The following is a 57,671-nucleotide window of genomic DNA, read 5'->3' as shown; positions in this document are numbered from 1 at the left end:
AACGCGCTTGATGTCGGGGTTATGAACAGACATTGTGTCGGTTTTCTGTTTACAGTTTTCGGTAAAAGTGCGTAAAAGTACAACCTTTTTACCTATGCACTCTTGTCGCAACTGGTGAGCTTAAACCGAAAACCTGAAACGAAAAACCGAAAATTCACCTGGGCGTAAGCCATGATTCGGGGTTGAGTTTGGTAAACTCCTTCCAGATTTGGAACTGGATTTCAGACACCCCATTTTTATCCGTTGCTACCGTTCCGATGGATTCGCGGGCTTTTACGCGCTGACCTGCCCGGACGGATACGCTTTTTAGCTTGGCATAAACGGTAAAGTAATCGCCATGCTGGATAGCCACCACGTTGTTCATGCCGGGCATACTCGTTACATCCTGCACAATGCCATCATACACGGATCGAACGCCTTCTCCGGCATTTGTCTGAATATCAACGCCTTGGTTTTCTACGAAAATGCCTTTTAGTACTGGGTGAGGCTTTCGGCCAAATCGATCCGAAATGAATCCTTTTGTAACAGGCCAGGGTAAATGCGCCCGTGAAGCTGTGAATGACGAAGCCAGGGCAGTTTCTTCATCATTGAGGTTATTGTTCCGTCGTTCGTCAGGTTTTTTGACGGTGGGCTCAGGTTCAGTAGGGCGCTCCACTTTGGCCACATCGGCCGGGGCTGGTTTTTCGCCCGCCTTTTCGGCGGCTGCTATGGCATCTTCAGCCCGTTTGCGTTCGGCTGCTTTTCGAGCGGCTTCCAGTCGGGCAAGGCGGTCACGTTCGGCACGCTCACGTGCTTCACGTTCAGCCCGTTCTTTGGCTTCCCGCGCAATGATGCGGGTAATCATAGATTCGAGTCGGTTGATGGCCCGTCGGCTTTCAGCCAGTTCTGCCTGGAGTTCAGCTTCTTTCTGGCTTAACTCTTTAACTACTACATTTTTCTCAACCTTCAGCGTTTCAAGCTTTTTAGTCTCATTTAATTTGGCACCAATCGTACTTTTCTGTTCCAGGCGTTTGTGTTGGGTAGCCTTTTGTTTTCCCTGTAGCATGACCTGTACGTTATTCATTTGCCGTACCTGACTCTGGCGGGCATCAGAATACTGACGTAGGTACCGGTACCGGGCAACGAGCTGGTTGAAGTTGTCGGATGCAAATAGAAAGCCCATTGGATTAACCTGCTGCCGTCGTTTATCGGCAGCATAAATCATAGAGCCGTATTCTGACTTAAGCTTGTTTAGGTCCTGGGTGAGGGTTGTGCTGGCCTGGCGAAGCTCCGCAATTTCAGCTTCAGTTAATCGAAGGTCTTTATTAAGCAGGCCAATCTGTTTCGATTGTGTCTGAATTTGCTGATCAAGGGCCTTCAACTGACCCAAGCTGGCTTGCTTCTCCGTTGCAGTTTGTTTCAGAATTGTGCGTATCTGGTTCATTTTTTCCAGATTCTGCTTCTTTTCCTTCTCTAAAACCTGCCGATTGCGCTGCGTTTGATTCGGCGGCTGAACTTGTGCCTGAGCCGGTTCGGTAAACCACACAATACTGAGCACCATCAGATTGATAGCTGACCAGAAAACGATTCGAAAGGTAGACAAACGAGTGGGGTGCATGGGTTCTAAAACCAACGAAAATTCTTAAGGCCGACGCTGGTAATTGGATGGAATCGTGAATGGGAATCCCGGGTTTTTATCGACCAGTTCGACTTTGTTATGTTTGATACGAAGCAAGGTTTGGTAAAACTGCCCGTCGGTCTTCGATTGGTAATCGAGGGTAACGAGGCTGGTGTACGGAAACAGGAAATTATTGAGGGACGTAAAATCCTCATAATCCAGCCGCAACGTGTTTTTGGTTGGCTGTTCCGTCAACATTAGTTTTTTTAATTTTCGGTCCTGTTCGCCGATATAATTTTCAACCAGTACTTTTCCTTCGCTCTGCCGCAGCAATAAATAGTCGCGCTCATTTTTGATTTTTTGCGCCGGACGTTTTGGTAAAGGTAAGTTGCCAACGATCAGTGCCTGTAACAACTGGAAGTTCATTTGAAAGTTGAACTGCTTGCTCAGCGTTGGGAAATCATAAACGGTATATTCCCGATGGATCTTGTCGATGATCGTGATAGAATCGTGGGTAATTAGTCCCCGAACGGCTTCGATCCCCAGTTTGGAGACCGACAACCAGATCAGGCTGTCTTTCCGAACCCGGATATTAACACTGGCATTATCAATGTCCTGCGATGGGCTTTTGAAGGAAATTTTTGATTTGGCTGCGAGGTAGCGAAAGTCTATTTCGGCAACATTGGCCCGGGCTTCTTCAATACCCGGACGGGCTGGACGAATAACAGTGACGGTATCGGTAGGTGCACTCGGTGCAGGGCGGGCAGCTAATGTGGAGTCAGGTATAGATGATGTAACAACAACCGGGTTGGTGGAGCGCGACATACGGTTACGTCGACAGCCTTCCGAACCCAGTACGGTAATCAACAGTACTGTAATGCACAGGTATTTATTCATTTGGAAGATTTTCGATTTTCAGTTTACGGTTTACGGTAGGCTGACGCAACAATGATGACGCGTCAGCCTACCGTAAGCCGTAAACTGAAAACCATAAACTATTTTTACAACTTTCCAGTAGCTATCTTTTTCTCTAGATCAGGGCTGGCATTGCCTTTCGTTTTTGCCTGTTTCCACTGCTCTATTGCTTTGTCTGGCTGACCAAGCTGGAAAAGAACATCACCGTAATGCTCAATAATGGTCCCACTTACATTAGCTGGGTCGGCCAGGGCTTTTTCCAGATATTGCTTTGCTTTGGTGTAGTCTTTCGACACGTACAACACCCAGGCATAGGTGTCCAGGTAAGTTGCATTGGTTGGGTTCCGTTCAACAAGTTTCTGCGCCAATTGGATAGCGCGGGGCAGATTCTCTTTACGTAAAGACAGAAAGTAACTGTAATTGTTCAGAACGTGGTCGTTGATGGGGTCTAGTTTAAGGACGGCTTCGTATGACTCATCTGATTTTGCGTGGTCCCCAATCCCATTATAAGCATCGCCTAATTGGGCATCAATCTGTTTTTTAAGGTCACTGTTCGATGTGGTAGCCAGTAACTTACGACTCTCTTCGAGTGCATCAACAGCTTGCTGGTATTTCCGTTTAAATAAATTGGCCGTTCCATTGGAGTACCAGAACAAGCCTTGTGTGGGGAACACCTCAAGGGCTTTTTCAGAATGGGCCAGTAAGCTATCCACCTGGTTCAGTTCACCATCTAATTGCAGTAAAGCGCCCCATACTTCATAAACAGACCCATCGAGCCGGGCTGCTTTTGCATAGGCATCACGGGCTTCTGTTTTTTTGCCTTGCTGCATGAGCAAATCAGCCAGCATGATCTGGGTTTTCGGATCATTCGGTGAGCTTTTGGCTAAGTTCTGCGCCATACCGAGGGCATCCTGACGAGCGGTTGTATTTTCGCCGGTCATTCCTACATAACTCGATAAAATACGCGCTTTCAAGCCTGCTTCCAGATTTGGATTAGCCAGGACCTGATTCAACTCTTTCGTCACGCGATCCATATCGCCTTTTTTGCGATAGATATCGGCCAGTAATACGTGGGCTTGGGGTAAATCAGAACTTAACTTGAGTGCCCGGTCAATCCAGCTAATGGCCTGATCTCCCCGATCGTTGGCAATGAGTAACTCGGCTCCTTCGAGAAGATAATCAGGATCAGAAGGCTCTGATGCCACTAGTTTTTCGGCTTCTTCAACCGCCTTGTCGATTTTATTCTGTTTTAAATAAATCCGCTGTTTCTGCCGGATAATTTCCTCATTCAACCCTAACTCGCGCTCTACTTTATTGTAGGCTTCGAGCGCTTTGTCTGGCTTTTCGTTGAACAGATAGATGGCTGCTAATTCGACTCCGTACTCAGCATTTTCGGGCCCTTTTTTAAGCAGTTTTTCGTAGAGTTCCTCCGCTTCGGCGTAGCGTTTTTGTTTGACGAACAGCTCAGCTAGCAGAAGGGTATAGAACTTATTCTGATTATCTAACGAATAGGCTTTCGTGGCGTAAGGAATTGCTTCCGCAATTTTTCCGGTCTTTAGCAACGCATTGGCTGTAGAATACTGAGCGGCAGCGTTGTTCGGGTCTTTCTGAAGAACTTTTCCGAACTGGGCAATGGCCTTCGTGGGTTCGTCGGTCATCAGGTAACGGATACCCTCTGTAAACTGTGTTTCGGCTTCAATACGCGTAGTGGTGGTCGACGCAGACTTGGCCAGGGTGGTGTCAGAACCAGCTTTTTCGCGCCGACGTTGGGCAGAAGCGGGTACCACTGTGAACCAAATAACCAGTCCAAGACTGCCCATCCATCCAATCAGGAGCCGGTTAGAGAAAAATTTGTATAACGTTTTCATACTGGTCTGCGAATAGACGAACTTACTTACCAAAACGCGCTCTGCCTCGTTCTATTGCGGCTTTGATTTAAGTAAGTTCCTTAGACAAAGGTAGTTAAAAATGACGGAATGATTAGCAAGGGGCGTGGAGCATGGAGCTCAGCATCCGAAAAGCCTTCTTTTACTCCGAGCTCACTGCTCTACGCTCCTTGTTTCCTGCAAATACGTTGCCCTGGTTGTATAAGACTTCCTAAATATAGTGGAAGAATGGATTCAGGGTTCTATAACTTTTCGACTGATCAGGGGTTTATCATCGGACAGCACACGGCTGAAAACTTTAAATCTGTATAAATGGAAACCTTGTATACTGCCACCGTCAGCAATGTCGGCGGGCGCGAAGGTGATGTAAAATCACTCGATGGTATTTTAGAAATGGATGTTAAACGGCCGGTTGAGATGCACGGCGAAGGAGGGAAACCGAATCCGGAGATGCTATTTGCTGCGGCCTACAGCTCATGCTACAATGGCGCCTTGATGGCGGTGGCGGAACGTCGGAAAGTTATCCTGCCTACACATGCCGTGGAGGTTAGTATTTCGCTTAATAAAGACGGAAACAATATGTTTCTGTCGGGGAAAATTACGGTGAAAGCCCCTGGAATGGACCATGATCAGCTACAACAGCTAGCCGAATCTGCCCATATCGTTTGCCCTTACTCAAAAGCGGTAAAGGGAAATATGGAGATGAAAATTGAGGTGTTGGTGTAAGATGTTCGTGAGGAGCAAGGGGCGCGGAGCAGGGAAGTATGAAGATACCCTGCTCCGCGCTCCTTGCTCTTACCCAACGGCATCATAGATTTTCACCCGTTCCCAGAGGTGAGCGCATTTCTCTACAAATGCCAGATGAACAGGGTGGTCCTGATAAATATCGTGGGCAGCTTTGTCGGCAAACACCAGCGTTAACGCAAAATCATACGTATGGTCAATTACCGGGCGACGCGTTTCGGCGGGAGTACCGATGTATACCGTTGAAATTTCGGATACAGCTTTTAAGGTTTCGAGACCAGCGCGAAGGGCATCATGGTCGGCTTGGCTTTCGGGATGATGGAGCCAGAAAAATACGGAGTGAACAAACATACTATCGGTTGACAGGGCTTTTAAGACTGAACCGTAAAAGTAATAGTAGGAGGCCTTTCGTCAATAACAGCACCCTGGTTATTTCGAGCTTATTCGAGAACCCATGTGTTGTTGTTGCCGAAAGGCCTCCTACTGTTTTCTAGTCAATATGAAAAGCGAGTTTTAACTCACATCACCCCTCCCCAATAACTTCTCTGCAAAATGCTCATCGGCTAAAAGTTTCCGAATAATATCAAGATCACTTTCACTTAGTAAATCACCAATACTTATCTGATATAAGTTGGCCAGGCCTTCCAGCTTATTAATAGGGGGTTGAGTCTGACCGCTCTCCCATTTACAATACGCAGGTTGGGTCATGCCTATATTAAACGCGATGTATTCCTGCGAATAACCAAACAACTGGCGTAATCGACGAAGCTTTTCCGATAGTACTGGCATAGTTCACGAGTTTTATGAATCAACTTATAGGTACACTAAAAAGTAGATCGTCGCGCATAAGAAGCTATTCTATTGTTAATCGGTAGGTGAAATACGGATATATATAAGGGTTTGGATTTATTTAATAGTGCTCTTTCTTTAAATAATCCTGTATAATACTGGTTATGAGAGTATAACTGATAGCTATTTTTTTATAAAAACCAGTTATCAGAACGAGCCGCCCCATCCCCCAACTTTGTAACAAGCAAACGGCAACACAGTTTGATGGTTTCGAACAACGAACTGATTTGCCTTTGTGGAGCGGTTGCCGAAAAGCTTATAGAGTAGGCATTATTAATATATATCGTTATGAAAATGTTCGATTTTGCTAACCTCGGCGTAGAGGAGCTGACAAACCAGGAAATGATCAACAATCAGGGTGGTGGCGATAGCACCAGCTTATTAAACATTGGATCAATTGCCATTGGCGATCTGGTCGATCTGAGCGGCAATAGCCTGTTCAATGGCAACTATGCCTTGTTTAGTGGAAACAATACGGATGTAAGCCCAAGTACTGGCACAAGCATCAGCTTTAGTACAAGTCGGTCATAACCGGATAAATTGATTGACGTAAGCCGAAAGAGTTGTTTGTCGAGTAGGTAATTGTTCACTTAAATTTTAAAATCGTTATGAAAACGTTCGATTTTGCTAACCTCGGTGTCGAGGAGCTAACTAATCAGGAAATGATCAATAATCATGGTGGTGGCGATAGCACCAGCATAGGCAATATAGGTTCAATACTGGTGGCCGATCTGGTCGATGTGAGCGGCAATAGCCTCTTTAACGGAGATAGCGCCTTGTTCAGTGGTAATAGTACCAGCGTGAACCCGGTAACGAGCACACTTTTTAACTTCAGTTCGCTGAGCTCGTAGATGAATCGGTAAAAGTAAAGTACTCAATTACGAACAGGGAGTTAGTCCGTAGAAACAGAAAACGTCTGTCTCAGGGGCTAAATCCCTGTTTTTTTGTTATGCGTATATAGAACTCAATAGACTCAACGCAACTATGAACGAATCTGAATTCTCGTATGGCTTAGTCACCTACTTGCCCAGGGTTAGTGTGCGGAGCCAGATTATTTATACAACGGTCCTGGGCGTCGTACTGCTTACAATAGTGGCGCTGCCGTTTATTTATGTCGATGTATCGGTGCAGGCAAATGGCCTGGTCAGACCTGTCTCGGAACGAAGCGAAGTGAAGGCAACGGCCGGGGCCGTTGTCGAGAAAGTAATGGTGCGTGAATGGCAACCTGTTAAAAAAGGACAGCCTCTTTTTCAGCTTCGATCGGATGCGCTGGATACCCGGAAGCAACTAGTCGATAAGCAAATTGCTGAAAAAGTTGCTTTTGTGCGCGACCTGGATCAGCTTACTACAAAATCCTGGAAAGTAGTTAATGGCCTGGCTGCTCCGTTGTATAGACAGGAGTACAATCAGTTCAGAGCTATCGTCGAAGAAAGCTGGAATTTGCAGGAGAAACGGAAACGTGAACTTCAGACGGCGCAGTTACTCTATTCCCAAAAAGTAATTGCGCGACTTGAATACGAAGATGCTCTCTATGCCCACAAAGCCGCATTGGCGCGCTACAATACACTCGTTGAGCAACAACGCAGTGATTGGCAAACGGATCTGACTCAGAGTAGGCGCGATTTGGCCAACCTTGAATCCGACGCACAGCAACTTCGTGAAGAACAGGAACTATACATGTTAAAAGCGCCTGTTGGTGGTACGGCCAGCCAGTTAGCCGGGCGATATGCGGGTAGTTACGTGCAGCCGGGCGATGTACTGGCTGTTGTCTCTCCCGATTCTACACTGATTGCCGAAGCCTATGTTCCCTCTAAAGACATTGGTCTGTTAAGGCCGGGCCAGCCGGTTCGCCTACAGGTCGATGCATTCGACTACAACCAATGGGGGCTGCTTACGGGGCGTGTCATCGATATTGCGAACGATTTTACAACATCAAATGGGGAGCCCGTATTCAAAGTCCGATGCCAGTTGGATAAACCCTACCTGAGTTTACGAAACGGCTATAAGGGTCGCCTGAAGAAAGGAATGACTGTGCAAACCCGCTTTCAGGTGGCACGTCGTTCGTTGTTTCAACTACTCTATGATAAAGCCGATGACTGGTTAAATCCAGCCATTAGCAGTTCGAAAACTGCTACCACAAGCGCGCAGAAGGGGGGCGGTACTACCCTATGAATGCAATCAATGAAGGTAAAAATGGTAATCTATTTGGGCAACTGGAGCGAATTCGGGAGTGGATCGCGGCAAAGAGTATCAGCGCTCGTACGAAAATCAAACAACGGGATATTACCGACTGCGGAGCCGCTTGTCTGGCCTCAGTGGCGGCCTATTATCGACTTTTATTGCCCGTTGCCCGGATTCGGCAGTTAGCCGCCACCGATCAGAAAGGCACGACCGTACTGGGTATGGTTGAGGCTGCGCAGAAACTGGGCTTTCAGGCAAAAGGTGTCAAAGCACCGTTTGAGAGCCTGTCGAAAATTCCACAACCGACTATTGCCCACGTGAACATTCGCAATAGTCAGTTGCAACACTATGTGGTTATTTACCGCATCACTCCCCAACAGATTACGGTCATGGACCCTGCTGATGGGCAAATACACCAGCTCTCGCCCGAGGAGTTTAAAGCCGTCTGGACTGGATTGTTGGTCTTACTGGTGCCCGATGAGACGTTCAAGATTGGCGACCAGAAAGTGCCCGTATTGCAGCGGTTCTGGCAATTGCTGCAACCCCACCGATCGGTAATGATACAAGCCCTTTTTGGTGCGCTGATCTACACAATTCTGGGTTTGTCTTCGGCCATTTATATTCAGAAAATCGTCGATAATGTGCTGGTCAACGGTAATCGGAATCTGCTGAATCTGCTTAGTGTGGTTATGATTGGGCTGCTGGTCCTGCAGATCTTTATCAATGCCAACAAGAGTTTCTTCAATTTGAAAACGGGTCAACGGATTGATGCTGCGCTGATTTTAGGCTATTACAAACATTTGATGACACTGCCGCAGTCGTTTTTTGATACCATGCGGGTAGGAGAAGTGATCTCACGGGTGAACGATGCTGTTAAAATTCGGTCGTTTGTCAATGATATTGCGCTTGGGTTGCTCGTTAACGTCCTGATCGTCATTTTCTCGTTCGCGCTGATGTTTACCTACTACTGGAAACTCGCGCTGATTCTGGTGCTCATTGTACCCTTTTATGCGGGTATTTACTGGGCCATGAACCGATTCAACCAGCGATACCAGCGGAAATTGATGGAGAACTCGGCCGATCTTGAAGCACAATTAGTTGAGTCTCTGAATGCCATGCCGACCATTAAGCGATTCGGACTGGAGCAGTTTGCCAGCCAGAAAACGGAAACTCGTTTCGTTTCGCTATTACAAACGATTTTTCAGACGGGTAGTGCGGGTATTTATGCCGGTAATGCATCTGAATTTGTTACGCGGTTATTTACCATCATTTTGCTCTGGACCGGTGCTGGTTATGTACTACAGAATGACCTGACTCCCGGCGAACTCCTGTCTTTTTATGCGCTGATTGGCTATTTCACGGGTCCTGCCGCTGGTCTCATCGGATCAAATCGAAGCATCCAGGAAGCGCTGATTGCTGCCGACCGACTGTTTGAGATTATGGATCTGGAGCGTGAATCGACGGAAAACAAAGTAGAGCTACAGCCCACTATGGTGGGGGCAATTCGTTTTCAGAACGTAACCTTCCGGTACGGTACCCGTGCTACGGTTTTCGATGATCTGGTCCTGACAATGCCCAAAGGGAAAATTACGGCGGTTGTGGGCGAAAGTGGGTCGGGCAAATCCACGTTGATGTCGCTGGTACAAGGCCTTTATCCCTTGCAAAGTGGCAGCATCTTCATCGGTGATTACGATATCAAACATCTGCATCCCGACAGCCTGCGTCAGGTGGTTAGTGTAGTGCCTCAGAAGATTGATCTGTTTGCGGGCAATGTGATCGAAAATATTGCGATTGGGGATGAGCAACCCGACATGCAACGGCTACTTGCCATTTGTGATCAGTTAGGCATAACCGACTTCATTGAACGAATGCCGAATGGATTTACCACGTACTTAGGTGAAAACGGAGCAACACTGTCGGGTGGACAGAAGCAACGGTTAGCCATTGCCCGAGCCCTTTATCGTCGGCCTGAGGTACTGATTTTAGATGAAGCTACATCGGCACTGGATTCAATATCGGAACAGTTTGTGCAACGTACGGTACAACAGCTTCGGAAAGAGGGCAAAACCATTATCATAATTGCCCACCGACTCAGCACCGTTCGGAAGGCCGATAAGATTGTCGTACTGGAGCAAGGCCGGGTTATTGAGGAAGGCAAACATGTGGATTTGCTGAAAAACGGGAAGGCGTATTCGCAATTCTGGCAACAACAGACCGAGGTTGTTTAAGCAGGTAAGCCACCAGGCTACTCCTCAATAAGTCGATAGAAAGCATCCCGATAGGTTTCGCCAATGGGAATCACATCCTGCGCCCGACCGGGGTGATCAATGTAAATTCTGTTTTTCTCGATGGATTCGATACGATTGAGAGCAACAATGTAGGATTTGTGGACGCGTGCAAACTGATTCGCGGGGAGTTTTTCTTCCAGACTTTTCATGGTTTGAAGGACCAGAATACGTTCTGTCGGGGTATAAATAGATACGTAATCTTTTAAGCCTTCGCAGTAGAGAATGTCACTCAGGCCAACGCGCTGTAATCGATATTCGGTCTTAACAAAAATGAACTCTTTGGCTGGTGCTTCCGGCGGGTTATTCGTGTCATGATCCATAGCCGGATTAGGGGCAACTGCAACTGGCGAAATGAGAGGGAATAGCTTTTGCACGGCTTTGTAGAAGCGCTCGAAGGAAACCGGTTTGAGCAGGTAATCGACCACATTATGTTCGTAACCTTCCAGGGCGTACGTGGAGTAGGCAGTGGTAAGGATAACCCGGCATTTGTGGCTATTTACGACGTTCTCTACCAGTTTCAGGAACTGTATTCCTGTGAGTTCCGGCATTTGAATGTCCAGGAACACAAGGTCTACTTCTCCCCGTTGTACGCGGGTTAAGGCGTCAATAGGGCTGGTTGTTGCGCCAATCAGTTCCAGAAAAGGCACTTTTCGGATGTAGTCACTCAAAATGGCATGAGCAAGGGGTTCATCGTCAACAATCAGGCAGCGCATAATAAGGTCTTTAGGTAGAAATTACAACGTCAATTCCAGCGAACAGGCGTAAGTATCCGGATCATTGGTGATATGAAGCGTGTGCTGATTAGGATACAGCAACGATAGTCGGCGCTGTACATTTGCCAGACCAATACCACCAGATGAATCTGTTTGGCGGTTTATTTTTTTGTTGAGTGTATCAAAGCGCAATCTACCGTTTCGTACACTCAAATCAAGAACTAAGGGCTGATTGGGATCGGTTAAGTCGCCGTGCTTGAATGCATTCTCAACGAACGATACCAGCAGCAGGGGCTCGATACGAAACAGATCGGTATTTCCATCTATGCTGAACAGGACATTGGCATTAGCTACCCGAAGTTTTTCAAGCTCAACGTAGTTTTGCAGATAAGCCACTTCTTTCGATAAAGAAACGCGCCCGGTTCCTCCACTTTGGCCATTGCTATCGTAGAGCATATACCGCATCAATTCCGACAGTTTAAGAATGGCACCCGGTGCCGCATCCGATTTGGTGTAGGCAAGTGAATAGATGTTGTTGAGCGTATTGAACAAGAAGTGCGGATTCACCTGCGATTTCAGGAAAGCCAGCTCGGCCGTATTTCGTTCGCTGACGAGAGCGGTTCGTTCCTGTTCATGGACGAACCAATCTTCAATAATTTTGAATGCCAGCCCTATGCCAATTGCCCAAAACGCATAGTATCGATTATCCCAGGCATACGCGATTGTAGAAACGTTCGGATCATAATTGGTGAAGCCAAACAGGTGCCAGAAGAGGACTTGTTCCAATAGATAGCGAATAATAACGAACCCTAAAATAGCCACTGTCGATCCCAGAATAGCCCATCCTATTTGCCTGCGACTGAGGTAACGGGTGAGTACAACAGCGTGTTCAAACCAGGCGGTGAACCAGAATGAGAAACTAAATGAAATTTCCAGCTCGTTAAAAACCAGTGAATCCGTTTGCGGTTCATAGGCGTTCGTTAACATCATAATGGCCCAAAGTAACAAATAGAGCAGATTACGAACACGCGTACGGTTGTTAAGGAAGGCAGGTATACTCAGGATCATGGCAATAGCATATCGACGGGAGTACGAAATACAGTAGCTAAACCCGGATGAGCAAGTTCAATCGACCAACACCTGGTTTTGACCGACCAACGCGTGTGTGATGTTAAATAAGCGTTGGTCGGTTCAGAAAACTGTTAGCCGATTTAACAGTGGTGTTGGTCGAATAGACTTGGTTAAGGCAGGAGGGAGGCTGCACTTTTGACCCATCAATTCACCAACATAGTTGTAACCACCATGAAATTGCTCCTCTCACTTTTGCTGACAACTGTCTCATTTCTGGCCACTGCCCAATCAGGTAAGACTAATCAGCCCCTCGAAGTCCTGTTTATTGCCGCTGCTCACGATTATGGTGCTAAACCTATTGAAGACTTCTCGTACCCAATTAATAAAGCACTTGCGTTTAAACCGGATGCTGTATTTGGTGAAAACCTTTCGCCCGAGGATTACGATGCGCTGGATCGCCATTGGAACAAAGAAGCTATTGATAAACGACTGGCCTACCTCACCAAAGTAGGCTATCCTTTGCCGAAACATCCGCAAGCATTCATTGCTCGTCAGTATAAGTTGCTTCAGAAGCATCCGTATTTTCATCAGGAGCGCATGAAGTTGGCGCATGCCTTATTTCTGACGCACGATTTTGGGAATGCTTCCTATCAGTTTTACCTGCTTGATAAAATGCGTTCCGCGTTCGGTGCCGAAGAAGTAGCTACGTTTACCCGCATACTCGGCCCCGTTGATTCCCTGAAAAACGCTGGTTTTCGGCGTACGAACGAATACTACAACATCTTCCATCCGATCGCTCAGTCGCTGAAGCTGGATAAAATCAGGCCAATGGACTGTCAGAAATATAACACGCCCTGGAGTGCTGCCTGGGACAAAACAGACTCATTGTATAAGATTTTCGAGAAGGCAATTGAAGCCGATACAAACTCCACTGACTATCGGACCTATGAGAAGCTAGTGAATGAAAATAATTCACTACAGCGATTACTGAATAAAGCGAACCAAGCCGGTAAATCGACGGAATTTCTGAACACCGCTGACTGGGATAAGTACACCGATTTTGGCAATTTCTACGGGAATCGGTACCTATTTGGGCTGAAAGGTTTTCCTGAAAACGGCGTGCGTGAGATGCTGAACTACTGGACCCTTCGTAACAAAGGCATGTGCCAGAATATCGTGAACCGCGCCCGACAGGCAGGCTTTCGGCGAGTTGTTGTTGGGGTGGGTGCTTCGCATCGGGAACTAATGGTGAGCCTGCTTAAAGCGATGCCTGGCGTAACGGTGTATACACTGAATGAGTATCAACCCTAACAATAGCTGATGCACGTATTTCGCTGGTTTAAGCTCCTGGCAAGGGCCGTAAACTAGAGGAATACGTGCTTTTATGTTTTTTTAAGTTTTAACCCTATTTCTGGCAAACATTTCGCTATCTTCAAAACGTTATGGAACTAGATTAAGACACCAGTTAAGGGACGAACGAATGGAGGAGAATACTAATACTGCGAATGAATCGTCGGATCGTGAGGCCAATATGCCTAAACGTGTCATTCAGAACGATAAAGCAACAGTTCGATTACCTATGATTCTGGGTATCACGCTGGCTGGAGGAATGCTTATTGGCGCTACTTTTTTTGGCGGCACTAAAAGCATGAATAGCATTGGACGAGGCTATGCCAAGTACCAGGAAATTTTGCGACTGATTGAAAATAACTACGTCGATACGGTTAATACGGACGATCTGGTCGATTATTCGATCACGAAAATGCTCGAAAAACTTGATCCACACACGGCCTACATGAACCCACAGGATGCTGTTGCGGCCCGGTCGCAGTTGGAAGGTGGTTTCGATGGCATTGGGGTAGAATTTAATATCTACAAAGACACTGTTTACGTGGTTACGCCCTTGGCCGGCGGCCCTTCTGAATCCGCCGGAATTTTGAGTGGCGATAAGATCATTAAGGTGGATGATAAACCGCTGGCAGGTACCAAAATTGAAAACAGCGCTGTTTTTAAAGCCTTGCGTGGTAAACGAGGTACTGATGTTAAACTAACTATTTTACGGAAGGGCGATAAACAACCAAAGGAGTTTACCGTAACCCGCGACCGGATTCCGACCTACTCGGTCGATGCGGCTTATATGATTGATGCCAAAACAGGCTATATCAAAATCAACCGCTTCTCTGAAACAACTTACGACGAGTTCAAAACCGCACTGTCTTCGCTTAAATCGCAGGGGATGACACAGTTGATGATGGACTTACGGAACAATCCTGGTGGTTATATGGACCGGGCAACGAACATTGCCGATGAATTCATCTCAGGCAATAAACTTCTGGTGTATACCGATGGGAAAGACAATCGTTACGATCGGAAAACCTATGCACACATTGCCGGGCAGTTTGAAGAGGGCGCCCTGGTTGTACTGGTTGATGAGGGCAGCGCATCGGCTTCTGAAATTGTATCGGGTGCATTGCAGGACCATGATCGCGCGTTGATTGCCGGTCGGCGGTCGTTTGGGAAAGGGTTGGTGCAAATGCCCGTGACACTTTCCGATGGCTCCGAACTGCGGTTAACGATCTCGCGCTATTACACACCCAGCGGGCGGAGTATTCAAAAACCCTACGTACCCGGTCATGAAGGAGACTATGAAAAAGATCTCGAACAGCGCTCGAAACGGGGTGAATATTACATCGCCGATTCCATTAAAAATGACCCCAAACTGAAGTTCAAGACGGATGGCGGTCGGGTTGTGTATGGCGGGGGCGGTATTACACCTGACTATTTCATTCCACGTGATTCGACCTGGCAAACAGCCTATCTAGTACAACTGTACGGCAAGAGTATCATCCGTGAGTTTGCTATGGAATACGCAAATGACAATCGAAAAAAACTGGAAAAAATGCCTTTTGATGAGTTCAATCGTACCGTTACGATCAACGATGAGCAAATGGGCCGCCTAGTGAAAATCGCAACCAGTGAGGGGATCAAGTTTAACGAGAAGGAGTATAACCGCTCGAAAAACTACATTCGTAACCAGATAAAGGCATTGGTAGCGCGCTCTGTGTACCAGAAGAACAACAAAGCTGGACAGAATAACGAGTTCTTCCGGGTCATCGGCCAAACGGATGATACCTACCAAAAGGCTTTACAACTGTTCGACCGGGCTGATAAGCTCGAACACGGTACGATGTCGTATAATAACAAATAGAGGAGGAGAGGGAGGAAGGAGTAAAGGGAGGAGGGGATAAGCATTTTCCTTTCGTCCCTTTACTCCTTCCTCCCTCTCCTCCTTTTATTTCCCCTTTTTACTAAACTGATATACCAGCCCCAGGAACGACTGCAGATTCCCGGTCTTAAAATCTTTGCGTGAATAAGGCGCTATTTCAAAGGCCACACGCAGGTTAGGCATGAATGTGAGCGGTTTAATCCTAGCACCAACATGCAAAGAATACCCCTCCAGAATATCCCGGTCATCAATGCCGTTGAGCGCATTGAAGCGAACCCCCAGCCCTGTGTAAAAATTTACCTGACTTTTTCTGGACACATTCACCATGGGGCACAACGTGGTACTGAGCGATCCGAAAATAGTGTTGGTTTGCAGGCGACCGTCAAACCAGAAGGCTCGGTCGGCGTTGGAACTGACCGTAACAATGTTGTTGAAAGGGTAGTAGGCTACCGAAGCCTGACCAAAGGCGGATAACGTAACGCCCATCAGTAAAACCGTGAATGCATGTTTCATGGGGCAAATCAACAACTTTATCGGGCATAAAAAAATCAGATAAGCCGTAAAACGACTATCTGGTTTTGGGCAAAGACGGCTCGGCTCTTAATTTATTTTTTTGACAGGATTACAGGATTAACAGCATCATTCTTTTTTCTGCCATCCTCTTAATCCTGTAATCCTGTCAAAAACACGACTTGTCCTGGAGTGCCATCACACCAACTTTTACTGGTTGGTCTTGTTTTCTTTGTACCTTTACGACCCTTTCTTGCTAACTACTTACTGAAAATGTCCTGGTTCGTCCGAAAAGATAAAGGTATTCAGACCCCAACCGAAATGAAGCGGGAGGCTCCCGATGGGTTGTGGTATCAGTGTCCGAACTGTAAAAAAGCAATGCAGACGCGGGAGCATAAACTCAACGCGTATACCTGCGTACATTGCAATTATCATGAGAAAATTGGTTCCGAGGCCTATTTCTCCATCCTGTTCGATGAGAATGAATTTACCGAACTTGATGCAAACATGCAGTCGGCCGATCCACTGAATTTCGTTGACACCAAGCCCTACCCATCACGGGTGAAAGCCACCATTGAAAAAACAGGGTTGAAAGATGCCGTTCGCACAGCCTATGGGCCTGTGAATGGGCTGATGGTAACCATGGCCGTAATGGATTTTAACTTCATTGGGGGGTCGATGGGATCGGTTGTCGGTGAAAAAATAGCCCGCGCAATTGATCACGCCATTAAAAATAAGACGCCTTTCCTGATGATTTCGCGATCGGGGGGAGCGCGTATGATGGAAGCTGGTTTTTCGCTGATGCAAATGGCCAAAACCTCTGCTAAACTCGCCCTGTTAGACAAGGCTAAATTGCCCTATGTTTCTCTGCTGACCGATCCTACAACGGGTGGAGTTACGGCTTCATACGCGATGCTTGGCGATTTTAACATTGCAGAACCTGAAGCCTTAATTGGTTTTGCCGGCCCTCGTGTTATCCGCGAAACCATTGGGAAAGACTTACCAAAAGGCTTTCAAAGCGCCGAGTTTGTACTGGATCACGGCTTCCTCGATTTCATTGTGGACCGGAAAGACCTGAAAGATAAGGTTGTGACGTTGTTTAAAATGCTTCTATAGCATGGAGCAGGGAGCGCAGAGCAGGGAATGCTCAGTGCCCCGTGCCCCGTGCTCCCTGCCCCATGCGAATTGTCTCCCACCCGGTTCTGTGCAATTACTACCTGACGTATCGCTGCAATGCGAGCTGTAGTTTTTGCGACATCTGGGAGCGCCCTTCGCCTTATGTGACGCTTGAGAATGCCCGTCAGAATTTTCGGGATCTCAAAAAATTAGGGGTTCGCGTTATAGATTTCACCGGGGGCGAACCCTTGCTGCATCGCCAACTTCCCGAACTGCTACAGGAAGCCAAACAACTCGGCCTCATAACTACCGTTACAACCAACGCGCTGCTGTACCCCAAACAAGCCGAACGACTGCGGGGACTGATTGACATGCTCCACTTTTCGCTCGATTCGCCAATTGCTGACGAACACGACCGCTCACGGGGCGTAAAATGTTTTGATAAAGTGATGGAGTCGATTGGCATTGCCCGGCAGTTGGGGGAACGCCCGGATATTCTGTTTACGGTATTTGAACATAACGTGCATCAAATCAGGCAAATGCACGAAGAAGTTTGCCTGCCAAACGATCTGGTACTGATTCTGAACCCCGTATTCGAGTACAACACAGTCGAAACCGGTGATCGGCTTTCGGAGGATACGCTCCGTCAGCTATCATGGTGGGGAAAACAGAAAAACGTTTACCTCAACGAAGGATTTATTCAACTCCGGCGCGATGGCGGCAATCATATCGAAGAGCCGATTTGTCGGGCGGCCAGCACCACAATCGTAATCTCTCCCGAAAACAAACTTGTCCTGCCCTGCTACCATCTGGGCCTGAAAGACTTCGCTATTGATAATAATCTGTACAATCTCTATCAATCCAGTGAGGTACAGAAATTAGTAGCCCTGGAAGGTCGTTTGCCCGCTTGCGAGGGCTGTGCCATTAACTGTTATATGCAGCCTTCTTTTGCCGTTGAAGTGAACAAATACTTCTGGCGAGCCTTGCCCAGCACCCTCAAATATAACTGGGTAAAAGGCACCTGGAAACAGCTTTTCTAGTTACTTTGGTTGCTTTTCATATGCCATATCTTCAAGATATGGCATATGAAAAGCAACCAAAGTAACTAGAAAACTATCGCTTCACAATCTTCCGTAACAACGACCGTCCACTAACCATAGCCCGAACCAAATAGGTGCCTGGTGCCAAGCTAGTCATATTGATACTTTGCTCGTGCTCACGGGAAACCCGATTGAAGGTCTGTTCGTGTACGTTTCGGCCGTTTATGTCTAGTAATTGTAGAGTAGCTGTGGTTGGATTACTGGTTTGAATAACGACCTGCAAGCGGTCCTCTACGGGGCTGGGAAAGGCGGTGAGTACCATATCGGAGTCTACATAATTTGGTATCGCGGTGATGATACCATTTCCTTCAATAGCAGGTTCGTAAGCCGGAATGGTACTTGGCGTACCGGGTAGGTCGGCAACGATTACCATAATTTCCTGGGCTGTTTGACTGAGAAGAACACCATTACGATATTCACTTATTGAGATAACAATAGTGTAGTTGCCCAGTTTAGTGGGTGCATCCCATGTTAAATCTCCTGTGCGACTGTTGAGTTTATAGGTTCCCTGATGCGTCGCATCGTTCGGAAACTGGTAAGTAGACATTTGCCGATAATTACAAAAATCACTCATTGTGTTCGTCTGTGATTTAGCGAGCCCATAAACCAGGCTGTCGCCATCGACATCTATCGCGTGAAGTGGGAGTGTAATTTTCTGGTTTATAGGGATATATAGTCCTGTTGTCGGAATGGATAGAGATGGGGTTTGATTTGCCGCCGAAACGGTTGTAAACGTAGTTGTAAGCGCTAGCGGTTCCTGTTGCACTGTACTGTTCAGGACGTTGACGGCTGGTGTTCGGTTAGTTAGTGATGTCATTAGGGTATATACGCCCGGTCCGGCATACGTATGGTTGATCCGGTAGGTGTTAATGCCAATACCTGAACTGATATTGTTGCTACCAAGCGGAACATTTACCAAGCTTGCGCGAGTGACTGTAGCTGTATTACCATCGCCAAAGCAAACACTTATGGACGATGCCTCCGTTGTGGCAGGGCCTATATACGAGTAGAGGGTTACCGTAATCTCATACGTCAACGAGGAGCCCGAAGCCGCTTTAGCCTGAATATAACCACCAATTAAATGAGTCGCCTGTGCTAGTTGAATGCTCAGGAATGTCAGAGATAGAACCAGGAACGTTTTCATGAATAGATAAGGGGAAAGGATAGCGCTTTTCCTAGCTAACTGCAAATGCACACATAACCATATACTTGTTTCTGAAGATTTCTTTAACGGTATTTATGTATCTTTCTGCCTATGCTGTACACTGCTGAACAAGTCACTCAGTTACCCTCCGAAGGCTTTCGATACCTCATGGCATCGCTGGATGATCACGTACTAACCATCACCCTGAATCGCCCTGAAAAGAAGAATGCGCTCAACCCGCCCATGTTGGCGGAACTGGCCTTCGCGCTGGCATACGCTCACTTTACAACCGATGTTTGGCTGGTGGTGCTGGCAGCTGCGGGCGATACATTTTGTGCCGGAATGGACCTGAAAAGCCTCTCATCGGGTGATCAGGAGGTAATGACCGTACCTGAACCATCAGGGCCAGTTCGGTTGGGAGAGTTGCTGGCGGAATTACACAAACCCTGCATTGCACGCGTGCAGGGACCAGTGTATGCCGGTGGATTTTTGTTAGTAGGAGGTAGCACCTACGTTGTAGCAGCTGAGTCGGCCACGTTTAGTTTGCCTGAAGTCAAGCGCGGATTGTTTCCGTTTCAAGTGCTGGCGGTATTACTCGATATTATGCCCGCCCGTACGGCACTTGATCTTTGTCTGCGTGCCCGAACACTCATGGCCACAGAAGCCTACTCAATTGGATTGGTAACGAGTGTTGTTCCTGCCAATGAGTTGGATCCTGCAATTACGAACTTAATCGACGAGCTAAAACAGTTTTCGCCAACAGCGATGCAGGCTGGATTAGGCGCTTACCAGCAACTAAAACGCGAAGCGTCGCCCGGCCTGCCATCCGAGGAACAGCAGGCGTTTCTGTATGACCAGTTTGTACAGCTTCAACAAACTCCCGATGCCAGGGAGGGGATGGCTGCTTTTCTGGAGAAGCGAAAACCGAAGTGGGGAGGGGAGTGAATGGATAATGGATAATGGATAATGGATAATGGATAATGGATAATGGATAATGAATAATGGATAATGTTATTGGTTGATTCGTAGGGGAATGTCTAGTTCATTATCCATTATTCATTTTACACTATTCATTAACCTTGCTATTGCTTCGGTAAATCCGGGCAGTTTTCTTTCCGGCGTGTATCAATGATGTTTTGAATCTTCCAGTTACCATTCACTTTCACGAGGGTAAATGCATTGACGCCACAGTGACTTTTGGCTTCCTTCAGGTAAAAAACGTAGGGTGTCCAGGCAGTAGCCAGTTCGGCATCAATCTTTATTTCCATACCCGAGAGCCGCTCATCGAGTGTAAACGCGGGATATTTAGTGACAGAAGCGGCAAACTTACCCATGTCGTCTGTCCGTACCGAAACCGCTCCTTCCTTATTTTTTGCGATGGTTTGCAAGGTTGCACCGGGTAGAAAGGTGTTCTTGATCTGTGTTGAATCAGCTTTTCGCATACCATCGAACATCAGCTTTATGGTAGTGCGGACAGCCGCTTCGTCCTCGCTGGTTTGGGCGAAGGCAGGAAGGCAGGCGAGAATAAGGAGTATGATTTTCATAAGAAGAACTGGAATGCTGCTGGTTATGATCAATATGATTTACGCTAACAATCAAAACTAATCATGCCGAGCATAACCAGCAGCGTTCCATCGCATTAAATATACTGATTGACAATCATTTCATATAATTCCTGCTTGCCACTGAGTTGTTTTGGCTCACCGTTTTGCATAGCGTACTCACGCAGATCTTCGAGCGTTAGCTCGCCTTTTTCAAAACGTGCCCCCTCACCCGAATCGTAGCTAGCGTAGCGGTCGGCGCGTAGTTTCTTGTATTGCGATTTATCCAGAATGGCTTCGGCGGCAATGGCTGCCCTGGCAAAGGTGTCCATACCACCGATGTGCGCGATGAAAATGTCCTCCAGATCGGTAGAATTTCGGCGCGTTTTGGCATCGAAATTAACCCCACCTGATTTCAGTCCACCCGCTTCCAGAATTACCAGCATGGCTTCGGTTAACTCATACACATCTACCGGAAACTGGTCGGTATCCCAGCCATTTTGGTAATCACCCCGGTTGGCGTCGATGCTGCCGAGCATATTGTTGTCGGCCGCCACCTGTAACTCATGCGCGAAGGTATGATTGGCCAGCGTAGCGTGGTTGGTTTCAATGTTCAGTTCGAAATCGTCCTGCAAGCCATAGCGATTCAGGAAGCCAACAACCGTAGCTGCGTCGAAATCGTACTGGTGTTTGCTGGGTTCCATGGGTTTAGGTTCGATGTAAAATGACCCTTTGAAGCCCTGCTTACGCGCATAATCGCGGCTGATTTGAAGGAACTTACCCAAATGTTCCGTTTCGCGTTTCATGTTGGTGTTTAACAGCGACATATAGCCTTCCCGACCTCCCCAGAATGTGTAGCCCGAACCGCCTAATTCGATGGTTGCGTCGATGGCGTTCTTCACCTGCCAGGCGCCGTGTGCCAGCACGTGAAAATCGGGGTTAGTACTCGCCCCGTTCATATAGCGTTCGTGCGAGAACAGGTTGGCCGTTCCCCATAGCAGTTTTACCCCACTGGCTGCCTGTTTCTGTTTGGCGTAGTCGACAATGGCGCGGAAATTTTTCTCGAATTCGGCGTTTGAGTTGCCTTCGGGTGCCACATCAACATCGTGAAAGCAGTAATATTCCATGCCTATTTTCGTGATGAACTCAAAAGCCGCATCCATTTTGTCGTGAGCCGCAGCCAGCCGATCGGCGTTGGCATCCCAGGGAAAATGTTTAACCCCTGGACCAAAGGGATCGGCACCGGTGCCACAGAAGGTATGCCAGTAAGCCGTTGCAAATCGAAATAGGTCTTTCATCGGTTTGCCCAGAATGAGCCGGTTGGCATCGTAGAACTTAAACGCCAGCGGGTTATCGGACTCGCGACCTTCGTATTGAACCGGCTTTTCCAGAAAAGGGAAATAGGTTTTTTCGCCAAGGGTTAACTGAATGTCAGACATGAGAACGTGGTTGAGTTGATACTTGGTTGAAAAGCGAGTTAACACTGGTTTTTCCTCATTGATTTTCACAAAAGGGGGTCAAGACCTCGTGCCACGGTTTGGATATTACTCTAAAGTAACCGTGGCACGAGGTCTTGACCCTTTTACAAAACTTATGTAATCAATAATCTTTCAGACTCCTTTCTGCGTAGTTTTTGTTTTACCTGCCTCTGTCAGGGCTCCGCTCTCCCGGCGGGTCATTTTTTTGACGTACTCGACCCGACGAAACCGCAGCGCGCTCCAGTCTTCGTCGATCGCCACCATCCGAACGGGCTCAAAGCCCAGTTGGCCCAAAAGTGTCCAGCCGGTATCCCGATTGAAATCGCATTTATGTTTCTTCGAACTGCCTTTAGGATACGTCATCCAGAGAATAGCATCACCGGTTAATTTATCTGCTAATACCGGGCTAAGTGTATCCACTTCCTGCTGTGTTTTTACGAAGGCAATGGCAAACTCACCTTTCTGAATTTGTTGGAGATCGGTTACAATGGTGGTTAGGGGACGCATCTCGTCGACAACAGGCGAAAATTCAACGGGCGAATTAATCACCGCGATTTCGGCTTGCGCTTTGTAATTGAGTTTGGCGAAGATGGGGTTCATAGGAATAATTAGTTTCCAGTAAACGCTTATAACTGTAAAACAGACAACCACCGCCCATAGGCATCCCGATAGGCTTCCTGTGCCCGCATATCGGGCTCGATGGTCTTGGTGACGTGTAATCCGGTAAACGCTTCCTGTGCGTTTTTGTAATGGCCAAGTCCCAGGCCAGCTCCTCTGGCAGCGCCCTGGGCACCATCCGTATTGTACAATTCAATAGTTGCTCCCGTCAGGTTGGCCATGGTATCGCGGAAGAGGGGACTAAGGAACATATTGGCTTCGCCCGCCCGAATGGTTTGCAAACCTACCCCCACGCTTTCCATAATCTGAATGCCGTAGTACAGGGCAAATACAATGCCTTCCTGGGCGGCCCGGATCATGTGGGGTAACCCGTGGCGCGTTAACTGAAGACCATGAAACGACGCTCCTAAATCGGCGTTTTCGAGCATACGCTCGGCACCGTTACCGAAGGGAAGGCAGACCAGTCCATCGGCACCAATGGGCGACTCGTGCGCCAGCTTATTCATCTCATCATAGCCAATCGACCGGTTCAGCATCTGATTTCGCAGCCAGCTATTCAGAATGCCTGTACCGTTTACGCAGAGCAGAACCCCGTAGCGTGGCGCTTCCATGGTGTTACTAACGTGTAGAAACGTATTGACCCGCGATTTTGGGTCGTATTTAGCCTGATCACTCACACCATACACCACGCCCGATGTGCCCGCCGTAGCGGCAATCTGACCTGGTTCCAGTACGTTCAGTGAGAAGGCATTATTCGGTTGATCGCCAGCGCGATAGGTGACGGGGGTTCCGGCTGCAAGGCCCAACTCAGCAGCTGCCGAAGTCGTTATCTCGCCCTGTGGAGCAAAGGTTGGCTTGATGGTTGGGATCAAGGATGAGTCGAAACCGAAATAATCGAGTAAGAACTGGGCAGGTTGGTTAGCCTGGAAATCCCAGAATGCCCCTTCCGAAAGCCCCGACGCCGTTGTGACAATATCGCCGGTCATGCGGGCCGCCAGATAATCGCCGGGGAGCATGAACTTGTCCACCTGGGCGTATACGTCTGGCTCATTGGCTTTCACCCAAGCGAGTTTGGCTGCGGTGAAATTGCCAGGCGAGTTCAGCAGGTGGTGTAATGTTCGATCATGGCCCAGCGCGTCGAACGCCTGATTTCCATACGGAACAGCTCGGCTATCGCACCAGATAATGGAGGGTCGCAGTACATTGAACTCCTTATCAACCACCACCAGACCATGCATCTGATACGAAATGCCAATGGCTTTTACATCAGCGGGTTGGATATTAGCCTGTTGCATAACCGCCTTACTGGCTAAACAAGCGTTTTGCCACCAGATCTCAGGCTGTTGTTCAGCGAACCCCACTTGCGGAGATTCGATAACCATTTCAGGCTGAGGGAAAAAAGCCGAGGCTACAACTTTGCCGCTTTCGGCATCTACTAAACAAGCTTTGACAGACGAACTGCCGAGGTCGAATCCAAGGAAATACATGCGGGTACCAGAGTTAGGGAATCTGTTGCGAAAGTACAACGAGAAGCGGATAATCAGTAAGTCCAGTAAAAATGTCTCTTATCTTGCGAATTATTTGGCTTTTATGAAACGATTTATACTCTTAGTCGCCCTCTCTTTATTCATAAAATCGGCTGGTTTTGCCCAAACCGTTACGCCCGATTGGACGAACCAATATTGGCCTGCCCGCTGGATCGTGCACCCCACAGCGCCAACCCGGCAATATGGTATTTATCATTTTCGGAAAGCCATTGATCTTTCGCAAAAGCCAGCTCGGTTTGTCATTCATGTGTCGGCCGATAACCGGTACCGATTGTTTGTCAATGGCAAGTCGGTAGCACTAGGACCGGCCCGCAGTGATACCCAAAACTGGAATTACGAAACACTCGACCTTGCGCCTTTTCTGCAGGCGGGTCGTAACGTATTGGCAGCGCAGGTGTGGTACATGGGCGAGAGCGCACCATTCGCCCAAATGAGTTACCAGCTTGGCTTTCTGTTGCAGGGAGATAGCGAAACCGAAAAGGTAGTCAATACCGATGCCAGCTGGAAAGTGCTCCAGAACCCGGCGTATTCGCCCATTAAAAACGACATTCCTAAGCTGAGAACCTACATTGTTATGGGCGATGGCGACCGTGTCGATGCATCAAAATACCCCTGGGGCTGGGAGCAGCCTGCGTTTGATGATAAAGCCTGGGTAGCTGCCAAGCCGTTTGGCTTCCCGACTAAACCGCGTGGTCTGGGTACCGATGGAAACTGGGCCCTTGTGCCGCGTACCATCCCGATGATGGAGGAAAACGTTGTCCGTCTGGCAGCTGTCAGGCGGAGTGAGAATAGCAAAATGGATGCGGCTTTTTTGCAAGGCAAGTCACCCGGGACGGTTCCGGCTAATACGAAAGCCACGTTTATGCTCGACCAGAGCTACCTTACGAATGCCTATCCTGAACTGACGGTGAGCAAAGGAAAGGGTGCTGTTGTAACACTATCCTATGCCGAAGCCTTGATCGACGCAAAAGGTAAAAAAGGGAATCGCAATGAGGTGGAAGGCCGGACAATGCGGGGTTTCGATGATCAGTTCGTGGCCGACGGCTCCGAGAAGCGCACCTTCCGTCCGCTTTGGTTTCGCACGTATCGCTACTTGCAACTGACGGTTGAAACGAAAGAGGAGCCATTAATTTTAGACGATCTGGTTGGAAAGTTTACGGGCTATCCGTTCGAAGAGAAAGCGAAGTTCACGGCCAGCACCTCCATGCCGGGCGATACCACACTGAAAGCACTCTGGAATGTTGGCTGGCGAACGGCCCGTCTTTGTGCGGGCGAAACCTATTACGATTGCCCGTATTATGAGCAATTGCAATACACAGGCGATACCCGGATTCAATCCATGATTTCGCTCTACGTAACGGGCGATGATCGGTTGATGCGGAAAGCCATCACTGATTATGAGCACAGCCGATTCAACGATGGCCTGACGCAAAGTCGGTACCCATCAGCTGATTTTCAGGTTATTCCGACTTTTTCATTGTTCTGGGTGTGTATGGTTCATGACTACTGGATGCATCGGGAGGATGATGCATTTGTGAAGTCGATGCTGCCCGGTATTTTGGGTGTATTGAACTGGCATGAGCAGCGTATGGCCAAAACAGGGCTCAATGGACCGCTGGAATGGTGGAACTTTGTAGACTGGTCGGCCTGGAAAAATGCGAAAGATGAAATTTCGGGCGGTGTTCCAAACGGTGCCCGTAAAGGTGGGTCTAGTATTCTATCCCTGCAACAGGCCTATACCTATACTCGGGCCGCCGATTTGCTGGCTCATTATGGAAAGAACGAACTAGCCGAGCATTACCGCGAACTCGCCCGACGCCTGAACAAAGCGGTATACGAACAGTGTTGGGATGCCAGTCGTAATTTATTTGCCGACACGCCCGATAAGAATTCCTTTAGTCAACACGCCAATATCCTGGCCGTGCTGACGAATGCTGTTCCAGTTGCGCAACAGGCAGCTCTGTTGCAGAAAACCATAGCGGATACGTCACTAACGCAAGCGACGTTTTACTTTAAATTCTATCTATTTGAAGCCTTGAAAAAAACGGGCCTTGGCGATCAGTTCATCGTCCAGCTAAAACCCTGGCGCGACATGCTGGCGATGGGGTTAACCACCTTCGCCGAAAATCCCGAACCGACTCGCTCTGATTGTCATGCTTGGAGTGCGTCGCCTTTATACGAATTCCTTTCCACAACCTGCGGTATTCGAACTGCCGAGCCAGGTTTTAAGTCAGTTCGTATCGAGCCTTTTCTGGGAGACTTAACCACTGTTGAGGGAAAGATGCCGCATCCCGCGGGTGAGATCGCCGTGCAGTTTCAGAAAACCTCTACAGGCGGTTTAACGGGCACCGTTTCCCTTCCCACTAACGTAGCGGGTACGTTGCGCTGGAAAGGGAAAACAATGCCGTTAAAGTCTGGAAGCCAAACGATTAGTTTGTAGTCATCATTTTAGCTTTTCCTCTGCCTTGGGTTTGAGTGTGCCGCGTGCAATAGGCTCCGGCTTTGATTTAGGATTGACGAAGCGTAACAACGTGGCTGTTGGAAACACATCTTTGGGTAACTTGGTGATAACCAACTGGTAAGAGCGAGTGCCAATGACCAGATTTGAATAGGTCATGGCCGGCCCCGATTCCTGTAGCAAACCCCAGTTGGCAATGGGTTCCTTCGCCAGTAAGGTAGCATCCTCCTCTGATAAAGCGGCAAAGGCTGTATCGGGCTGGAAGTGTTTTCCACTCACATCCTCAATGACCGAGATGACGGCTGGTGGCGTAGGCGATGCTGGCTTAGTCTGGGCTGCTGCTAACGCTCCCATTAACAGCAGGGATAAACTAGTGAGTATGTTTTTCATGATCTGTTGAGTATAATTGTTCAATCTACAGTCCTATTCTAAAAACTGAGATTTTACAGGAAGTCCAGGAAGGTTCCCTGTACCTTATTGTATATAAACTCAGATTTTGCCAGTCCGTTTAAAATTCAGCGGACCATTACTTCAAAAATTCCAGAACAGCCTTTTTGTAGGCTTCCAGTGTTTGTATATGTGGAATATGACCGACGCCCGGAAGCTCAACTAACTGACTACCTGGAATCTGCTGTTGCGTATGCTTACCCAGGATCGGGTATTGGCCATATTGGTTGACTATAGTTTTCGGGACGCGGGCTTTGCCAACAATGGTTCGGTCGGCCTGACCAATGATGAGTAGGGTAGGTACCTTAATATTTTTGAATTCGTAGCAGACGGGCTGCTCGTAAATCATCTGGTAGGTGAGCGCATTGGCCCAGGCAATGCGCTTGAATCGTGGATCGGTCAGAGCGGCTGCCTGCGCTCGAACCCACTCTTCATATTCAGGCTTCCATTGTGGATAATAACTCTGCTGATAGTTCTTGTAGGACTCGTAAGTAGCTGCTACTTCTGTTTTGTACAGGCTATCGAGGGGCGAATAGGGTACAAACGAACGATAGTCTTCCAGGCCAATGGGGTTCTCCAGAATAAGCTGGCTGACTAAAGTTGGGTAGAGTAAGGTAAATCGCGTAGCCAACATGCCACCCATCGAATGGGCAATAACGATTACCTTGTTGATTTTCAGGGAATCAAGTAATCGTTTGTCATTAGTTGCCAGGGCATGAAAGCTATAGTGTAAATCTGGATAATCAGATTTGCCCCAGCCAACCTGATCGGGCACAATAACCCGGTAACCAGCCTTGCTTAGAAAAGCAATCACATCCCGCCAGTAGATGCCATTAAAGTTTTTGCCGTGAAACAGAATAACACTTTTGCCATTTGCTGTACTGACGGGAGCTACATCCATATACGCCATTCGCATCGTTTTTTGCTCTTGATGCAACGTGATGTATCGTACCGGATAGGGGTACGGAATGGTCTGTGCGAAGGCCGAAAAAGCTGTTAGCCAACTAAGTAGGAGAAACGAAAAATAAAGTTTCATGACGTGAGAATGAAGCGGTTTGCCAAGTAGTAAACCGCTTCATTCTCACAACTGTTTTGCACCAACAATCTGCCCGTTATCGGTTCGTTGCACGTACACAAGAACGGCTGTTTGATCGGTAGTCAGATCTGTAGGTAAGGGAAGAACCAGTTTTCCCGATGTCCCTGATTCGTCGACGGTTTTGAATTGCCGAACTACATTTGTGTTCACGAGGGTGCGACCTCCATTCTCGCCGTTCTTCACTGCCGTATGGGCTTCTTTCTGGACCAAAGCTATATTTACGCGATAAGGGCCGGCGGCAGATAGCTCGTACGAAACGGTTGCCTGTTTTCCATCACGGGTAACTGTGCCATCGACGCCTATAAAAGCCGATGCCGGTTGTTTCTGAATGGTTTGAATAGTCTGTTCAATACGTCCGCGTTGGCCGCCAACGATATCCTGCTTCCCGTTAATGACCAGTTGTGGCGTGTAGGTTTGGGTTTTCAGGGTACGGTCGTATTGGCGTTGCCGGTCGGTATATTGTTTGGCACTGAATGGGTCCTGCCAGCCCAGCCGGTTCCAGTAATCGACGTGGAATGATAGCCCATAAACGGCCTGACCTGATCGGATGGCTTGCTGGGTAATTTCCTGCAAGGCCTTGTCGGCGGCCGGGCAGCTAGAACATCCCTGCGACGTGAATAACTCCAGTACAATAACAGGCTGGGCCGCTGGTTTTGCCGGTTTGTCGAAAGGAGATGATGCAGCTAACCCTAAAGCGGTCAGGAGAGTGAGGATGTAATTCATGGCGTAGTTGTTGGATCTATTGATTTTATAAGCCTACATAATAATCATACCCTCGTTCAGCCCAGAAATCGCGCGGACGCTCGTCGGAGAAGAAAATTCGACCAATTCGTTTCAGGTTTTTTACGCCGTATTTCACGGGAATAATTAACCGAAGCGGTGCACCGTGGGGCGCTGTAATGGGTTCCCCGTTTAGTTCGTAGGCCAGTAATGTTTGCGGATGTAAGGCACTTTCCATGTCGATGCCTACGTAATAGCCTTCGTCAGGTGTTTCCATGCCAACATACTTGTATAGGTCGTCCGTGTTATCTGGATTAGGCCCGTTGCCACTTCGGGTACCCAGCTTATGTTTCGCCAAAAAGTCTGACAGTCGCGCACCACCCCAGTGCTGCACCTGACTCCAGCCCTCAATGCACTTGAATTCATACACGATTTCGTGTTTGGGCAGGGCTTTAATGTCATCAATGGTTAGCATGAGTGGTTGGTCTGTTTCCGAAGGCTGATCAATCTGTAGCTTCCAGTCTTCCGGAATGGGGGTTTTAATACCATCATAGCCATTGACCCGTGCTTTCTTTGCTGCATCGGCTATAGAGAATGTGGGTACTAAGTGCGTATTGCTGAAGTACGTTCGGGCTACCTGTTCATTGGCATTTAATATGTTACGAAAAGGTCGTTTAATGCCCTGAGCGCCGGGACTCTTCGTGATCCACTCATATACACCAACCGGTACGGCGCTGGCCACTGCAAACCAGCCAAACGATTTGAGCATCCGCCGACGAACAGCCGACTCAGGAATATCACTTTCAGGGAGTTTCGGTTCTGTTGACTGGCTCATGATAGGGCAGGAGTTGGGGTAGGTGAAGGTTCGACAGGTTGCGGTTCAATTGGTTGATCAATGACGGGTTCGTTCGTAACCGGGTGTTCTGGATTATGCGGCTTTATCACTTCAAAACCCGTTACCATCGACTGGAAGTTTTGCCAGCCCGCCCGAATCACCTGCCAAATGTGGATCGCAAAAAACAGGACGTAGCCAACCGTTAGTATGAAATGCTCCAGTCGGGCGGCTTTGTAGCCTCCCAGTACACTCGTCAGCCACGAAAATTGGGTGGGTTTATAAATGGCGAAACCCGTTAGAACCGAGCCAATGCCCATTAGCATGATGGAAAAATAGGCGATCTTCTGGGCACCGTTGTATTTGATAAAGGGCGGTTGAGTTTTACGAAGACCAAAGTCGTAGAGGGTTACCTGAATGGCCTCCCGAAACGAGTTTCGATTCGGGACCAGATGCCGCCATTCGCCCGAAATGAATGTGTAGCCTACATAGAGCAGACCGTTTAGCATAAACAGCCACATAAATACCCAGTGCCAGGCCATTCCTTCGGCTAATCGGCGAGGTACATGCAGGAACGTATAGAAACCATCGGGAAAGAACGACAGCAGGATATAATCGCCGATCTGGATTTTATAAGGATCGTACGCCCAGTAAATCAGGAGACCACTCCAGATCATAACGAACAGAACTGGAAAGTTAATCCAGTGAAACCACCGAATAGCCAGTGGGTGTTTATGGACAATGCGTTTCATGGCGTATGCGAGGGTATAGTATAAACTATACGACCAATATCGAGGAAAAGTTTGAACGTGATAAATTTGTTATAATTTCACAATCAGGCAATTGGGTGTTTCACAGGACGATGATGTTTATGTGGAGGGACTGTTTTTATTGATTGTGATGGGTAGTCAGCTTTTTAATTGTCATTTACAAGCCAATAAACTTCTGGTTAATACAGTTTTTCGGCAATAGGTATAAAATCCTAACTTGCTAAAAAACACGTTTATGTCTCTCCAAACCCTCGATACTGGTCTTTTTAAACTCGATGGCGGGGCCATGTTTGGCGTTGTCCCCAAGCCGCTCTGGAATAAACTCAACCCCTCCGATGAACAAAATCGGTGTACCTGGGCTATGCGTTGTTTAGTATACGAACAGGGTAACCGACTCTTACTGGTCGATACGGGCATTGGTACCAAACAGGATGCCAAGTTTTTCGGTCATTATGACCTACATGGCGATGCTAATTTGCTGAATTCTATTCATAAGGCAGGGTATTCAGAAACCGATGTGACGGATGTGTTGCTTACGCACCTGCACTTTGATCATGTAGGGGGAGCTGTTCAGCGCGATGGTGACCGGTTAACTCCCGTTTTTCAGAACGCTACCCATTGGGTGCACCCAGACCACTGGAATTGGGCCACACACCCAAACCCACGAGAAAAAGCGTCGTTCCTGCATGAAAACATTATACCGTTGCAGGAACGTGGTCAGTTGACCTTCCTGACGGAACACCCGTTCCCCTTTGCTGATATTGATTTACGCTATGTGGATGGTCATACCGAAAAAATGGCTTTGCCGTTGTTTCGTGTGAACGATCGGACGGTAGCGTATATGGCTGATTTGATTCCATCTTCGGCGCATATTCCGCTACCTTATGTGATGAGTTATGATGTACGACCATTGCTAACGATGGACGAGAAGACGCAACTCTTACAACAGGCCGCTCAGGAAAACTGGATTCTGGTTTTTGAACATGATCCCGTTACTGAAGCCGCCACGGTTGAGCTCACCGATAAAGGCGTTCGTCTTAAGGAGAAAGGGAAACTGGCGGAATTTGTGTAGTGTGGCTTTCCACTACAACGGCCGATCGTCCGCACTACACAAACCAAAAAACGGTACATACCGTTATCAAATCAAAGAGCTGAAACGTATGAAAATTGGTTTGGCATTATCGGGGGGCGGGGCGCGTGGTATTGCTCACCTGGGCGTTATTAAAGCGTTGCAGGAAATGGGAATCGGGTTTGACCAGATTGCCGGAACCAGCGCCGGAGCCATTGTTGGCGCGTTGATTGCCCACGGATTTACACCCGACGAAGGCCTGAAAATAATTGAGTCGTCGTCGTTTATGCGGCATTTGCGTCCTGCCTGGAATCGCATGGGTTTATTGCGAATCGATACCGCAACCGAACTGTATAAAAAATATATTCCACACGATTCGTTTGAGGGATTACAAATTCCATTACACGTGGTTGCCGTTGACCTCAACGCTGGCGAGCAGGTCATCTTCGAGAAAGGGGAACTGATTCGCCCGGTGCTGGCGTCCTGTTGCCTGCCGGGTATTTTTGAGCCCTTACTCATTAATAAACGTCAGTTTGTCGACGGAGGGGTTCTGAATAATTTACCCGTTGATGTGATCGAAGATAAAGTAGATTTTGTGATTGGGGCGCATTGCAACCCATTTGGCATGACCAAGCCGATTCGTTCGATGCGAGGGGTTATTGAGCGTAGTATCATTTTGGCGGTTCAAAGTAAAACGAAGGCAAAGTTCTCCCACTGCGATGTACTGCTGGAGCCTGCTGATTTAGCAGGCTATAGTCCGGCCGACGTTGGTAAGGCGCGGGAGTTATTTCGGATTGGCTATCAGTATACCCGCTCGATGGCACCTGATATTGAACAGGCACTCAATCGGGCAACTGCCGTACAATACTAACACCAGTTAATTTATAGGCTACAGTACCAGGACGCCGGACTTTAAAGTCCGGCGTTTCGAGCTTACAGGGGAGAGGTACTTCTTAATAGGGAAGAGGCATCAGGAGCTTTTGAGGTAGTTGGTTAAACTCCAAGTGTAACTTTTAATTGTTTTTTAATACTCAGCCTTAAGGGTAGCCAATTATAGTAATCAAAGGTAATTTACTAGGGGTCAGCTAAGGCTTGATTAGGCCCTAGCTGACCCATTTACTAGCTAAAAAACCATTACTTACTTTTTGGTAAACGATGAATTTACCCTCAAAATGAGCATTATACAAAAAATAGTCGCTGTTTACTAAGTCAGCATCTACGTAAAGTTATATTTTTAATGTCTGTAGGTACGTATATATAGTATTTATAACTAAGTAATGAAAAAATTGTATTCGGAATAATATTTTGTCTGTGTAGTCAAATTCAGATTTATGTTGGCTGTTTCATTTGATTAGGGAAAATTTGTATTGCTTCATTTTGCTATTACATTTGTTGTAGTTGCATTTTTTTCTTGACCTAACTAGAAACGTAGATGAGTAGAATTCTATTAATGAGCTTTCTTCTGGTAAGCTCTGTCTGGTCCACCGCGTGGGCACAGGAACGGAGGGTGATTGGTAAAGTAACGTCCGCAGAAGATGGATCTCCTTTGCCAGGTGTTTCAGTTGTAGTGAAAGGTAGCTCAAAGGGTACATCAACAGATGGAGCGGGTATTTATGACATCTCAGTACCCGCAAAAGGCACCACGTTAGTATTCAGTTTCGTAGGCGTTACCACTCAGGAGATCAAACTCGGCAATGAGTCGGAAGTAAACGTAAGCCTGGTATCCGATTCCCGTTTGCTTACAGAGGTTGTTGTAACGGGTAGTGGGGTTGCCACCAGCAAAGCGAAGCTGGGTATTGCAGTAGAGAGCGTTTCGGCTAAAGATCTTCCTCAAACGCCGACGGCTTCGATTGACCAGGCCTTGGTCGGTAAAATTCCCGGCGCCCAGATTTCGTCCGTTAGTGGGAATCCCGGTGATCCGGTTAACATTCTGCTTCGCGGTATTAACAGCGTACAGGGTGGAACCAAGCCACTGATCATGGTAGACGGTGTGCAGGTAGCCGCAACCGACATTAACTCACTCGATCTTAGCAACGTAGAGCGAATAGAGGTTGCACAGGGTGCCGCTTCAGCCTCGATTTACGGTGCGCAGGGTGCCAATGGTGTTATTCAGGTATTTACCAAAAAAGGGAAAAAAGGCCGGACTTCCGTTAATGTATCAACCAGCTACTCCGCCAATGAGTTTCTCAACACAGGGAACGTTCATAAAGCGGAACTGCACCCTTACCTGACCGACGCGAGTGGTAATATAGTAGATGCCAGCGGGAAAGCACTGGACTATACGCAGTACGGTGCAATCACTGGTATTTCGTATAAGTATGGTGGCGCAACGCGTTACGCCATTCAGGATATCCGTAATGACGCCAATACGCCTTATAGTGGAAATCTGAAATACTACGATCACTTTAAGCAGGTATTTCAAACTGGTAGCACATTCAACAATAATATCAGCATTTCGGGTGCTTCAGAAAAAAGCGACTTCAATATAGCTGCGTCTAATAACCACACAACTTCGCCTATTTTAACGAACCAGAACGGTTATGTCGATCGTAGTAACTTGTCGGCCAACGTAGGTACGGAAATCTTCAAGGGATTTACGCTTCGATCCTCTACCCAGTTGGTATATACAAAAAATACGCTGAAGCCGGGACTAGGTTCTACGTTTGGAACCCTGAATGCCAATGGGGGTAATGTGGGACAGGTATATGGGTTCTTGAACACTTCTCCTTTTATGGACCTGACCCGGAAATTGGCTGATGGAACATATCCGGTTTATCCAACGGCTGACTTTTTGAGCGTAAATGCTGGTAACCCATACTATCAGGCTGAGTATACCGATGCTGTTGATAACAAGTTAGATATCGTTCAAAATTTTCAGGCCGATTACAAGATCAACAAATTTGTGGAACTGGATGCTAAATATGGTATCAACTATCGGAATGAAACTGCCCGGCAAACCTACTTCAATCAGTCTCAGAATATAAGTTCTGAATACTATGGTTCTTATGCCAGCAATAACGCGCCAGATAACAAAGGGGAAATAGATAACTATCAGTATAATAGTACATTCCAGAACTTCCTGGGTACGGCTTATATCCGGACTGATTTTGAGAATGATTTTCATATTAAACTGCCTATTCAGACCAGTACCCAAATCTCGTTTGATTATCGGAAGAATAAGGCTACCCAATATGATACCTATGGTGTAGGATTGAGTACAGCCCCACCGTTCAACGTTGCGGCCACTTCATCGCAGGCAGTTGCTACGGATATTGTAACGCCCTTTATAACATACGGTTACTTGGTCAATCAGAAGGTTGATTTCGGTGATTATGGTGGTATTACGGCTGGTTTCCGGACTGACTGGTCATCTGCCTTCGGTGCAGGGTCTACCCCGTTTACCTTCCCGCACTTTGATGGTCATATTTCTCCACTGACGTTCTTTAAGAATAGCAGCCTTGCCAACGCCTTGCCTTATTTCAAGTTACGGGCGGCCTATGGCGAAGCGGGTATCCAGCCGGGTGCATTTGATCGCTACCCAGTATTGAGCCAGCGGAACCTAGGTTCAGGCTTAGTCTACACGATTCCAACAACTACCCAAAATCCAAATCTACAGGTAGAGGTATCTAAAGAATTGGAAATCGGGACAGACTTCACCATCGGAGGAAATTCGAACCGCACTTGGTTTAGTTCGCTTTCGGGCTCGTTTACGTACTGGAAACGCTCGAGTGAAAACGTAATTTATACGGTGAGCGTACCACCGTCGCTGGGTTCTACAGGTCAGTTGACCAACGCGATTAACATGTCGTCGAATGGGGTTCAATTCTCGTTAAGCCTACCTGTTTTTCGTTCAAAAGACATACGCTGGGACTTTACAACGAATTTTGGCCATCAAATTTCCAAAATTGATGCCATCTCGGGTGGTGCCGACATTATCTTAACCTCAAATGCAGGTAGTACCGCTCTGGTTTTAACACCCGGTCAGCCTATTGGTCAGGTGTATGGCTACAAGGCATTAACGAGTCTGGATTTTACCCGTCAGGATGGCAAAACGAAGTATATTCAGGAAGCTGATCGGGCCAATTACACCATTGTTGATGGCCGCGTCGTAAAAAAATCTGATTACCAGATTCAGTTTACGGATGAAACGTACCCGCTGATGAATCCGAACCCGAAATTTAACGCGTCGTTCATCAATGGTGTCAGTTTCAAAAACTTCCTGACGTTAAACTTCCAGTTCGATTGGGTGTATGGCAGTCACCTGTATAACCAGACAAAAGAATGGATGTACCGGGATGGTATCAGCGGTGACTTTAGCAAGCAGGTAACCATCGATGGCAAAACCGGTGCCTTCCCCGCTTACTGGTCCAGTGCTTATTACAATCTGTGGGGTAGCACACGAGGAGCTGGTAACAACGCCACCAAAGACTTCTTCGTAGAAGATGCTTCGTTCGTACGCTTACGGAACATTTCGCTGGCTTTTGATCTGGCTAAAGTTGTCAAATTACCTTACCTCAATAAAGCACAGATCGTCTTTACGGGCCGGAATCTCGTGACCTTCACGAAGTATACGGGTTATGATCCTGAAATTAGCTCGGGTTCCTCGAACTCATCGTTCGACAGAGGGGTGGATCACAGTACGCTGCCGAACATCAAGTCGTACCAGGTTGGTCTGAACATCGGATTCTAATCACTTAAGTTATAAGGAGCCGTAAGCGATTTTACTTACCTATAGTCGCTTACGACTTGGATACTTAGTACTTACAACTTAATTTCTTCCAAGATGAAACTCATTAATAAAAATAGATTTTTCTCCACGGTTTGTTTTACGGCCCTTATGCTCGCTGGGGTGTCCTGTAAAGAACAACTCGACGTAGGTAATCCAAATGCACCGACTACCGCAGCCAACGTAAATACCGAGACCGGTCTTATTGCGTTTGCACAAGGTGGTGTATACGTCAACGGTTTCTTAAACGGCGATGGCTGGCTGGGAAATAGTTATTTTTCATTGCCCTGGGGCTATAGTGAACTGATGGCGGATAATGTTGGGGCCGATGCATCGAACAACCAGGTTACAACCATTGGTGTACCTGACTATATTATTTTGGATGATGGCACTAAAGTGACCAATCCGGCACCACAAGTGGGCATTATTCGGTCTTATAATAGTCGTGCAGCAACCGGGGCGGGTAACAATGCTATTTACTACCAGTGGCTGAATATGTATGCGCTGAATAACGTTTGCAATCAGATATTGGATCTCGTAGGTACTATTCCTTTCACTGGTGATAAGGCTAGTAAAGCCAATACAATCAAAGCCTGGGCCTATTGGTGGAAGGGGTACGCGTATGCTTCTATCGGGTCGATGTATTATGCGGGTCTGATTGATGATAAGTCAGGAGTAACGGATGGCAACTATGTGTTGCATGACGCGATCATTGCTAAGTCGAATGAGTATTTTAACCTGACGGCTACTACGTTAGGGGCCATTACCAGCACGGCTGATTATCAGACGGTTTTAGGTCAGTTGATTCCTTCGTTCACACAGGTAGGCAATGGGGGTGTTCTTACCATTGATATGTGGAAACGGAACATCAATACCATGCTAGCCCGTAATATCCTGGTGAATAAACTGGCTCCTTTTGTAAAAGGGAATCCGGCTGCCACGATCTCCAAGTCATCGACATCGGCAATGACAGCTGCTGACTGGAACAGTGTATTAACATTGGCTACGAATGGGATTAAGAAAGACGATAAGGTTTTCACCGAACGTAGCACAGCGTCGAACTCTCCATTCTCTCCTACGGGTGGTACGGTTGCTGCGTTAACGTCAAACGTGAATACCAGCTCGACCTTTAAAATCAGTGAGCGATTCATGCAGTCTTTTAATGCGGGCGATAAGCGAGTTGCAAACAATTTCAATACCGCTACTACCTACAAAAACAACTATACGTTTACAACGCGGTATAGTATGGTGCCAAACGGTACTGGATTAGCTGGTGTATATGTTTACGGATCGAAGGATGTAGGTGCACACGAAGTGTTTATGGCAGGTAGCTATGAGGAGAATACGCTCATGCTGGCTGAGGCCAATATGCGTCTGGGCAATATAGAAACAGGTTTAGGCTTTCTGGATGCGGTACGGGCCTATCAGGGAGCCGGTGTAGCTGCTACAGCAGGTACTGGACTTACGCTGGCTGGCGCACTAACGGAGCTGACGAAAGAAAGAAGAGTAGCTCTATTTAACCGCGGCTTAGCGTTCTATGATAACAGACGTTGGGGATGGACCTACGATATCTCAGTTGGTGGTGGAAGCTATGGTAACACCGTTATCACATCTGCTGGTGCTGTCATCAATAAAAACGTGACGATCAACTATAACTTCATGGATTATTGGGATGTTCCAGCCGATGAATCGGTATTGAATCCTACAGCTAATAGTGTTGTCACAAAAAATCCTAACTATTAGTAGACGAATCAGTTACGTCTAGTTGAAGCGGCTTGCCTTACTAAGGTAAGCCGCTTTTTTTATTCTTTAGTCAATAGGTAGGCAAGAGACCCGTTTAGCAAGAAAAAGTAAGCTAATCTACTTGCGAAGCAATAGCCTTTAATTAGATTTGTGGTAAATACATTCTTAACTTAACTAGAGCTATGACGAAAATTTCACCGGTAAGTGCGCTTACCTCATACTGAGTCCCACTCAGGAGCAGATCATCAGTACAATGGTATCTGATGGTCCGATGATAATGAACCACCTTTTTAGGTGTGTCCGATCAATGCAGGGTACTCTCAGCAGTACCAACTCCAATCTGTTCGTTTCTATTGGATTACTACATACGAGGTAGCCGATTGGCCTTCAATTTTCCTATTGATGTCAATTCGTTCATGCGATCTCTATAATTCGTAGTAAGATGAGACAGCCACATTGTAAGGTGGATTAGGTCTTCTTCAGGCAGCCGTTTCTGATAACTAACGAACGGATCTGCGAATTACTTCTACAAGTTTTCTCCGTTAAAAAACAGCTTTCCTAGGTAATTTCTGAAAGAATTTTTCGGAACTGACGCCTGAGATGCAACATAGCTATGCCAAAATCTGTCTTTATTGGTTTGGGGTGTTAATTGTACTATTCCAATTTAATTAGAAATTAGACTTTAAGTGTCTTAAAGGCAATGTATAGTATACTGAAATCTAGAAAAAAGTAAAAATCCTCCTTATTGTTGACTTATATTTATAGTTTTCCCAAAATATTGTTCTGCATTTATCGAGATTAATAGAATTTTGTTTACTCATCTGTTTTTATAGGGAAAGCTTGTATTGTATTTTTCCGTTATATAGCTTTGCTTGTAGGAAGTATATTTTTCACCCTAACAAAAAAACGTATATGAGTAGAATTCTATTAGTGAGTATCCTCCTGGTATCCTCACTCTGGTCCACGGCGTGGGCGCAGGAACGGCGAATTACGGGTAAGGTAACATCTGCCGAAGATGGTTTACCGTTACCAGGCGTATCGGTTGTCATAAAAGGGACAACAAAAGGAGCCAATACAAATGCTACTGGTGATTACGACATAACGGCACCCGGTAGTGGCAACCTCACCCTGGTGTTCAGCTTTGTCGGCGTGACCAGCCAGGAGGTTGCTGTGGGTAACCAGTCTGAAGTAAATGTGAAACTGGTTGCGGATAACCGTCAGCTTTCTGAAGTGGTTGTAACAGGGGTTGGCGTAGCCACCGATAAGCGAAAGTTGGGTATTTCGGTTGAAGCGATCTCGTCAAAGAACCTGCCGCAAACCCCAACTGCTTCTATTGATCAGGCTCTGGTTGGAAAAATTGCCGGTGCGCAAATATCCAGTGGTAACGGTACACCCGGTGCACCCGTAAATATTGTACTACGCGGTATCAACACCATTAATCGGGGAACAGCCCCAATTCTGCTGATTGATGGCGTTCAGGTCGACGCAACCAACTACGATTCAAACGGGAATATCAATAATAACCCGACGGCTTTGCTTAGTAGTATTGACCCGAACACCATTGAGCGCGTTGAAGTTGTGCAAGGGGCGGCTGCAGCTACCTTGTATGGTGCTCAGGGTGCCAATGGCGTTATTCAGGTATTTACCAAAAAAGGCAAGTCGGGTAAATTGAACATTGATGTGTCATCGAGCATCACCCGTAATGAATATCTGAATGTAGGTGGAGTGGCTAAATCGCAGTTCAATGGGTTCATTGTCGATGCCAGCAATAACGTTATCGGTACGTCGGGTAAGCCGCTTGAACTGAACCCAAATACACTGACCTATAGCGAAAATGTTCAGTATAATCCGCTGGATGTGAACAACAAGGCTGATAAACCCTATACGGCTAATCTGAAGTACTATGATCATTATGCGTACTTCTTCCGGCCATCCAATACTTACAATAACAGTATTGCACTGTCGGGGGGGAATGATAAAATTGATTTTGCGCTATCGGCTTCCAACAACAAACAGGAAAGTAACGTCATCAACAATGGGGGCTATCAACGTAGCAACCTGATGTCTAACCTGGGCCTTCAATTAGCTAAAGGCCTGACGTTCCGAACCACAACGCAGTTAGTCTATACCAACAGTACTATTAAGACGAATGACCGGCTTATCCTATATGCCATCAACAATGCGCGCCCATTTGCTGACTTCTCGGCGGTTGATCCAGACGGTAATCCAGGCATTTATTATGGAGACGCTGTTGGCGTAAACCATTCGAACCCAAGCTTCTGGCAGAAATACACGGATAACAAAGACAACAAGGTAGATGTAATTCAGAACTTCAACCTCAATTATAAGGTCAATAAATTCCTGGATTTAGATGCCAAGTATGGTATTAACTATTCAAAACAGGAAATCAGGACCACCTATGCCAACCAGTCGAAGAATCGGAATGTAATTGCCCTCAACAACAATTATTATCAAAACTATTTCGGTACGGATCCTACCGGGGAGATTGATAATAATAGCTTGACAACTACCTATCAGAACTTCCTGGCCAGTGCTTTTATCAATACCGATTTCCAGAATGATTTCAAGTCAAAACTGCCCATTCGGACCTCTACACAGCTCTCGTTTGATTACCGAAACCGGAACTTCAAGCAGTTTTATACGTACACCTTAGGTTTGCCGACATACGAACCATTTACGGCCTCTCAGTCGTCTACATTCCGAGTTCCGGGTGTCAAAGCGCCGTCAGCTGGACGTGCTGGCTTACCCGCCGGTGGCGATTATACAGAGCCATTTATTACCTATGGTTATGTTGTCAATCAGCGTATCGACTATGGTGATCTGGCTGGTATATCGGGGGGCTTCCGTACCGACTACTCATCGGCCTTTGGCAGTGGTTCCAAGCCGTTTACCTTCCCCCGTGGCGATGCTTATTTCCGGGTGTCGGCGCTGAAATTCTGGGAAAATAGTGCAATGGCCGGGTTTTTCCCAGAGTTGAAAGTACGGGCCGCGTATGGTCAGGCAGGTATCCAGCCGAAACCATTTGACCGGTATCAGGTGCTAAGTACGGCCACATTGGGCAGTACGAACTCATTTTATACCCCAGCCAGCCAGCCTAACCCAGCACTGGATGTAGAGGTATCCTCAGAACTTGAAATTGGAACCGATCTGGCCCTGACGCCCTCAAAAACCTCCAACTGGTTGAGCAGTGTGCGCCTGTCCGCTACCTATTGGAAACGCTCCACAGATAACGCCATCTTCGACGTTAGTGCGGCTCCATCAGCGGGAATTAACTCCATTAAAGACAATGCCTTTTCGCTGGCATCGAATGGTTTTCAGGCATCGTTGAATGCAACGATCGTGCGTACGAAAGATTTCTCCTGGAACCTGACAACTAATTTTGGTCGACAGACATCGAAGATTTCGGCCGTTAAAAACAATGCAGAAGTGGTGGTTCTATCCAGTGCAGGTAGTTCAAACTATGTACTGAAAGCAGGTGAAAAAATTGGTCAGTTGTATGGCTACATAACGGTTCATTCGCTGGATCAGAAAGATCCCAGTGGTAATTACTACATTTCGCCCGACCAGCAATCGCAGTACACCGTAGCAAGCAACGGTATTGTTGTGAGCAAAGCAACCAAACAGCCGTTCTTCTCGGCCAACAAATACAGCTTTGGTGATCCGAACCCGACCTTCAACATGTCGTTCATTAACGAATTTACAGTCAAGAACTTCCTGTCGTTTGGTTTCCAGTTCGATTGGGTACAGGGGAGCCACATCTACAACCAGACCAAAGAATGGATGTATCGTGACGGTATTCATGCCGATTACGCCAACCCGATTACCATTGATGGGCAAACAGGTGCCTGGACGGCATTTTATCGGGGCGTATATGCACAACGGCAGGCAAATGGTACAAAGGATTACTTCTACGAAGACGCATCTTTTGTTCGGTTACGGAATGTGCAGATTGGCTTTGACCTGAGTAAAGTGGTGAATATACCGGTACTGCGCCGGGCGCAACTGGTGTTATCGGGCCGGAACCTGCTGACGTTCACGAAGTATACAGGCTTCGATCCTGAAATTAGCTCAGGTACGGGTAGCTCTGCCTGGGATCGGGGGACTGATCATAACACCATGCCAAACCTGCGTTCCTATCAGGCTACGCTTAACATTGGCCTTTAATTTCCTACTGTCTACTCTTCACGACTTATCGATGAAAAAGATACATATTTTAGTAACGACACTACTCCTGGGTTTTGCAACGTCCTGTAAGGAACAATTGGACGTAAAAAACCCCAATCAGCCAACCGTGAGCAGCGCTAATACCGAAACCGGTATTATTAACTTAGCTCAGGGAGCGGCCTACATTAACGGATCTAAAGAGATTAAGACCGATTTATACGACGGTGTGCCAGGCTATTTCTGGTCGGGGGCCATGGGTTTCCACGAACTAATGGGCGATGTGATTGGTGAAGAAGCAGCCAACCAGTTTGGGAATCAGATTGGGGCACCTGATTACGTGCTTCTGGACGATGGTACCAAAGTAGTGAATCCGAATGCACCGAATACGCAGTATGCCCTCATTCGCCAGATCAACGTTAATTCCAATCAAGGCTCAAATCCACTATTTCATGAATGGTGGTATATGTATTCACTCAATAGCCAGATGAATAAAGTATTGACGCTGGCCGATCAGGTTGCCTTCACGGGTGATGCTAAGGTTAAAAAAGCCACCATTCAGGCCTGGGCTTATTGGTGGAAAGGGTTTGCCTACTCGCGTCTGGGATCAATTTATTACGCGGGCGTTATCAACAATGCGGATAATGGCACCAATGGCAACTTCGTCGCCAAAGAAAAGTTGATTGAGGAAGCCAACGCTAATTTAGATAAAGCGGCTGCTTTGCTAACGAATACGTCAACTGATTATACGGCTGTAATGACCTTACTGATTCCAACCTTCAATCAGGTAGGGAAAGGGGGTGTACCCACCCCGGATATGTGGAAGCGGACTATTAATACCCTGAAAGCCCGCAACCTGCTGGTCAACACATTAACTAAGACGATGACAGCCGCTCAATGGGATCAGGTGCTCACCCTGACCAATGACGGCGTTAAGGCGACTGACAATGTATTCACCGGGCGTTCCAATCAAAACGGGGATTTCCTGGCTCCGCAAACCGGAACCGTTGCTGCCAAAGCAACCGGTGACCCATCGGGTGGTGCCACCTATAAAATTAGCGAACGACTCATTCAGGATTTCAAAACAGGCGATCAACGGTTAGCCAATAACTTCACGCAACGGGCTACACCCTGGATTGGCGAAAGCAGCCGGGGCAACGCATTTAATACCCGCTGGGCCTTAGTAGATGGTGGCAAGAAACTAGCCGGGGTAATCACGCTAAGCGACCGGAATCCAGGGGCTACCGAGCTGTATTTGGCGGGTAGCTATGAAGAAAACGAGCTCATGAAAGCCGAAGCGCTGATCAATACGGGTAAACTGGAGGATGGTCTGAAATTGATTGATGCTGTTCGGCAAGTGCAGGGGGCTGGTCTGGCTGCGGTGGCTGGTACAGGCCTAACCGCCGATCAGGCCAAAGAAGAACTGCGCCGGGAGCGCCGGGTAGGGCTGGCATTTCGGGGCTTATCTTTCTACGACGCTCGCCGTTGGGGTGTTATTGACGACGTCGCAAAAGGAGGTGGCCGTAAAGGTGCCGTTATTGTGGATAAAACCGGGAAGGTGACTACCAATGGCACTATCAATTACAACTTCCTCGATTACTGGGATGTGCCCGACAATGAACTAGTGTATAATGCACCCGCTTCGGGGAGCGCGCCCGTAAAAAATCCAAAGTGATCAAGAAATAAAATTCAGTAGTAAAGCTCTCTGTTACCAGCAGGGGGCTTTTTTTGTTAAAATCGAATAGAAATTGCCTGGTTTAACGCGAACTACAGGAAAAAGCTCAACGGGAAGCTCGTCAATAAACCGTGGATTTCTTCGAGGCCAGACTAGCTCCTAGTTTCTATTAATTTAGCCAATGTGTTCTGAGTAATTGCATCAGATAAGGCTAATTTGGCGTATAGATACTGAACGAGTTATTGGAAACGCCAGCAGCGAAATTGGAATTGATAGTCTACCGTTGTGGGTTTATTAGTAGATAATTATACTAGAGTAATTTCGTCAGCTGTTGAATGTATACGATGAGGGCTAATTTTTCGTTTGAAAAAATAGTAGTTTGCGCAAGCGTTCAGTATCTTGTTTTCCCGTTAAGATTATCTCAATCCTAAAAGCTTTTACTTGGAGTATAACCTATACATGAGAAAATTTTACAGTGTTATTATTTGGTCAGTCCTCCTGACTGTACTGCCTGGCTATCTGCTGGCCCAGGGTATACGTATAACGGGTAGAGTGATATCCGTTCAGGATGGCCAACCTTTGCCTGGTGTAAATATTCAGGTTAAGGGTACTACAAATGGTGTTAGTTCCGATGCCAATGGTAATTATAGTATCACCGTTCCCGGAAGCACGGCTGTACTCCTTATGACGTCTATTGGCCTGGTAGCCCAGGAAATAACTGTTGGCAATCGCACGGTTATTAATATACAGATGCAGGAGTCAATCAACGAATTGACCCAGGTAGTTGTAACAGGCTATAATACCCTGCAACGAAAGGATATCTCCAGTTCTATCTCGTCGGTATCTCCTGATAAATTCAAGGATATTCCGGTTGCCAGCTTTGACCAGGCTCTACAGGGTCAGGCGGCTGGGGTGCAGGTTTCGCAATCGTCGGGTACGCCGGGTGGCGGGCTTATGGTTCGGATTCGGGGTAATACGTCGATCTCGGCCAATAACCGACCCTTGTTTATTGTTGATGGTGTACCGGTTGAAAATGGTGCGCTGACCGGTCGGGATTTTGGCGGCCAGTCCGATAACGCCCTCGCACTCTTCAACCCCAATGATATTGAGTCGATTGATGTACTTAAAGATGCGTCGGCAAAGGCTATCTATGGATCACGGGCGGCTAATGGTGTGGTGCTGATTACGACAAAACGGGGAAAAGCCAATCAGAAAACAAAATTTACGGCTGATGTACAGCAGGGATTAATCGATATTGTTCGCCGACCTGATTTGCTGAATGCCACTGAATTGCTGGATCTGCAACGGGAGGCTGTTACCAACGCCGGGCTGGATCCCGATAAACTGGGCTTAATTAAGGGCGTTACCGATGGACAGAACACCGACTGGATCGATGCCATTCTCCGAAAAGGCGTTTATAAACAGTATCAGCTTTCAACGCAGGGCGGCAATGACCGGACCCAGTTTTATTTGAGTGGCAGCTATCGGAATGAAGAAGGCATACAGCTAAACAGCCAGTTTATTCGCTATACGGGTCAGTTTAAATTCGACCATAAAGTAAACTCTAAGCTTTCGTTTGGCATGAATCTGACCCTGTCGCGGGTGAAGAATAAGCGCGTGAAAGGCGACAATTTCTTAGATGGCGTTTATTCGGGTGCGCTTAAAAGCTTACCGTATTACTCTCCATATAATGAGCAGGGTAGACTATATGGCCCTAGTGATACGGAGTACCAGGGTTTTCCAAATTTCAACCCGGTAGGACAGGCGGTTTTGCCTCGTTTTGAAACTTATACGTTTAAGATGCTGGCGGGCCTGTATGTTGACTATGAAATTTTGCAAAATCTGCGCTTTCGGTCAAAAATTAGTGTTGATTATAATAACGTAACCGAAGACCAGTTTGAACCGTCTTCAACGGCAATTGGGGGCTACCTGTCCAGCGTTGGTTTCCATGGATACGGAGTTTATAGTAGCGCAAACGTGTCCAAGCTGATCAATACCAATACCTTGAACTACAATTTCCAACTCGCCGAAAAACACCATTTTAATACTACGGCAGGATTTGAAGTGCTACAACAATTTGAACGAAATGGAAGTGTTCAGGGACGCTTATTCCCTAGTGATGACTTTACGTATATTACATCAGCCGGGGTTGTTGACCAGGGGAGTTCCTATCGAAATAACAGCGGCTTAGTATCGACATTTGGCGAGGTACGCTACGACTATGATCAGAAATACCTGGCTACCATAACGGCTCGTTATGATGGGTCGTCACGATTTGGACAGAATCGGCGGTTTGGCGCGTTTCCATCAGCATCGGTTGCCTGGCGCATATCCGCTGAGCCATTTATGGAACAGTTTCATTTTCTAAACGATTTAAAGCTCAGAACAAGCTATGGGTTTACGGGGAATGAGCAAATTGGTGATTATCAGTTCCTGGGTACCTGGGCTTCCACAACCTATAGTGGCTCAACGGGTGTTGGACCCGCAGCCTTAGCCAATCCAAACCTGCAATGGGAGCGCACCCGCGAAGCCAACGTTGGGTTGGATGCCTCGTTTTATAATGGTCGGTTGAATGTAACCATTGATGCCTACGATAACCTGACGACTAAACTATTATTTGCCCAGCCAATCCCACAAACAACGGGTTTCAGTACGGTTCAGGGTAACATTGGATCGGTTTCAAACCGAGGACTGGAGCTAACGATTTCGACGGTTAATGTCAATAAGGCGGTTCGCTGGAGTACCGACCTGAACCTGTCGCATAATGAAAATAAGGTCGTATCTCTAGCGACCGATCAGCCCGTTTTCCGGGGCTACTCAGGTAATGGAGTTACGGCAACAAACGTCATTCTGCCCGGTCAGCCGTTGGGCACATTCTGGGGGCTGAAATTTCTGGGTGTTGACCCCGCCACCGGCGATGCTATCTACGACGATAAGAATGGCGATGGCCGCATTACGTCCGACGATGGGCAGGTGATTGGCAACGCCCAGCCAAAGTTGTATGGCGGATTCACCAACAAGGTTTCCTGGAAGGGATTCGATGTGAGCGTGTTCTTTCAGTTTTCGTATGGCAATAGCATCCTGAATTTTACGAACGCCAGCAACCTGGTCAATACGGGGGCAGATATACAGAGTAATCAGTCGCGAGTAGCCCTGAAACGCTGGCGAAAAGAAGGCGACATTACGAATGTTCCCCGATATGTATACCAAAATACCTACAACAATTACCTCAGTAGCCGGTTTCTGGAAGATGGCTCATTTGTGCGCTTGAAGAACGTTTCGATTGGTTATAACCTGCCTAAGAAATGGATTGATCGGTTCAAACTAACCAATACCCGTATCTACGCGTCGGCCACTAATCTCTGGACATTAACGCGCTACTCCGGGCCCGATCCTGAAGTAAGTACGCTCGACGGCTCAACAGCGGCCCAGGGTATTGATTTCTTTACACTTCCACAAGTCAAAACGGTGTTTGTGGGTTTGACCATTGGTTTTTAACGTATTTCTCTGAGGAAAAGATAGCAACTATGATCCGCTTACTACGATATAGTCTGGTTTTGGTGATGCTGGTTCTGGCCTCCTGTCAGAATGTACTGGAACCCAAACCAGTAGACCTGCTGGTCGATGATTTGGTTCTGAACGAACCGAATGATGTGCAACCTGTTCGGATTGGCCTTTACAGTGCCTTTCGGGGTATGGCCTCTGCCAATATAATTGCGGGCGACTTTACGGCTGATTACATTCAGGCAAATGGTACCTTCACTGATTATATACAGTTCGGAACCAAGCAAATTACGGCATCGAATGGGACGGTTGATGCTTTGTGGGCCAGTATCTATAATACCATTTACGTCGCTAACTTTATCATTGAGCGACTGCCGCTGGTCAGTGGTGTACCTGATGCGACAAAAAAGTCAGTGCTCGCCGAAGCTCGATTTTTGCGTGGATGGGCTAATTTTATTGGCGCTTATACTTTCGGCGATATTCCCAAAGTAACGTCGACTGACGAAACTGCCAACACCACAATTGCCCGAACAGCCAAAGCCGATATACTGGCCACTGTTCTGGTCGATTATCAGGCCGCTTTGGCCGATTTGCCAGATGTGGCCTCATCAGGCACTTCCACGACCAATGCAGCTTATCTGAATAAAACCAACTGCCGGGCAGCCATGGCCCGCTATTACCTCTATCAGAAAAACTGGGCGCAGGCTGAGGCATTGGCTACGTTGGTGATCAACTCAGGGGTTTACGTGTTGCAAACTAATTTTGCCGATATCGTCACAAAAGATTTTACGCCTGAATCGGTTCTTGAAGTTGGCTACAATCTGACCGATGACCCTGGAACGAGCAGCACAGGCCTCAATAACTTACTAGTTGGTCGCCGGGAAGTCATTCCATCGAATCAGCTCATTACTGCCTTGATTTCGACCGAAGCTGGTACGCGCAGTGCAACGATTACCTTTAACCCATCGCAGCAACGGGGCAATGATAACGGCTGGACGGTACGTAAGTATGGAACGGCTTCTGAAGACAACAACAACATTGTGTTGATGCGCCTGGCCGAGCTGTATTTGATTCGGGCCGAAGCCCGGGCGCAGCAAGGTAAACTGACGGGCACGACTGGTGCCGTTGCCGATCTGAACGTGCTGCGGACACGAGCGAAAGCACCCGCTATAACGCTTACGGCGCAAGCCGATATTTTGCTGGCTGTTGAGCGGGAACGTGTATACGAGCTAGCGTTTGAAGGCCAACGCTGGTACGATTTAGTCAGAACGGGCCGGGCGCAGGCTGTTATGTCGGCGTTTTCGCCCAACTGGAACAGCCACTTAGAGCTCTGGCCAATACCGCAACGCGAGATCCAGCAGAATTCGGCTCTGACACAAAATCCTGGCTATTAACAGAGCGGGTTTCCCGACTATCTGATTATGAAGAACCTAACGAAACCAAACTATCTACATACCATTGGCCATTGGGGGCTGATGGTATTATCGGTTGCTCTTGTTGGCTGGAGTACGGTTGCCTGTGATAAACAGGATATAGACCGCACCTTTGAAGGCCCCTATTTTGTGCGCTTTACAGATACAACGCTGACCTATAAAGAGAGTTATAGCAAGCCCATTTCTATTCAGGTTCACAATGTAGGCCCTCAGCTAGATCAGCCCATTACGATTACGTACACGGTTACCGGAACGGCGCGGTCGGGGAAAGACTATACCATTCAGGGAAAGGAGGGTACCGTTACTATTCCAGCCAAGGCGAGTACGGGCAACATTGTTGTGCAACTGATTAACAATGCCAACAATATTCTGGAATCATCATCGCTTACGTTTACGCTGACCAGCGTTCAGCCCAGTACCTTACAGGTTGGGTTTGGTAAGGATAATATTGTGGGAAAACAATTTAAACTCACGATTCAGGACGATTGCCTGTTTGGTGGTTTCTATACGGGTACGCAGAAATACGGTACACAAACCGTAACGGTTCCAGATATTGAAATTACCAGCGCCGATTGCAAAACATACAACCTGAGTAACTGGAACATTGGCCTTCTTAACTTCAATGCTACTCACCCGACACTAACGTTTGTTGACAATGGTGATAACTCGCTGACGGTGCCGTCGCAGACCAATCCTGAACTGGGTACAACGGATACCATTGAGGGCAGTGGCGCCTGGAACCCGCGCAATCGGGTAATTACACTGAATCTTCAGTTTAAACTGGCTATCAGCAGTACTAAAGACACAACTTATTACTTCACGCAGACCTATACGCCCCAATAAGGCAACTGATCAATCATGCGACATCTTATACGTTTATTGTTGATTCCGGGTATAATCGGATGGCTTTTTGGGGGCTGCTCGGAGAAGCTTGAACCGAAACCCGCTACTTATTCGCAGTTATTAACCGGCACGGAAAAGAAATCCTGGAAGATGGTATCCTTGGAGATTATTGATGATGGTACGTCAAGTGGGGTAATTTCAGTTGCTCAGGCTGTTTCTCAACAGGTGATAGATGCCTGTATTGCTGATGACCTATTGACCTTTTATGCCGATGCAGACCATAAGTTTGAAGCCAGCCAAGGTACAAGTATATGCTATCCTCAAGAGCCAGACATTTACGTGACCGATACCTGGAGACTTGTCAATGGTAATGCAACTGTGCAATTTTATCTGCCTATATTAAATGGAATATACCCTTGGACAATAAAGAACCTGACGACTCAATCTATGACGATTGAATATTATTTCGGTGATATTGATGCCAGCTATCGGTTTACTTTCAACTCTGTTACTACCAAATAGGCGTATGTTTCGACTAGTACTCAGCCTGTTATTACTTGTTTCGCTGAAGCCGATGGTACAGGCCCAGCCAATCCCTGTGGCAAAGCCGTGTGGAACTATGGAGATGGATAGTCTACGACGGGCGCGCTATCCGCAGTTAGGTTCCCTCAATGATTTTGAGCGGGAATTGCAGCTAAAAATGATTGACATCAAAAAGAAGATGGCATCAGGCAGGCTGGCCGCTACTGTGATTACGATTCCCATTATTGTACACATTGTACACAATGGCGAAGCGGTGGGTAATGCGCATAATATGACCCAGGCACAGGTGCAGTCGCAGATTGTAACGCTGAATGAAGATTACCGCCGGACACCGGGTACCCGTGGCTTCAACTCGAATCCAGTCGGGGCCGATATTGAAATTGAATTTTGCCTGGCTGCTCTTGATCGGCAGGGAAAACCTATGGCCGAGCCCGGTATCGAACGAATCAACGGTGGCCGTGTCAGCTGGACGGAGAGCGACGTTGAAGGCGTGTTGAAACCAAGCACTATTTGGGATCCCGACAAATATTACAATATCTGGGTACTTGATCTGAGAGAATCAACGGGTGGTAGTGGGAGCGTAGTGGCCTATGCACAGTTTCCAAGCCAGTCTAATTTGCCCGGTATTCCATCAGCAAGCCCGGCCAGTACAGACGGTGTTGTTTGTAACTACTATGCATTCGGTAATGCCGAAAAAGGCAACTTTGCCGGCTTAACAGCACCCTATAACCTGGGTCGTACCATGTCTCATGAAACCGGCCACTGGCTGGGACTGCGGCACATTTGGGGTGATGCCGCCTGTGGCGATGATTTCTGCGCCGACACGCCCCCCCAGGCGTCAGAAAGCCGGGGTTGTCCATCGGGGCGGGTTAGCTGCGGAAGTACAAATATGGTACAGAACCACATGGACTACTCCGATGATGCTTGTAAAAATATCTTTACCCTTGATCAGAAAGCCCGAATTCGGGCTGTTATGGAGATTAGTCCCCGCCGGAATAGCCTGCTCACCTCCAATGTGTGTGGTACCTCAGTTGCTGTACGTCCTCAGCCAAACTTCCGGGCCGAAGCACAGCAGGTTTTATTAGGTGGGTCGGTAAAGTTTAGTGACCTTTCCGGTGGATTTCCTACCAGCTGGCAATGGACGTTTGAAGGCGGTACACCAGCCACATCAGCTGAACAGAATCCTACTGTTACCTACAACCAGCCAGGCAAGTTTAAGGTAACGTTGGTCACATCGAACGCAGTAGGACAGTCAGAACCCTTGGTTCGTACAGAATATATCGAAGTGCTCAATCAGGGACTTTGTACGGACGTAACGAATTTTAGTGGTACGCCTACGATCCTGCGTGAAACGAACGGAACAGGTTATGTGGCTGGCCAAAATAGCCATAAGAGCCAGGCCGTATCCGAGTTTTTTGCCAACAAACTAGGCTATCTCAACTTAGCCAGTGCATCCCTGAAATTTGGCGTTGCCAAAGCCGCCAAAGGCGCATCTACTGAGTCGGTTGTGACTGTAACGGTCTGGAACGGGCGAGGTTTCCAGAACGGCCCTGGCGCTATTCTGGGGCAAAAAGATGTACCCCTCCGGGATATTCTGGCCGATGTTGCCAACAACCGGGCCACTACCGTTACGTTTGATAAGAATGTACCGGTAAGCGGTTTATCCTTCCATGTCGGCATTACATTGCCATACGCATCGGGCGACACCGTGGCACTGGTCACGACCAAAAATGGAGAGTCATTGTTTGCAACCTCCTGGCGGCAGAATAGCCAGGGTAACTGGCTACGTTACGCCGATAGCCTGGGACTGAATGTGGCGCATAACATTACCGCGAAAGTTGGTCAGAAAGCGTCTGTACAGGTTGCGGCCTCGGCCATCTTCATCAACCCCGGCGAAACCGTAACCCTGAATGCACGCGGGGCGGGTGTATATACCTGGTCTGGAACAGGGCTGAATAGTACGTTGGGGCCACAGGTAGTGGCTCAGCCAACTCAAACCACCTCCTATACCGTATCGGGTTCGGGAACGGATTTGTGCAGTACATCAGCGGTCGTAACAGTAAACGTCCGTTTGGGAACTGTAACGGCTACCACACCGCTAGCCGAACAGGCCTTGCAGGTAAACCCGAACCCCAGCGACGGGCAGATGAACGTATCGTTTAGTAGCCCGCTACGAGGAGCACTCCTATTAGGCATCCGTAACGTAAACGGAGCTGAATTGCTACGGCAAAATCATCAGAAAACAACCGACACCTTCCAGCAAGCTATCGACCTTAAAACCGCCCCGCCCGGCGTGTATTTTGTGGAGGTCAGTATAGGGGAGCAGGTATTTAGGAAACGAGTTGTGAAACAATAAAAAGTAAGGGTCGGATTTATTAAATCCGACCCTTACTTTTTATTGTTGGAGACAAAAAATACGTTGAAGTCAATCTTGGGTCTTGCTAGTAGCTAGTTCTTTTAGAAGGCTATTTAACACATTATCAGAAATATCAGACTGTTCAGATTTGTCATAAATAGAAACCAGATAAACTGTCTCTGCAATTATTTTGACGCACGTAATAACTCTTGCTCAACCTTTTTTGTCTTTTCCCTTCGATTTTATGCCTAATCTGATTTTATAGAACCCATCCCGCATTGATGTTCCCAGAAAAGGGTTCTCTTCCAGTTCATCAATCAACTGATGGATTTCGTCTTTAAGCGAATGGAACTTCTTCAGTCGTTTGGCTTCTTGTTCAAAATGATCAATCGTCCGGACCTGATAACTCATAATTCAGTCAAAAAGTCGCGGGCTGGGCGGCTTGGCTGTTTCCCTTTTTCAACCTGCCTCATTTCCTTCACTCCCCTACGAATATTGGTAATAACCTCTTCATCTGTGTCTTCGTTCAGTTCTGTTTCCTGAACTCTGACAAATGAAAAATGCTTGATAAGGTCTTTGAAGAACTTGAGTTTTTTATTGTCTATTTCTAACGTTATCGTTGCCATTGTAGAGGTTTTATAAAATAACGTAAAAGCATATTACCTACAAACAAACCTTATACTCAGAGAGCGTCACCAAAGCCCTCCGCATGACTTGCTACCTGACATTTATAATCTGACGCTGAACTACTGCCACAAAGCCGTTAGAAAACGACCGACACCTTTTACCAATCACTTGATCTCAGAACTGCTGCATCCGGCGTGTATTTTGTCGAAATAAGTATAGGGGGAGCAGGTGTTTAGGATGCGGGTGGTGAAGAATTGAAAAAAACTGGACGAAGCATTAATGTTAAATGCTTCGTCCATAAATCTATTGCTTCAAGTATAAATTCATAAATGAAAGGATTGATCTCAGTTGTTGACTATATCAATAGACTAGTCTAGGGTTGGCTAGTCAACCTCTTTCCATATTTGGTAAAGGTGATGAAAGCCCTTTTGGGAAATCGAGTTAAAGGCCTCCATTTCGGCTACTGTGCTGACGAAGAACAAGCACAAATAGTAGAGCCGAAATAAACAGAAATGAAAAACTTGAGCCAATGAACCAGTGATTTCGGGCAATAGCTTCAGTATTGCTACCTATTAAGAGACTATACACTTGATAACTAACCAGCATCCATAGGACCCCAATAGCTATTAGGGATATTAGGCGTTTGTATAGATCCTTCCAAAAGATTAAAATTCCAAGATATAGCCAACTGATGAGGATAAGTAAGTAGACTAGCTTCTCAAGAGGCTGCCCAAACAATACGGCTGCTGTAGCTAGCAGTATTGTAGGCAAGTTAAGCTTGGTGTCATCGTAAGTGATAAAAGCGAAGGATAAAACCGTTAATATATCCAATACTTTAACCAGTCTATCAGGCCATATAGAGGTGGGGTTTGTTACTATCTGTTTCATGAAGTTGATTAATTGCAGTTAGTAGTTGGTGGGGATATCGAATTGTCAGCGATAGTGATTTTACCATTATAGGTATTAGAGTTTTCACGTAAGTCTTGCCCCAAATCAGCGGGATTAATTCCTACACCGAGAATTCCAATTGCACCGCTTCCGGCAGGAAGGTTAATGTAGGGTGAAATTAAATTATAGGTGAATGAACTACAATTATTTTGAACTAAACTATAGTTTGGGACTCCTGATGCTTCAATCTTGTACTTAATTTCTTTAAATTGAGACGCTGTCAGAGGCACTTTTAATGAAACATCATATTCAGTACTTCCATCATCACCCCATGCACCTTTTGTAACCATTCCCATAGCAGCTTTCCATTCTGTTTCCACGTAAAAGCCTGCAACCAGTCGTACTGTTTGCCGTGTATTAGAGTCATACCTTTCTAATCCAAAATAGGTATGACCGGGCCTTCTCTCAGTCGGCGAGACAGAGAATTTTGCAATTTCTCTTGTATTATTGACAGGCTGGTCAACGTACATGGTTATACTGTATTGGTATTTTGAATCGCTGGGAACTGTGCCAAAGCAGTTAAGTCTCTCAGCGATATTTATTGGACGTTTAGGCCCTACTAGGACATAATTATCTAAAAAATACTGATTACTTAAGCCTTTTAAATCGGGGAAATCATTCCAGGAAAGTGGATATCCTGTTCCGCTTGGCGTAGTAGTGACCGGCTTGGAACAACTGCCAGATGTGGTTAGGGGAGAGTTGGCAATAGAGGCATTATCATTGACCGGCACGACCTTGATAGTTAGTTTTTGGTTGTGTTTGTAGGCGTCGGGGATGGCCCAAACAAACCCACAATCTAGTGGGATATTAGGATTGTTGCCATAAGCAGCTCTCACATCGGAGCGGCTTGCGTTGTTAGCTTTAATAGTAGCAGCTTTCGATACGAGCCCTAATTCGTCGATGATATAAACATCCAAATTCGCATAGCCTCCTGAGTTAGCAAAGGCCCAGCCACTGACTTTGTCGCAATCGACACCATCCAAATGGGCTGTTGTTGGAACACGAGAACCAGTAATGGTGGGGTTGTTGGGGTCTGTAGGGTTGCCACTGCCACCCGTAATGGGAGTCGAAGTGGGTGGTTCGTTTCCTACGGTAACCGGCCCTGGATTATAGTCAATTACAATGATTGGGCCATTAGGTGATCCAGTTGAACCACCGGCATTACAAGCATAGACTACCTCTCTTTTTCCGCTTTGTCTGAAAAGTATTACTGGCGTGCAAGGAGGTTTGGGCTTCGTTGGATCATCCCCCCCATCAACGGTCGCGGTGCGTTGACTAAAGTAAACTTGCTCTTCCCGAAGTATATTATTTGTTCCACAGATTTTAACGGTTAGACGATAACCCTGTGGGGCATCTTGCAGGTAAAATAAATCTATATTGAAGCCATGATAACGAGCAGCTACGTTATTGCCAAATGCACTGACTAAATCAGACCTGTCTTGGTCTGCCGGAACTGAAGCGACCTTCGTATCATTGATATAAATGTCGACCATCACTGTTTTGCCAAGGTCGCTCGCATCTAGTGCCCAGCCAGCAACACTTTGTGCGTTAATTATGTCAATATTTGCTCGTGGACTATTGACTGAACATGTACCGTTTGTTGGATTAGCGGTATCACCTCCTACACTCCCTGGCCCTGAGGTAACGGTAACATCTGGATATAATCTTGCCTGCGGAATAACCTGTTGCCCCTGATTTGGATACGACCAAAGCAACTGAGCCTGCGCTCCACCACCTCCTTGATTGAATTCTAGCTTAATTGAGTACTTCTGACCGGCCTGTAAGTTAATCGTGCCCGTCCTGAGCACCGGAGCATGCCCACCCGGCCAATCCGAAATGAGTTTTTGTCCGTTGACCCACAACTGAGTCGCATCATCATTGTTGGTCGAAAAGGTGTAGCTTCCAGTCACGGGTGCTTCCACTTGCCCTGACCAGCGTACTGACATATTGGTGGAGGATACACCTGGGAAAGGGCTGTTGCCTTCGTTCCAGGTGAAGTTGACCGTAGCATCTGTACGGGACAGGACGGGAGAACCTGATAAGGTCAGATTATTGAAGTATTTCCCTGATAAACCAGTGCCAGTGCCGCCACTAGTGGGTGGATTAGTAGGTGTAGTTGTGGTTGTATGTGGGTCATTTTCGGCAAAACAACTGGCAATGGCAGTCGTCATCAAACCTGTGGCCACCAGCCAGTGTCGGGGCCTGAAATTGCTTCCATCCTGAAATGCGGCAAACAAAACGTTATTGTAATAATGGGCATACACGGATTCGCCCCAACTGGTTGTGAATAAAAACTGACCCTCTGAGTAGTTGCAATTTCCTGTTGGTGGACTGGTCGTTGTGGTTCCGCTGCATGAAAAGGTTTTTGCGCCACTATTGAGACCCTGCGAGGTGCCCCCAAAGCGGGCTTCGATTGTATGATTTCCGCCTGACTTAAATTGTTGGGGAATGGTAAATGCAAACCCATGATTGCCATTATCTCCTAAATAGGCACCTACATCAGGACGACTTTGCCCAGCCTGTATGGAGCCTGCATACTGGCCATCAATATAAAAATCTACCGAAATGGGCGTGTTTAGTTGAGCCCGATCCGCTGCCCAACCACCTGCTGTGTTACAGTCTGCCCCATCAATAAACCCAACTCCATTGCTAACGGCAGCTAGACGGGCACTCTTTTGAAGCTGTTGTGTACTCAGGTCTGTAGCATTTAACCGGATGGATAAGCGTGCTTTTTCCACAAATAAACTGTTAGCGTCAGCAAGGGCATGACTACGAAGTAATCGAAATTCACTTTTACTGCCAAACTTATCAAAATGCCCTTTCAGCGTGTAGGTAGCAGTAGGTTTTGTGCCCGATAATTCTGTGCCGATATAGTCGGTGTAATCGCCACCGGTTTGGACAAAGCCGTCGGGTAAGAGCACTTTTAGCTGGAACGCAGTTGAACCAGCGGCCGTGAATAGTAGAGCCGAAGAAATATTGAGGTAATGGGCCGTTATGGTAAGGGTTACCTCCTCACCAACTGAAGCAGTGAGTTTATCCACCTGCATCGTAAACTTGATCGGATCGGCATCAAAGGGGCGGGATACGGATTTCGGAAATAGAGCAACCGTGGACTTGTGTATCTGTTTTCCTGGATCATGCTTATCATCTATGAACGAAGAAAGGATAGAGGAAA

The 57,671-nt window shown here is 47.2% G+C and carries 44 protein-coding genes (2 of these 44 running past the window's edge); 22 read left to right on the top strand and 22 right to left on the bottom strand.

All coding sequences use genetic code 11. The features are described from left to right. The 4 genes from panB to ACYVGO_RS13115 form a co-directional block, all read right to left on the bottom strand. Nucleotides 1-33: the start of a 3-methyl-2-oxobutanoate hydroxymethyltransferase gene (gene panB, locus ACYVGO_RS13130; RefSeq protein WP_142771130.1), read on the bottom strand. Its footprint begins 786 nt before the window's first position; the window shows 33 of its 819 coding nt (coding positions 1-33); the start codon lies at nt 31-33; its stop codon lies off the left edge, out of view. A gap of 121 nt (nt 34-154) precedes the next feature. Continuing rightward, complete coding sequence (locus ACYVGO_RS13125; protein WP_142771131.1) at nt 155-1,597, bottom strand: murein hydrolase activator EnvC family protein; 1,443 nt, start codon at nt 1,595-1,597, stop codon at nt 155-157. A 24-nt stretch (nt 1,598-1,621) separates the two neighbouring features. Then, nucleotides 1,622-2,494, bottom strand: coding sequence for a DUF4292 domain-containing protein (locus tag ACYVGO_RS13120; RefSeq protein WP_460969648.1), 873 nt, complete (start codon nt 2,492-2,494; stop codon nt 1,622-1,624). A gap of 104 nt (nt 2,495-2,598) precedes the next feature. Next, nucleotides 2,599-4,380 (bottom strand): tetratricopeptide repeat protein, encoded by a 1,782-nt coding sequence (locus ACYVGO_RS13115; protein ID WP_460969647.1) that lies wholly within the window; start codon nt 4,378-4,380, stop codon nt 2,599-2,601. A 330-nt stretch (nt 4,381-4,710) separates the two neighbouring features. On the opposite strand from ACYVGO_RS13115, the gene ACYVGO_RS13110 reads away from it, so the two are divergent. Then, the gene (locus ACYVGO_RS13110; protein WP_142771134.1) at nt 4,711-5,124 is read left to right on the top strand and encodes an Ohr family peroxiredoxin; all 414 of its coding nucleotides are present in this window, start codon (nt 4,711-4,713) and stop codon (nt 5,122-5,124) included. A 69-nt stretch (nt 5,125-5,193) separates the two neighbouring features. Here ACYVGO_RS13110 and ACYVGO_RS13105 read toward each other — a convergent pair whose 3' ends face one another. Both ACYVGO_RS13105 and ACYVGO_RS13100 read right to left on the bottom strand, forming a co-directional pair. Next, the gene (locus ACYVGO_RS13105; protein ID WP_142771135.1) at nt 5,194-5,493 is read right to left on the bottom strand and encodes a Dabb family protein; all 300 of its coding nucleotides are present in this window, start codon (nt 5,491-5,493) and stop codon (nt 5,194-5,196) included. 162 nt (nt 5,494-5,655) lie between these two features. Beyond that, nucleotides 5,656-5,931 carry a helix-turn-helix domain-containing protein gene (locus tag ACYVGO_RS13100; protein ID WP_142771136.1) on the bottom strand — a complete coding sequence of 92 codons (276 nt, stop codon included), beginning with the start codon at nt 5,929-5,931 and terminating at the stop codon, nt 5,656-5,658. Nucleotides 5,932-6,279: 348 nt separating this feature from the next. On the opposite strand from ACYVGO_RS13100, the gene ACYVGO_RS13095 reads away from it, so the two are divergent. From ACYVGO_RS13095 to ACYVGO_RS13080, 4 genes are all read left to right on the top strand, one after another. Next, nucleotides 6,280-6,522: a hypothetical protein gene (locus tag ACYVGO_RS13095; RefSeq protein WP_460969646.1), complete on the top strand. Its 243-nt coding sequence runs from the start codon at nt 6,280-6,282 to the stop codon at nt 6,520-6,522. A gap of 77 nt (nt 6,523-6,599) precedes the next feature. Beyond that, the gene (locus tag ACYVGO_RS13090; RefSeq protein ID WP_142771138.1) at nt 6,600-6,842 is read left to right on the top strand and encodes a hypothetical protein; all 243 of its coding nucleotides are present in this window, start codon (nt 6,600-6,602) and stop codon (nt 6,840-6,842) included. 133 nt (nt 6,843-6,975) lie between these two features. Beyond that, nucleotides 6,976-8,163, top strand: coding sequence for an HlyD family secretion protein (locus ACYVGO_RS13085; protein ID WP_142771139.1), 1,188 nt, complete (start codon nt 6,976-6,978; stop codon nt 8,161-8,163). After that, the gene (locus ACYVGO_RS13080) at nt 8,160-10,400 is read left to right on the top strand and encodes a peptidase domain-containing ABC transporter (RefSeq protein ID WP_460969645.1); all 2,241 of its coding nucleotides are present in this window, start codon (nt 8,160-8,162) and stop codon (nt 10,398-10,400) included. Before ACYVGO_RS13085 ends, ACYVGO_RS13080 begins: the two co-directional genes overlap by 4 nt. A gap of 17 nt (nt 10,401-10,417) precedes the next feature. Here ACYVGO_RS13080 and ACYVGO_RS13075 read toward each other — a convergent pair whose 3' ends face one another. Both ACYVGO_RS13075 and ACYVGO_RS13070 read right to left on the bottom strand, forming a co-directional pair. Further along, nucleotides 10,418-11,173, bottom strand: coding sequence for a LytR/AlgR family response regulator transcription factor (locus ACYVGO_RS13075; protein ID WP_142771141.1), 756 nt, complete (start codon nt 11,171-11,173; stop codon nt 10,418-10,420). Nucleotides 11,174-11,194: 21 nt separating this feature from the next. Further along, the gene (locus ACYVGO_RS13070; protein WP_460969644.1) at nt 11,195-12,241 is read right to left on the bottom strand and encodes a sensor histidine kinase; all 1,047 of its coding nucleotides are present in this window, start codon (nt 12,239-12,241) and stop codon (nt 11,195-11,197) included. A gap of 234 nt (nt 12,242-12,475) precedes the next feature. On the opposite strand from ACYVGO_RS13070, the gene ACYVGO_RS13065 reads away from it, so the two are divergent. Then, nucleotides 12,476-13,555: a DUF5694 domain-containing protein gene (locus ACYVGO_RS13065; protein WP_460969643.1), complete on the top strand. Its 1,080-nt coding sequence runs from the start codon at nt 12,476-12,478 to the stop codon at nt 13,553-13,555. Nucleotides 13,556-13,724: 169 nt separating this feature from the next. Continuing rightward, the gene (locus ACYVGO_RS13060; protein WP_142771144.1) at nt 13,725-15,452 is read left to right on the top strand and encodes a S41 family peptidase; all 1,728 of its coding nucleotides are present in this window, start codon (nt 13,725-13,727) and stop codon (nt 15,450-15,452) included. Nucleotides 15,453-15,536: 84 nt separating this feature from the next. Here ACYVGO_RS13060 and ACYVGO_RS13055 read toward each other — a convergent pair whose 3' ends face one another. Next, nucleotides 15,537-15,983 carry a hypothetical protein gene (locus tag ACYVGO_RS13055; protein ID WP_460969642.1) on the bottom strand — a complete coding sequence of 149 codons (447 nt, stop codon included), beginning with the start codon at nt 15,981-15,983 and terminating at the stop codon, nt 15,537-15,539. A gap of 270 nt (nt 15,984-16,253) precedes the next feature. On the opposite strand from ACYVGO_RS13055, the gene accD reads away from it, so the two are divergent. Then, the gene (accD, locus tag ACYVGO_RS13050) at nt 16,254-17,096 is read left to right on the top strand and encodes an acetyl-CoA carboxylase, carboxyltransferase subunit beta (RefSeq protein WP_460969641.1); all 843 of its coding nucleotides are present in this window, start codon (nt 16,254-16,256) and stop codon (nt 17,094-17,096) included. A 62-nt stretch (nt 17,097-17,158) separates the two neighbouring features. After that, nucleotides 17,159-18,136, top strand: coding sequence for a radical SAM protein (locus ACYVGO_RS13045; RefSeq protein WP_142771147.1), 978 nt, complete (start codon nt 17,159-17,161; stop codon nt 18,134-18,136). 73 nt (nt 18,137-18,209) lie between these two features. On the opposite strand, the gene ACYVGO_RS13040 is transcribed toward ACYVGO_RS13045, so the two are convergent. Next, nucleotides 18,210-19,340, bottom strand: coding sequence for a T9SS type A sorting domain-containing protein (locus ACYVGO_RS13040; protein WP_460969640.1), 1,131 nt, complete (start codon nt 19,338-19,340; stop codon nt 18,210-18,212). 111 nt (nt 19,341-19,451) lie between these two features. Between ACYVGO_RS13040 and ACYVGO_RS13035 the strand changes: the two genes are divergently transcribed. Next, nucleotides 19,452-20,285, top strand: a complete 834-nt coding sequence (locus ACYVGO_RS13035; protein ID WP_460969639.1) for an enoyl-CoA hydratase-related protein — start codon at nt 19,452-19,454, stop codon at nt 20,283-20,285. 137 nt (nt 20,286-20,422) lie between these two features. On the opposite strand, the gene ACYVGO_RS13030 is transcribed toward ACYVGO_RS13035, so the two are convergent. The 4 genes from ACYVGO_RS13030 to ACYVGO_RS13015 all read right to left on the bottom strand — a co-directional run bounded on the left by ACYVGO_RS13030 (nt 20,423) and on the right by ACYVGO_RS13015 (nt 24,464). Beyond that, nucleotides 20,423-20,884 (bottom strand): DUF2059 domain-containing protein, encoded by a 462-nt coding sequence (locus ACYVGO_RS13030; RefSeq protein WP_460969638.1) that lies wholly within the window; start codon nt 20,882-20,884, stop codon nt 20,423-20,425. 95 nt (nt 20,885-20,979) lie between these two features. Then, nucleotides 20,980-22,320 (bottom strand): xylose isomerase, encoded by a 1,341-nt coding sequence (xylA, locus tag ACYVGO_RS13025; RefSeq protein ID WP_460969637.1) that lies wholly within the window; start codon nt 22,318-22,320, stop codon nt 20,980-20,982. 171 nt (nt 22,321-22,491) lie between these two features. After that, a complete protein-coding gene (locus tag ACYVGO_RS13020; protein ID WP_460969635.1) occupies nt 22,492-22,959 on the bottom strand; it encodes a hypothetical protein in 468 nt (155 codons plus the stop codon). Nucleotides 22,960-22,985: 26 nt separating this feature from the next. Next, nucleotides 22,986-24,464, bottom strand: a complete 1,479-nt coding sequence (locus ACYVGO_RS13015) for a xylulokinase (RefSeq protein WP_460969634.1) — start codon at nt 24,462-24,464, stop codon at nt 22,986-22,988. Between the two features lie 103 nt (nt 24,465-24,567). Here ACYVGO_RS13015 and ACYVGO_RS13010 point away from each other — a divergent pair, with 103 nt between their 5' ends. Further along, entirely contained in the window at nt 24,568-26,964 is a 2,397-nt protein-coding gene (locus ACYVGO_RS13010) for a family 78 glycoside hydrolase catalytic domain (protein WP_460969633.1), read from the top strand. A 3-nt stretch (nt 26,965-26,967) separates the two neighbouring features. Here the strand turns inward: ACYVGO_RS13010 and ACYVGO_RS13005 are convergent, their stop codons facing one another. The 5 genes from ACYVGO_RS13005 to ACYVGO_RS12985 form a co-directional block, all read right to left on the bottom strand. Then, nucleotides 26,968-27,372, bottom strand: a complete 405-nt coding sequence (locus ACYVGO_RS13005) for a hypothetical protein (protein ID WP_142771155.1) — start codon at nt 27,370-27,372, stop codon at nt 26,968-26,970. Nucleotides 27,373-27,508: 136 nt separating this feature from the next. Continuing rightward, the gene (locus ACYVGO_RS13000; RefSeq protein WP_460969632.1) at nt 27,509-28,465 is read right to left on the bottom strand and encodes an alpha/beta fold hydrolase; all 957 of its coding nucleotides are present in this window, start codon (nt 28,463-28,465) and stop codon (nt 27,509-27,511) included. Nucleotides 28,466-28,510: 45 nt separating this feature from the next. After that, the gene (locus ACYVGO_RS12995; protein WP_142771157.1) at nt 28,511-29,248 is read right to left on the bottom strand and encodes a DUF1223 domain-containing protein; all 738 of its coding nucleotides are present in this window, start codon (nt 29,246-29,248) and stop codon (nt 28,511-28,513) included. A gap of 25 nt (nt 29,249-29,273) precedes the next feature. Next, on the bottom strand, nt 29,274-30,080 hold the full coding sequence (locus ACYVGO_RS12990; protein ID WP_460969631.1) for a molybdopterin-dependent oxidoreductase: 807 nt from the start codon (nt 30,078-30,080) through the stop codon (nt 29,274-29,276). Further along, a complete protein-coding gene (locus ACYVGO_RS12985) occupies nt 30,077-30,829 on the bottom strand; it encodes a cytochrome b/b6 domain-containing protein (protein WP_460969630.1) in 753 nt (250 codons plus the stop codon). The genes ACYVGO_RS12990 and ACYVGO_RS12985 overlap by 4 nt, the downstream gene beginning before the upstream one ends. A gap of 253 nt (nt 30,830-31,082) precedes the next feature. Here ACYVGO_RS12985 and ACYVGO_RS12980 point away from each other — a divergent pair, with 253 nt between their 5' ends. The 11 genes from ACYVGO_RS12980 to ACYVGO_RS12930 all read left to right on the top strand — a co-directional run bounded on the left by ACYVGO_RS12980 (nt 31,083) and on the right by ACYVGO_RS12930 (nt 52,921). Further along, on the top strand, nt 31,083-31,919 hold the full coding sequence (locus tag ACYVGO_RS12980; RefSeq protein WP_460969629.1) for an MBL fold metallo-hydrolase: 837 nt from the start codon (nt 31,083-31,085) through the stop codon (nt 31,917-31,919). 88 nt (nt 31,920-32,007) lie between these two features. Beyond that, entirely contained in the window at nt 32,008-32,787 is a 780-nt protein-coding gene (locus tag ACYVGO_RS12975; protein WP_142771161.1) for a patatin-like phospholipase family protein, read from the top strand. A gap of 561 nt (nt 32,788-33,348) precedes the next feature. After that, nucleotides 33,349-36,606: a SusC/RagA family TonB-linked outer membrane protein gene (locus ACYVGO_RS12970; protein ID WP_460969628.1), complete on the top strand. Its 3,258-nt coding sequence runs from the start codon at nt 33,349-33,351 to the stop codon at nt 36,604-36,606. A 93-nt stretch (nt 36,607-36,699) separates the two neighbouring features. Next, nucleotides 36,700-38,385 (top strand): RagB/SusD family nutrient uptake outer membrane protein, encoded by a 1,686-nt coding sequence (locus tag ACYVGO_RS12965; RefSeq protein WP_142771163.1) that lies wholly within the window; start codon nt 36,700-36,702, stop codon nt 38,383-38,385. A 912-nt stretch (nt 38,386-39,297) separates the two neighbouring features. Then, nucleotides 39,298-42,570 (top strand): SusC/RagA family TonB-linked outer membrane protein, encoded by a 3,273-nt coding sequence (locus ACYVGO_RS12960; RefSeq protein ID WP_460969627.1) that lies wholly within the window; start codon nt 39,298-39,300, stop codon nt 42,568-42,570. A 31-nt stretch (nt 42,571-42,601) separates the two neighbouring features. Further along, nucleotides 42,602-44,242, top strand: a complete 1,641-nt coding sequence (locus ACYVGO_RS12955) for a RagB/SusD family nutrient uptake outer membrane protein (protein WP_460969626.1) — start codon at nt 42,602-42,604, stop codon at nt 44,240-44,242. Between the two features lie 459 nt (nt 44,243-44,701). After that, nucleotides 44,702-47,740, top strand: a complete 3,039-nt coding sequence (locus ACYVGO_RS12950; RefSeq protein ID WP_460969625.1) for a SusC/RagA family TonB-linked outer membrane protein — start codon at nt 44,702-44,704, stop codon at nt 47,738-47,740. A 29-nt stretch (nt 47,741-47,769) separates the two neighbouring features. Further along, nucleotides 47,770-49,140 carry a RagB/SusD family nutrient uptake outer membrane protein gene (locus tag ACYVGO_RS12945; RefSeq protein WP_460969624.1) on the top strand — a complete coding sequence of 457 codons (1,371 nt, stop codon included), beginning with the start codon at nt 47,770-47,772 and terminating at the stop codon, nt 49,138-49,140. A 27-nt stretch (nt 49,141-49,167) separates the two neighbouring features. Beyond that, nucleotides 49,168-50,022, top strand: coding sequence for a hypothetical protein (locus tag ACYVGO_RS12940; RefSeq protein WP_460969623.1), 855 nt, complete (start codon nt 49,168-49,170; stop codon nt 50,020-50,022). A gap of 15 nt (nt 50,023-50,037) precedes the next feature. After that, nucleotides 50,038-50,544 carry a hypothetical protein gene (locus tag ACYVGO_RS12935; protein WP_460969622.1) on the top strand — a complete coding sequence of 169 codons (507 nt, stop codon included), beginning with the start codon at nt 50,038-50,040 and terminating at the stop codon, nt 50,542-50,544. Between the two features lie 4 nt (nt 50,545-50,548). After that, the gene (locus tag ACYVGO_RS12930) at nt 50,549-52,921 is read left to right on the top strand and encodes a M43 family zinc metalloprotease (protein ID WP_460969621.1); all 2,373 of its coding nucleotides are present in this window, start codon (nt 50,549-50,551) and stop codon (nt 52,919-52,921) included. Nucleotides 52,922-53,134: 213 nt separating this feature from the next. Here ACYVGO_RS12930 and ACYVGO_RS12925 read toward each other — a convergent pair whose 3' ends face one another. The 3 genes from ACYVGO_RS12925 to ACYVGO_RS12915 form a co-directional block, all read right to left on the bottom strand. Continuing rightward, nucleotides 53,135-53,332: a type II toxin-antitoxin system RelE family toxin gene (locus ACYVGO_RS12925; protein WP_460969620.1), complete on the bottom strand. Its 198-nt coding sequence runs from the start codon at nt 53,330-53,332 to the stop codon at nt 53,135-53,137. Further along, nucleotides 53,329-53,547 (bottom strand): hypothetical protein, encoded by a 219-nt coding sequence (locus tag ACYVGO_RS12920; RefSeq protein ID WP_460969619.1) that lies wholly within the window; start codon nt 53,545-53,547, stop codon nt 53,329-53,331. Before ACYVGO_RS12920 ends, ACYVGO_RS12925 begins: the two co-directional genes overlap by 4 nt. A gap of 897 nt (nt 53,548-54,444) precedes the next feature. Further along, nucleotides 54,445-57,671, bottom strand: the 3' portion of a protein-coding gene (locus ACYVGO_RS12915) for a PA14 domain-containing protein (protein ID WP_460969618.1). The gene runs 76 nt beyond the window's last position; the window shows 3,227 of its 3,303 coding nt (coding positions 77-3,303); its start codon lies beyond the right edge, outside the window; its stop codon occupies nt 54,445-54,447.

The organism is Spirosoma migulaei (assembly GCF_054776855.1).
This window is presented reverse-complemented; position numbering and strand designations above follow the sequence as displayed.

Bases quoted from the DNA above. Each gene is read 5' to 3' on its own strand.
- ACYVGO_RS13045 (WP_142771147.1), top strand. From the start codon at position 17,159: ATGCGAATTGTCTCCCACCCGGTTCTGTGCAATTACTACCTGACGTAT.
- ACYVGO_RS12990 (WP_460969631.1), bottom strand. From the start codon at position 30,080: ATGAGCCAGTCAACAGAACCGAAACTCCCTGAAAGTGATATTCCTGAG.
- ACYVGO_RS12965 (WP_142771163.1), top strand. From the start codon at position 36,700: ATGAAACTCATTAATAAAAATAGATTTTTCTCCACGGTTTGTTTTACG.
- ACYVGO_RS13010 (WP_460969633.1), top strand. From the start codon at position 24,568: ATGAAACGATTTATACTCTTAGTCGCCCTCTCTTTATTCATAAAATCG.
- ACYVGO_RS13060 (WP_142771144.1), top strand. From the start codon at position 13,725: ATGGAGGAGAATACTAATACTGCGAATGAATCGTCGGATCGTGAGGCC.
- ACYVGO_RS13115 (WP_460969647.1), bottom strand. From the start codon at position 4,380: ATGAAAACGTTATACAAATTTTTCTCTAACCGGCTCCTGATTGGATGG.
- ACYVGO_RS13015 (WP_460969634.1), bottom strand. From the start codon at position 24,464: ATGTATTTCCTTGGATTCGACCTCGGCAGTTCGTCTGTCAAAGCTTGT.
- ACYVGO_RS12955 (WP_460969626.1), top strand. From the start codon at position 42,602: ATGAAAAAGATACATATTTTAGTAACGACACTACTCCTGGGTTTTGCA.
- ACYVGO_RS13000 (WP_460969632.1), bottom strand. From the start codon at position 28,465: ATGAAACTTTATTTTTCGTTTCTCCTACTTAGTTGGCTAACAGCTTTT.
- ACYVGO_RS13035 (WP_460969639.1), top strand. From the start codon at position 19,452: ATGCTGTACACTGCTGAACAAGTCACTCAGTTACCCTCCGAAGGCTTT.
- ACYVGO_RS13030 (WP_460969638.1), bottom strand. From the start codon at position 20,884: ATGAAAATCATACTCCTTATTCTCGCCTGCCTTCCTGCCTTCGCCCAA.
- xylA (WP_460969637.1), bottom strand. From the start codon at position 22,320: ATGTCTGACATTCAGTTAACCCTTGGCGAAAAAACCTATTTCCCTTTT.
- ACYVGO_RS12995 (WP_142771157.1), bottom strand. From the start codon at position 29,248: ATGAATTACATCCTCACTCTCCTGACCGCTTTAGGGTTAGCTGCATCA.
- ACYVGO_RS13040 (WP_460969640.1), bottom strand. From the start codon at position 19,340: ATGAAAACGTTCCTGGTTCTATCTCTGACATTCCTGAGCATTCAACTA.
- ACYVGO_RS13075 (WP_142771141.1), bottom strand. From the start codon at position 11,173: ATGCGCTGCCTGATTGTTGACGATGAACCCCTTGCTCATGCCATTTTG.
- ACYVGO_RS13090 (WP_142771138.1), top strand. From the start codon at position 6,600: ATGAAAACGTTCGATTTTGCTAACCTCGGTGTCGAGGAGCTAACTAAT.
- ACYVGO_RS12975 (WP_142771161.1), top strand. From the start codon at position 32,008: ATGAAAATTGGTTTGGCATTATCGGGGGGCGGGGCGCGTGGTATTGCT.
- ACYVGO_RS12930 (WP_460969621.1), top strand. From the start codon at position 50,549: ATGTTTCGACTAGTACTCAGCCTGTTATTACTTGTTTCGCTGAAGCCG.
- ACYVGO_RS13105 (WP_142771135.1), bottom strand. From the start codon at position 5,493: ATGTTTGTTCACTCCGTATTTTTCTGGCTCCATCATCCCGAAAGCCAA.
- ACYVGO_RS13070 (WP_460969644.1), bottom strand. From the start codon at position 12,241: ATGATCCTGAGTATACCTGCCTTCCTTAACAACCGTACGCGTGTTCGT.
- ACYVGO_RS13005 (WP_142771155.1), bottom strand. From the start codon at position 27,372: ATGAAAAACATACTCACTAGTTTATCCCTGCTGTTAATGGGAGCGTTA.
- ACYVGO_RS13125 (WP_142771131.1), bottom strand. From the start codon at position 1,597: ATGCACCCCACTCGTTTGTCTACCTTTCGAATCGTTTTCTGGTCAGCT.
- ACYVGO_RS12985 (WP_460969630.1), bottom strand. From the start codon at position 30,829: ATGAAACGCATTGTCCATAAACACCCACTGGCTATTCGGTGGTTTCAC.
- ACYVGO_RS12945 (WP_460969624.1), top strand. From the start codon at position 47,770: ATGATCCGCTTACTACGATATAGTCTGGTTTTGGTGATGCTGGTTCTG.
- ACYVGO_RS13020 (WP_460969635.1), bottom strand. From the start codon at position 22,959: ATGAACCCCATCTTCGCCAAACTCAATTACAAAGCGCAAGCCGAAATC.
- ACYVGO_RS12920 (WP_460969619.1), bottom strand. From the start codon at position 53,547: ATGGCAACGATAACGTTAGAAATAGACAATAAAAAACTCAAGTTCTTC.
- ACYVGO_RS12925 (WP_460969620.1), bottom strand. From the start codon at position 53,332: ATGAGTTATCAGGTCCGGACGATTGATCATTTTGAACAAGAAGCCAAA.
- ACYVGO_RS13100 (WP_142771136.1), bottom strand. From the start codon at position 5,931: ATGCCAGTACTATCGGAAAAGCTTCGTCGATTACGCCAGTTGTTTGGT.
- accD (WP_460969641.1), top strand. From the start codon at position 16,254: ATGTCCTGGTTCGTCCGAAAAGATAAAGGTATTCAGACCCCAACCGAA.
- ACYVGO_RS13055 (WP_460969642.1), bottom strand. From the start codon at position 15,983: ATGAAACATGCATTCACGGTTTTACTGATGGGCGTTACGTTATCCGCC.
- ACYVGO_RS12980 (WP_460969629.1), top strand. From the start codon at position 31,083: ATGTCTCTCCAAACCCTCGATACTGGTCTTTTTAAACTCGATGGCGGG.
- ACYVGO_RS13085 (WP_142771139.1), top strand. From the start codon at position 6,976: ATGAACGAATCTGAATTCTCGTATGGCTTAGTCACCTACTTGCCCAGG.
- ACYVGO_RS12935 (WP_460969622.1), top strand. From the start codon at position 50,038: ATGCGACATCTTATACGTTTATTGTTGATTCCGGGTATAATCGGATGG.
- ACYVGO_RS13095 (WP_460969646.1), top strand. From the start codon at position 6,280: ATGAAAATGTTCGATTTTGCTAACCTCGGCGTAGAGGAGCTGACAAAC.
- ACYVGO_RS12940 (WP_460969623.1), top strand. From the start codon at position 49,168: ATGAAGAACCTAACGAAACCAAACTATCTACATACCATTGGCCATTGG.
- ACYVGO_RS13080 (WP_460969645.1), top strand. From the start codon at position 8,160: ATGAATGCAATCAATGAAGGTAAAAATGGTAATCTATTTGGGCAACTG.
- ACYVGO_RS13120 (WP_460969648.1), bottom strand. From the start codon at position 2,494: ATGAATAAATACCTGTGCATTACAGTACTGTTGATTACCGTACTGGGT.
- ACYVGO_RS12960 (WP_460969627.1), top strand. From the start codon at position 39,298: ATGAGTAGAATTCTATTAGTGAGTATCCTCCTGGTATCCTCACTCTGG.
- ACYVGO_RS12950 (WP_460969625.1), top strand. From the start codon at position 44,702: ATGAGAAAATTTTACAGTGTTATTATTTGGTCAGTCCTCCTGACTGTA.
- ACYVGO_RS12970 (WP_460969628.1), top strand. From the start codon at position 33,349: ATGAGTAGAATTCTATTAATGAGCTTTCTTCTGGTAAGCTCTGTCTGG.
- ACYVGO_RS13065 (WP_460969643.1), top strand. From the start codon at position 12,476: ATGAAATTGCTCCTCTCACTTTTGCTGACAACTGTCTCATTTCTGGCC.
- ACYVGO_RS13110 (WP_142771134.1), top strand. From the start codon at position 4,711: ATGGAAACCTTGTATACTGCCACCGTCAGCAATGTCGGCGGGCGCGAA.